58 protein-coding genes (2 of these 58 running past the window's edge) are annotated in these 55,532 nt (G+C 68.6%); 39 read left to right on the top strand and 19 right to left on the bottom strand.

Annotated features, from left to right (window positions below):
• Window positions 1-81, top strand: partial view of a hypothetical protein gene (locus QQX02_RS03680; RefSeq protein ID WP_301141290.1) — the 3' end only. The gene continues 360 nt to the left of window position 1, outside the view; only the last 81 of its 441 coding nucleotides appear in the window; the start codon falls outside the window, past its left edge; the stop codon is at window positions 79-81.
• A gap of 114 nt (window positions 82-195) precedes the next feature.
• On the opposite strand, the gene xseA is transcribed toward QQX02_RS03680, so the two are convergent.
• A complete protein-coding gene (gene xseA, locus QQX02_RS03675) occupies window positions 196-1,500 on the bottom strand; it encodes an exodeoxyribonuclease VII large subunit (protein ID WP_301141288.1) in 1,305 nt (434 codons plus the stop codon).
• Window positions 1,501-1,531: 31 nt separating this feature from the next.
• Between xseA and QQX02_RS03670 the strand changes: the two genes are divergently transcribed.
• Window positions 1,532-2,515, top strand: a complete 984-nt coding sequence (locus QQX02_RS03670; protein ID WP_301141287.1) for a 4-hydroxy-3-methylbut-2-enyl diphosphate reductase — start codon at window positions 1,532-1,534, stop codon at window positions 2,513-2,515.
• 88 nt (window positions 2,516-2,603) lie between these two features.
• On the opposite strand, the gene QQX02_RS03665 is transcribed toward QQX02_RS03670, so the two are convergent.
• Window positions 2,604-3,932: a DNA recombination protein RmuC gene (locus QQX02_RS03665; RefSeq protein ID WP_301141286.1), complete on the bottom strand. Its 1,329-nt coding sequence runs from the start codon at window positions 3,930-3,932 to the stop codon at window positions 2,604-2,606.
• A 299-nt stretch (window positions 3,933-4,231) separates the two neighbouring features.
• On the opposite strand from QQX02_RS03665, the gene QQX02_RS03660 reads away from it, so the two are divergent.
• The 4 genes from QQX02_RS03660 to QQX02_RS03645 all read left to right on the top strand — a co-directional run bounded on the left by QQX02_RS03660 (window position 4,232) and on the right by QQX02_RS03645 (window position 10,457).
• Window positions 4,232-6,010: an ABC transporter substrate-binding protein gene (locus QQX02_RS03660; protein ID WP_301141285.1), complete on the top strand. Its 1,779-nt coding sequence runs from the start codon at window positions 4,232-4,234 to the stop codon at window positions 6,008-6,010.
• Window positions 6,011-6,158: 148 nt separating this feature from the next.
• Entirely contained in the window at window positions 6,159-7,676 is a 1,518-nt protein-coding gene (locus QQX02_RS03655) for an ABC transporter permease (protein ID WP_301141284.1), read from the top strand.
• A 4-nt stretch (window positions 7,677-7,680) separates the two neighbouring features.
• A complete protein-coding gene (locus tag QQX02_RS03650; RefSeq protein ID WP_436968498.1) occupies window positions 7,681-8,661 on the top strand; it encodes an ABC transporter permease in 981 nt (326 codons plus the stop codon).
• A 2-nt stretch (window positions 8,662-8,663) separates the two neighbouring features.
• The gene (locus QQX02_RS03645; RefSeq protein WP_301141283.1) at window positions 8,664-10,457 is read left to right on the top strand and encodes an ABC transporter ATP-binding protein; all 1,794 of its coding nucleotides are present in this window, start codon (window positions 8,664-8,666) and stop codon (window positions 10,455-10,457) included.
• 69 nt (window positions 10,458-10,526) lie between these two features.
• Here the strand turns inward: QQX02_RS03645 and QQX02_RS03640 are convergent, their stop codons facing one another.
• The gene (locus QQX02_RS03640; protein ID WP_301141281.1) at window positions 10,527-10,769 is read right to left on the bottom strand and encodes a hypothetical protein; all 243 of its coding nucleotides are present in this window, start codon (window positions 10,767-10,769) and stop codon (window positions 10,527-10,529) included.
• Between the two features lie 199 nt (window positions 10,770-10,968).
• Between QQX02_RS03640 and ychF the strand changes: the two genes are divergently transcribed.
• Window positions 10,969-12,054 carry a redox-regulated ATPase YchF gene (gene ychF / locus QQX02_RS03635; RefSeq protein WP_301141280.1) on the top strand — a complete coding sequence of 362 codons (1,086 nt, stop codon included), beginning with the start codon at window positions 10,969-10,971 and terminating at the stop codon, window positions 12,052-12,054.
• A 109-nt stretch (window positions 12,055-12,163) separates the two neighbouring features.
• Here ychF and QQX02_RS03630 read toward each other — a convergent pair whose 3' ends face one another.
• Window positions 12,164-12,925 (bottom strand): alpha/beta hydrolase, encoded by a 762-nt coding sequence (locus tag QQX02_RS03630; RefSeq protein ID WP_301141279.1) that lies wholly within the window; start codon window positions 12,923-12,925, stop codon window positions 12,164-12,166.
• 106 nt (window positions 12,926-13,031) lie between these two features.
• Window positions 13,032-13,616 (bottom strand): dihydrofolate reductase family protein, encoded by a 585-nt coding sequence (locus tag QQX02_RS03625; RefSeq protein WP_301141277.1) that lies wholly within the window; start codon window positions 13,614-13,616, stop codon window positions 13,032-13,034.
• A 117-nt stretch (window positions 13,617-13,733) separates the two neighbouring features.
• Between QQX02_RS03625 and QQX02_RS03620 the strand changes: the two genes are divergently transcribed.
• Complete coding sequence (locus QQX02_RS03620; protein ID WP_301141276.1) at window positions 13,734-14,258, top strand: winged helix-turn-helix transcriptional regulator; 525 nt, start codon at window positions 13,734-13,736, stop codon at window positions 14,256-14,258.
• A gap of 145 nt (window positions 14,259-14,403) precedes the next feature.
• Entirely contained in the window at window positions 14,404-14,790 is a 387-nt protein-coding gene (locus QQX02_RS13405) for a pentapeptide repeat-containing protein (RefSeq protein WP_367304226.1), read from the top strand.
• A 77-nt stretch (window positions 14,791-14,867) separates the two neighbouring features.
• On the opposite strand, the gene QQX02_RS03615 is transcribed toward QQX02_RS13405, so the two are convergent.
• The 3 genes from QQX02_RS03615 to QQX02_RS03605 all read right to left on the bottom strand — a co-directional run bounded on the left by QQX02_RS03615 (window position 14,868) and on the right by QQX02_RS03605 (window position 17,534).
• The gene (locus QQX02_RS03615) at window positions 14,868-15,605 is read right to left on the bottom strand and encodes a class I SAM-dependent methyltransferase (RefSeq protein WP_301141275.1); all 738 of its coding nucleotides are present in this window, start codon (window positions 15,603-15,605) and stop codon (window positions 14,868-14,870) included.
• A gap of 35 nt (window positions 15,606-15,640) precedes the next feature.
• Complete coding sequence (locus QQX02_RS03610; RefSeq protein WP_301141274.1) at window positions 15,641-16,447, bottom strand: alpha/beta fold hydrolase; 807 nt, start codon at window positions 16,445-16,447, stop codon at window positions 15,641-15,643.
• Window positions 16,448-16,616: 169 nt separating this feature from the next.
• On the bottom strand, window positions 16,617-17,534 hold the full coding sequence (locus tag QQX02_RS03605; protein WP_301141273.1) for a pseudouridine synthase: 918 nt from the start codon (window positions 17,532-17,534) through the stop codon (window positions 16,617-16,619).
• Between the two features lie 136 nt (window positions 17,535-17,670).
• Here QQX02_RS03605 and QQX02_RS03600 point away from each other — a divergent pair, with 136 nt between their 5' ends.
• From QQX02_RS03600 to lepB, 7 genes are all read left to right on the top strand, one after another.
• The gene (locus tag QQX02_RS03600; RefSeq protein ID WP_301141272.1) at window positions 17,671-18,060 is read left to right on the top strand and encodes a DUF2510 domain-containing protein; all 390 of its coding nucleotides are present in this window, start codon (window positions 17,671-17,673) and stop codon (window positions 18,058-18,060) included.
• Window positions 18,061-18,179: 119 nt separating this feature from the next.
• Window positions 18,180-19,529 (top strand): alpha-amylase family glycosyl hydrolase, encoded by a 1,350-nt coding sequence (locus QQX02_RS03595; RefSeq protein ID WP_301141271.1) that lies wholly within the window; start codon window positions 18,180-18,182, stop codon window positions 19,527-19,529.
• 89 nt (window positions 19,530-19,618) lie between these two features.
• Window positions 19,619-20,482, top strand: a complete 864-nt coding sequence (locus tag QQX02_RS03590) for an AraC family transcriptional regulator (RefSeq protein WP_301141270.1) — start codon at window positions 19,619-19,621, stop codon at window positions 20,480-20,482.
• 36 nt (window positions 20,483-20,518) lie between these two features.
• Complete coding sequence (locus tag QQX02_RS03585) at window positions 20,519-21,067, top strand: DUF421 domain-containing protein (RefSeq protein WP_301141268.1); 549 nt, start codon at window positions 20,519-20,521, stop codon at window positions 21,065-21,067.
• Between the two features lie 70 nt (window positions 21,068-21,137).
• Window positions 21,138-22,238 (top strand): magnesium and cobalt transport protein CorA, encoded by a 1,101-nt coding sequence (locus QQX02_RS03580; protein WP_301141267.1) that lies wholly within the window; start codon window positions 21,138-21,140, stop codon window positions 22,236-22,238.
• 88 nt (window positions 22,239-22,326) lie between these two features.
• A complete protein-coding gene (locus QQX02_RS03575) occupies window positions 22,327-22,902 on the top strand; it encodes a DUF6448 family protein (protein WP_301141266.1) in 576 nt (191 codons plus the stop codon).
• A 9-nt stretch (window positions 22,903-22,911) separates the two neighbouring features.
• Window positions 22,912-23,370, top strand: a complete 459-nt coding sequence (lepB, locus tag QQX02_RS03570) for a signal peptidase I (RefSeq protein ID WP_301141265.1) — start codon at window positions 22,912-22,914, stop codon at window positions 23,368-23,370.
• Here the strand turns inward: lepB and QQX02_RS03565 are convergent.
• The gene (locus QQX02_RS03565) at window positions 23,327-24,004 is read right to left on the bottom strand and encodes a Crp/Fnr family transcriptional regulator (RefSeq protein ID WP_301141263.1); all 678 of its coding nucleotides are present in this window, start codon (window positions 24,002-24,004) and stop codon (window positions 23,327-23,329) included. The two genes, lepB and QQX02_RS03565, sit on opposite strands and share 44 nt — an antisense overlap.
• A gap of 82 nt (window positions 24,005-24,086) precedes the next feature.
• Here QQX02_RS03565 and QQX02_RS03560 point away from each other — a divergent pair, with 82 nt between their 5' ends.
• Window positions 24,087-24,590, top strand: coding sequence for a toxin-antitoxin system HicB family antitoxin (locus QQX02_RS03560; protein ID WP_301141262.1), 504 nt, complete (start codon window positions 24,087-24,089; stop codon window positions 24,588-24,590).
• Window positions 24,591-24,603: 13 nt separating this feature from the next.
• Here the strand turns inward: QQX02_RS03560 and QQX02_RS03555 are convergent, their stop codons facing one another.
• The gene (locus QQX02_RS03555; protein WP_301141261.1) at window positions 24,604-25,143 is read right to left on the bottom strand and encodes a CGNR zinc finger domain-containing protein; all 540 of its coding nucleotides are present in this window, start codon (window positions 25,141-25,143) and stop codon (window positions 24,604-24,606) included.
• Window positions 25,144-25,181: 38 nt separating this feature from the next.
• Between QQX02_RS03555 and QQX02_RS03550 the strand changes: the two genes are divergently transcribed.
• The gene (locus QQX02_RS03550) at window positions 25,182-26,180 is read left to right on the top strand and encodes an EamA family transporter (protein ID WP_301141259.1); all 999 of its coding nucleotides are present in this window, start codon (window positions 25,182-25,184) and stop codon (window positions 26,178-26,180) included.
• A 38-nt stretch (window positions 26,181-26,218) separates the two neighbouring features.
• Window positions 26,219-26,938: a class I SAM-dependent methyltransferase gene (locus QQX02_RS03545; protein WP_301141257.1), complete on the top strand. Its 720-nt coding sequence runs from the start codon at window positions 26,219-26,221 to the stop codon at window positions 26,936-26,938.
• A 9-nt stretch (window positions 26,939-26,947) separates the two neighbouring features.
• Here QQX02_RS03545 and QQX02_RS03540 read toward each other — a convergent pair whose 3' ends face one another.
• Both QQX02_RS03540 and QQX02_RS03535 read right to left on the bottom strand, forming a co-directional pair.
• Window positions 26,948-27,292 (bottom strand): DUF952 domain-containing protein, encoded by a 345-nt coding sequence (locus tag QQX02_RS03540; protein WP_301141256.1) that lies wholly within the window; start codon window positions 27,290-27,292, stop codon window positions 26,948-26,950.
• A gap of 93 nt (window positions 27,293-27,385) precedes the next feature.
• A complete protein-coding gene (locus tag QQX02_RS03535) occupies window positions 27,386-27,868 on the bottom strand; it encodes an SRPBCC family protein (protein ID WP_301141254.1) in 483 nt (160 codons plus the stop codon).
• A 180-nt stretch (window positions 27,869-28,048) separates the two neighbouring features.
• Between QQX02_RS03535 and typA the strand changes: the two genes are divergently transcribed.
• The 6 genes from typA (at window position 28,049) to QQX02_RS03505 (ending at window position 35,823) form a co-directional block, all read left to right on the top strand.
• A complete protein-coding gene (typA, locus tag QQX02_RS03530; RefSeq protein WP_301141253.1) occupies window positions 28,049-29,950 on the top strand; it encodes a translational GTPase TypA in 1,902 nt (633 codons plus the stop codon).
• 131 nt (window positions 29,951-30,081) lie between these two features.
• Window positions 30,082-30,432, top strand: a complete 351-nt coding sequence (locus tag QQX02_RS03525) for a hypothetical protein (protein WP_301141252.1) — start codon at window positions 30,082-30,084, stop codon at window positions 30,430-30,432.
• Window positions 30,419-32,926 carry a VanW family protein gene (locus QQX02_RS03520; RefSeq protein WP_301141251.1) on the top strand — a complete coding sequence of 836 codons (2,508 nt, stop codon included), beginning with the start codon at window positions 30,419-30,421 and terminating at the stop codon, window positions 32,924-32,926. Before QQX02_RS03525 ends, QQX02_RS03520 begins: the two co-directional genes overlap by 14 nt.
• A 96-nt stretch (window positions 32,927-33,022) precedes the next feature.
• On the top strand, window positions 33,023-33,340 hold the full coding sequence (gene fdxA, locus QQX02_RS03515) for a ferredoxin (RefSeq protein WP_062135924.1): 318 nt from the start codon (window positions 33,023-33,025) through the stop codon (window positions 33,338-33,340).
• Window positions 33,341-33,358: 18 nt separating this feature from the next.
• Window positions 33,359-34,468: a succinyldiaminopimelate transaminase gene (gene dapC, locus QQX02_RS03510; RefSeq protein WP_301141249.1), complete on the top strand. Its 1,110-nt coding sequence runs from the start codon at window positions 33,359-33,361 to the stop codon at window positions 34,466-34,468.
• Window positions 34,469-34,533: 65 nt separating this feature from the next.
• Window positions 34,534-35,823, top strand: a complete 1,290-nt coding sequence (locus tag QQX02_RS03505) for a citrate synthase (RefSeq protein ID WP_301141248.1) — start codon at window positions 34,534-34,536, stop codon at window positions 35,821-35,823.
• 79 nt (window positions 35,824-35,902) lie between these two features.
• Here the strand turns inward: QQX02_RS03505 and QQX02_RS03500 are convergent, their stop codons facing one another.
• Complete coding sequence (locus QQX02_RS03500) at window positions 35,903-36,748, bottom strand: hypothetical protein (protein WP_301141247.1); 846 nt, start codon at window positions 36,746-36,748, stop codon at window positions 35,903-35,905.
• Window position 36,749: 1 nt separating this feature from the next.
• Complete coding sequence (gene dapD / locus QQX02_RS03495; protein ID WP_301141244.1) at window positions 36,750-37,697, bottom strand: 2,3,4,5-tetrahydropyridine-2,6-dicarboxylate N-succinyltransferase; 948 nt, start codon at window positions 37,695-37,697, stop codon at window positions 36,750-36,752.
• Between the two features lie 164 nt (window positions 37,698-37,861).
• On the opposite strand from dapD, the gene dapE reads away from it, so the two are divergent.
• From dapE to QQX02_RS03480, 3 genes are all read left to right on the top strand, one after another.
• On the top strand, window positions 37,862-38,956 hold the full coding sequence (gene dapE, locus QQX02_RS03490; protein WP_301141243.1) for a succinyl-diaminopimelate desuccinylase: 1,095 nt from the start codon (window positions 37,862-37,864) through the stop codon (window positions 38,954-38,956).
• Window positions 38,957-39,002: 46 nt separating this feature from the next.
• Complete coding sequence (locus tag QQX02_RS03485; RefSeq protein WP_301141241.1) at window positions 39,003-39,779, top strand: LOG family protein; 777 nt, start codon at window positions 39,003-39,005, stop codon at window positions 39,777-39,779.
• 133 nt (window positions 39,780-39,912) lie between these two features.
• Window positions 39,913-40,092, top strand: coding sequence for a DUF3117 domain-containing protein (locus QQX02_RS03480; protein WP_062135903.1), 180 nt, complete (start codon window positions 39,913-39,915; stop codon window positions 40,090-40,092).
• 89 nt (window positions 40,093-40,181) lie between these two features.
• On the opposite strand, the gene QQX02_RS03475 is transcribed toward QQX02_RS03480, so the two are convergent.
• Window positions 40,182-40,817: an O-methyltransferase gene (locus QQX02_RS03475; RefSeq protein ID WP_301141240.1), complete on the bottom strand. Its 636-nt coding sequence runs from the start codon at window positions 40,815-40,817 to the stop codon at window positions 40,182-40,184.
• A gap of 123 nt (window positions 40,818-40,940) precedes the next feature.
• Here QQX02_RS03475 and sigE point away from each other — a divergent pair, with 123 nt between their 5' ends.
• From sigE to QQX02_RS03440, 7 genes are all read left to right on the top strand, one after another.
• Complete coding sequence (gene sigE, locus QQX02_RS03470) at window positions 40,941-41,549, top strand: RNA polymerase sigma factor SigE (RefSeq protein ID WP_301141239.1); 609 nt, start codon at window positions 40,941-40,943, stop codon at window positions 41,547-41,549.
• On the top strand, window positions 41,546-42,409 hold the full coding sequence (locus tag QQX02_RS03465; RefSeq protein ID WP_301141238.1) for an anti-sigma factor family protein: 864 nt from the start codon (window positions 41,546-41,548) through the stop codon (window positions 42,407-42,409). Before sigE ends, QQX02_RS03465 begins: the two co-directional genes overlap by 4 nt.
• Before the next feature lie 10 nt (window positions 42,410-42,419).
• Window positions 42,420-43,766, top strand: coding sequence for a S1C family serine protease (locus tag QQX02_RS03460; RefSeq protein WP_301141237.1), 1,347 nt, complete (start codon window positions 42,420-42,422; stop codon window positions 43,764-43,766).
• A 5-nt stretch (window positions 43,767-43,771) separates the two neighbouring features.
• Window positions 43,772-44,098: a twin-arginine translocase TatA/TatE family subunit gene (locus tag QQX02_RS03455; protein ID WP_301141235.1), complete on the top strand. Its 327-nt coding sequence runs from the start codon at window positions 43,772-43,774 to the stop codon at window positions 44,096-44,098.
• Window positions 44,099-44,169: 71 nt separating this feature from the next.
• Window positions 44,170-45,183: a tryptophan--tRNA ligase gene (gene trpS / locus QQX02_RS03450; RefSeq protein ID WP_301141234.1), complete on the top strand. Its 1,014-nt coding sequence runs from the start codon at window positions 44,170-44,172 to the stop codon at window positions 45,181-45,183.
• Between the two features lie 4 nt (window positions 45,184-45,187).
• Entirely contained in the window at window positions 45,188-46,342 is a 1,155-nt protein-coding gene (locus tag QQX02_RS03445) for a YihY/virulence factor BrkB family protein (protein WP_301141233.1), read from the top strand.
• Between the two features lie 68 nt (window positions 46,343-46,410).
• Complete coding sequence (locus QQX02_RS03440) at window positions 46,411-47,106, top strand: DUF4190 domain-containing protein (RefSeq protein ID WP_301141232.1); 696 nt, start codon at window positions 46,411-46,413, stop codon at window positions 47,104-47,106.
• Window positions 47,107-47,120: 14 nt separating this feature from the next.
• On the opposite strand, the gene QQX02_RS03435 is transcribed toward QQX02_RS03440, so the two are convergent.
• Genes QQX02_RS03435 through sdhC form a run of 4 tightly spaced genes read right to left on the bottom strand, consistent with a single transcriptional unit; the run spans window position 47,121 to window position 50,509 of the window.
• Window positions 47,121-47,897: a succinate dehydrogenase iron-sulfur subunit gene (locus QQX02_RS03435; protein WP_301141231.1), complete on the bottom strand. Its 777-nt coding sequence runs from the start codon at window positions 47,895-47,897 to the stop codon at window positions 47,121-47,123.
• Window positions 47,898-47,913: 16 nt separating this feature from the next.
• Window positions 47,914-49,680: a succinate dehydrogenase flavoprotein subunit gene (gene sdhA, locus QQX02_RS03430; protein WP_301141230.1), complete on the bottom strand. Its 1,767-nt coding sequence runs from the start codon at window positions 49,678-49,680 to the stop codon at window positions 47,914-47,916.
• A complete protein-coding gene (gene sdhD, locus QQX02_RS03425; RefSeq protein ID WP_436968497.1) occupies window positions 49,677-50,138 on the bottom strand; it encodes a succinate dehydrogenase, hydrophobic membrane anchor protein in 462 nt (153 codons plus the stop codon). Before sdhD ends, sdhA begins: the two co-directional genes overlap by 4 nt.
• On the bottom strand, window positions 50,135-50,509 hold the full coding sequence (sdhC, locus tag QQX02_RS03420) for a succinate dehydrogenase, cytochrome b556 subunit (RefSeq protein WP_436968496.1): 375 nt from the start codon (window positions 50,507-50,509) through the stop codon (window positions 50,135-50,137). Before sdhC ends, sdhD begins: the two co-directional genes overlap by 4 nt.
• Before the next feature lie 53 nt (window positions 50,510-50,562).
• Here sdhC and QQX02_RS03415 point away from each other — a divergent pair, with 53 nt between their 5' ends.
• The 4 genes from QQX02_RS03415 to QQX02_RS03400 all read left to right on the top strand — a co-directional run.
• Window positions 50,563-51,651 carry a mannose-1-phosphate guanylyltransferase gene (locus QQX02_RS03415; protein ID WP_301141228.1) on the top strand — a complete coding sequence of 363 codons (1,089 nt, stop codon included), beginning with the start codon at window positions 50,563-50,565 and terminating at the stop codon, window positions 51,649-51,651.
• A 162-nt stretch (window positions 51,652-51,813) separates the two neighbouring features.
• Entirely contained in the window at window positions 51,814-52,890 is a 1,077-nt protein-coding gene (locus QQX02_RS03410; RefSeq protein WP_301141227.1) for a BMP family lipoprotein, read from the top strand.
• A gap of 122 nt (window positions 52,891-53,012) precedes the next feature.
• Window positions 53,013-54,533 (top strand): ABC transporter ATP-binding protein, encoded by a 1,521-nt coding sequence (locus tag QQX02_RS03405; RefSeq protein WP_301141225.1) that lies wholly within the window; start codon window positions 53,013-53,015, stop codon window positions 54,531-54,533.
• Window positions 54,530-55,532, top strand: the 5' portion of a protein-coding gene (locus QQX02_RS03400; protein ID WP_301141224.1) for an ABC transporter permease. It continues 224 nt past the right edge of the window; the window shows 1,003 of its 1,227 coding nt (coding positions 1-1,003); its start codon is at window positions 54,530-54,532; the stop codon falls past the right edge of the window. The genes QQX02_RS03405 and QQX02_RS03400 overlap by 4 nt, the downstream gene beginning before the upstream one ends.

Below are 55,532 nucleotides of genomic sequence, written 5' to 3'. Positions count from 1 at the left end.
TCAGCTGCGCGGGCACGCCTCGCCTCGAAGGGCGGCGCCGCCAAGGTGCTGGGCCGACTGGGCATCGCGACCGCCAGCTGAGCTGACCGGCGGCCCCCGCGGAGCACTGAGGGGTGCCCTTCGCTCGAGCCCCGTGCTCGCGATGGCCACGCCGCGGGGGTCGTCTGCGGGCGGTGCGGTGGCGGAGCGTTGGCCTCAGGCGATGGTGCTGGGGGAGACGCTCGTCACCGACGCATCGGCCTCGCCTGCGGCGAACCGCAGGTGGACCGCGTCGCCACTCGTGAGGGTGGCGGCGTCCCGGATGACCGAGCCTGCCGCATCGCGGGCGATCGCGTAGCCGCGGTCGAGCGTGCCCTGAGGACTGAGCGCACGCAGGGCGGCGCCGAGCTCGCGGGTCGCGCTGTCCGCTCCGGCCAGGATCGCGACCAGCGCTCGACCGGCGGAGGTCCTGGCGCGCGCCACCGACTCCCGGTAGGGATCGAGCATGCGGTGCGGGTGCGCCAGGACGGGGCGCGACCGGAACTGGTCCAGGCCACGAGCCTCCCGTGCCACCAGCGATTCGAGGGCTGCCCGCATATCGCGGCGTGCCTGGTCGACGCCCGCGCGCTCCTGGACCGCATCGGGCACGATGCGCTTGCCGGCGTCAGTGGGCGTCGAGGCACGGTAGTCGGCGACGAGGTCGAGCACAGGGGAGTCCTTCTCGTGGCCGATCGCGCTCACCAGCGGGGTCTCGCACGCTGCCGCCGCGCGCACCACGCGCTCATCGGAGAAGGCGATCAGGTCCTCGAAGGAGCCGCCCCCACGTGCGACCACGATGACGTCGATGTCCGCGATCGCGTCGAGCTCCTCGATCGCCTGACTGACCTCGCGAACCGCGTGCTGGCCCTGGACCGAGACGCGGCGAATCTCGAAGGTCACCGACGGCCACCGCTTGGTCGCGTTCACCACGACATCGTGCTCGGCTTCGCCCTGGGTCGCGCACACGAGGCCCACCCGGCGCGGGACGAAGGGCAGGGGACGCTTGCGGTCGGCATCGAACAGCCCCTCGGCGGCGAGCGCCTCCTTGAGCGCCTCGATCTGCGCGAGGAGGTCGCCCACGCCCGCGTGGCGGATGTCCGCGGCGTCGAGCTTGAGGGCTCCCGAGCGTGCCCACCAGCGCGGCCTGGCCTGGAGCACCACGCGCGAGCCGTCGTCGAGCGGCGTGCCCATGCGGTCCACCACGGCGGCGAGGGCGGACACCCCGAGCGTGGCGTTCTCGCTCGGGTCGCGCAGGTCGAAGAAGACCAGGTTCTTCCATCGTGACGGCCGCAGCACCTGGCCCTCGACCCAGACCGGCCCCATGCGGTGCACGTACTGACCGATCTTGCCAGTGAGGTGGTGGACGGGCCACGGGCGCTCCGCGGTGGTGTCGGCGGCGGTGCCGGGCAGCCCCGCCGGACCACGTCCGGAAGCACTCGCCCCCTGCGGAGCGTTGTCGGGGGAGAGCGAACCGTCGGTCACGCCCCCTAGCGTGCCACGTAGGATGGAGAACATGCCTTCCCCCAATGACAAGCGCGTCCTTCTCGCGGCTCCGCGCGGCTATTGCGCAGGCGTGGATCGCGCCGTCATCGCCGTCGAGAAGGCCCTCGAGATGCACGGTGCCCCGATCTACGTCCGCAAGGAGATCGTCCACAACAAGTACGTGGTCGAGACGCTCTCGGATCGAGGCGCGATCTTCGTCGACGAGACGGACGAGGTCCCCGAGGGGGCCCGCGTGGTGTTCTCCGCCCACGGCGTCTCGCCCGCGGTCCGCAAGAGCGCCGATGTGCGCGGCCTGGTCTCCATCGACGCCACCTGCCCTCTGGTCACCAAGGTGCACAAGGAGGCCATCCGGTTCGCGCGCGAGAACCAGACCATCCTGCTGATCGGCCACGACGGACACGAAGAGGTCGAGGGCACCGCCGGCGAGGCCCCCGAGCACACCATCGTCGTGAACTCGCCCGAAGAGGCGGACCGCGTGGTGGTCCCTGACCCCGACAACGTGGTGTGGCTGTCGCAGACCACCCTCTCCGTCGACGAGACCATGGACACCGTGCACCGACTGCGCGCGCGCTTCCCGAACCTCCAGGACCCGCCCAGCGACGACATCTGCTATGCGACGCAGAACCGCCAGGTGGCGGTCAAGAAGCTGTCGCCCGAGTGCGATCTGGTCATCGTCGTGGGTTCCGCGAACTCCTCCAATTCTGTGCGCCTGGTCGAGGTGGCGCTGCAGGCAGGCGCCCGCTCGTCCTATCGCGTCGACACTTACAAGGAGATCGACGAGTCGTGGTTCGAGGGCGTCACCACCGTGGGGCTGACCTCCGGCGCCTCCGTGCCCGAGATCCTCGTCAAGGACGTGATCGGCTTCCTCGCCGAGCGCGGCTACGAGACCGTCGAAGAGGTGCGCACCGCGACCGAGGACCTGATGTTCTCGTTGCCCCGTGAGATCCGCGCCGACATGAAGGCCAAAGAGGCCGAGCGCGCCATGCAGGCCTAACCCCTGTCCGGCACTCAGTGTCAGGGCATGCCGGACAGAAGGTCAGAAGTCGCTAGAGGCGACCACCAGTGCCGGACAGGAGCGTGGGCTAGGCGCGGTCAGGGTTTTCCGATGTCCTGAGCTCCGGCGCCGTGAGCTCGCGCGGCTCCGTCGCCACCTGGTCGACGTCGGGCAGGGGAGCATCGATCTGCTGCATGTCGCGGAACTTGCGGGCGCTGACGAGCACGCGTGACTCGAGCGACGCGACCGTCTGGTTGTACGCCCGGCTCGCGCCCTCGATGGCGCGTCCCACCTTCGCGAGGTGCTCGCCCATGGTCGACAGCCGGTCGTAAAGTTCCTTGCCGGTGGACAGCACGTCCTGAGCGTTCTTCGCCAGCGCGTCCTCCTTCCACGCGTGCGCCACGGTGCGCAGCATCGCCACCAGCGTCGTCGGCGTCGCGATGAACACGCGCTTGCCGAACGCGTACTCCTGGAGGTCACCGTCCTGCTCGAGGGCGGACTGATAGAAGGCCTCTGACGGCACGAACATCACCACGAACTCGGGCGCCGACGGGAACTGCTCCCAGTACTTCTTGGCCGCGAGGTCGTCCACGTGCTTGCGGATGTGGCGAGCGTGCGCTCGCAGCCGGTCCGCACGCACATCCTCGTCGTCGGTCTCGAAGGCCTCGATGAGTGCCGACAGCGCGACCTTGGAGTCGACCACGATGGAGCGCCCGCCCGCGAGCTTCACGGTGAGGTCGGGCCGCTGCAGGCGGCCCTCGCCGTCGCGCACGGAGTCCTGCTCGGTGAAGTCCACGTGCTCGACCATCCCGGCCAGCTCGACCACCCGACGCAGCTGCACCTCGCCCCAGTTGCCGCGCACGTCCGAGCGACGCAGCGTGTTGATGAAGTCGGTGGTGCGCTTGTCGAGCTTGTCCGACGCCGCGAGCATCTGACGGACCTGCTCCGACAGTTGGGCATGGCCGCTCGCGCGCGCCTTGTCAGCCTCGGCCGTCTGCCGCTGCACCACGTCGAGGGCCTTGGCCATCGGCTCCACGAGCTGGCGCACGGCCTGCTCCCGCTTGGCCAGCTCCGCCTCGCCCGCCTGCCGCTCCCGTGCGAACCGTTCCCGGGCCACCTCGAGCAGCGACTCCTGACTCGCCTTCAGCGTCTGCTGAGACAGTGCCGCGAACTGCTGGCGCATCGTCTCCTGGTCGCCACGCACCTGTGCCACGTAGCGCTCGTGTGCGGCGGTGAGCTCCGCTTCGCGCTGGACCCACGCATCGGCCTGCCGCTGCGCCTGCTGCTCGAGCATGGCGACCCGTTCGTGCGCGATCGCTGCCCGCGTCTCGACCTTCGCCGAGCGCCGCGTCGCCAGGAGGTAGCCGGCAGCGAGTCCTGCGAGGAGAGCCGATGCGGCGATGAGGAGTTCGACCATGCCCTCACGCTCCCACGGGCCTGTGACGCTGCCCGCGCGACCCGCGCATCGGCCATGTGCAATCCGACGTCAACAGGCGACGTTGGTCCTAGATTCCACGGTCAGCGCACCGATACTGTGTGGCCTTAGTCACATTTTGGGCACGAAAGTCGGTACGGGCGGTACCCGAAACACGTTCGTTACCGAACTTTTCGTACTCTGGACGGCACCGCGGGGAAACTCCCCGTTGCCTTCACGCCCGCGTGCACGCTCGAACCCCGGGTCGACACACGCAGGCGTGTGAAGTGAGAGGACACAGTATGAAGCTCGGCAAGTTCGGGAAGGGTGCCGCCGTCGTAGCGATGGCGACCCTCGCCCTCGCCGCATGTACGTCCGAGGATCCTGAGGGCGACACGCCTGAGACCTCGGCGACCGAGTCGGCCGCCACCGGTGGTACCAACGACGACACCATCTACTTCTCGGCCGGCGAGGTCGAGTGGAACGGGTACAACGACCTCACGTCGGCGACCTACTCCACCTACAACTCGGTGGTCAACGAGCGCGTGCGCTCGGCCTTCACCTACTTCGGGCCCGACGCCTCGATCAACATCAACGAGGACATGGGCAACGTCGAGCTCATCTCCGAGGACCCGATGATCGTCGAGTACACGATCAACGAGGACGCTGTCTGGTCCGACGGTGAGCCCATCAAGTACGAGGACGTGCTGCTGACCTGGGCGGCGCAGTCGCTGTCCGACGGCGAGAACGAGGACGGCACCCCTGTCGCCCTGTTTGACCACGTGAGCGGCCTCGACTACGGCGACCGCGTGCCGGATGGCCCGCAGGGCGAGCCCGGCGGCAAGTCGTTCACCGTCGAGTACACCAACCCGTACCCGGACTACCTGCTGACCACCGTCATCGACTTCCCGGCCCACGTGGTCGCGGAGCAGTCCGGCATGACGCTCGAAGAGATGGTCACGGCGATCGAGGCCGGCGACGTGGAGGCCATGCGCCCCGCCGCCGAGTTCTGGAACACCGAGTGGATCTCGAACACCCCGGGCGAGCTGCCCGACCCGGCTATCGCGCTGTCCTCCGGCCCGTACACCTACGGTTCGTGGGAAGCCGGCCAGTCGATCACGCTGGTCCCGAACGAGATGTGGTGGGGCGACGCTCCCGCCACGCGCGAGCTCGTCTTCCGCTTCGCGTCTCCTGACTCGCACGTCCAGGCACTCGCCAATGGCGACCTGAACGTCGTGGAGCCTCAGGCGACCGTCGACACGATCGACCAGATCGAGGCACTCGGCGAGGCCGTCACGCTCGGCACGTACCAGACCCTCATCTGGGAGCACCTGGACATCAACCGCGGCGAGGGTGCATCCCTGGCCGAGAGCCCGGAGCTGCGCGAGGCATTCGCCATGTGCGTGCCCCGTCAGCTCATCGTGGACAACCTGATCAAGCCGATCAACCCCGACGCGACCGTGATGAACGCTCGCGAGGTGTTCCCGTTCCAGGACACCTACGAGGAGATCGTCTCGGAGTCCTACGACGGCCAGTACGACGAGGTCGACATCGAGGGCGCTGCGGCACTCCTCGAGGAGGCCGGCGTCGAGACGCCCGTCAACGTGCGCATCGGCTACTCGGGACCCAACCCCCGACGCACCGACCAGGTCGCGCTGATCAAGGACTCCTGTGACCAGGCTGGCTTCGAGATCGAGGACATCGGCAACCCCGACTTCTTCGCCGCTGGAGGCAACCTCGACACCGGTGACTTCGACGTCGCCCTGTTCGCATGGTCGGGCTCCGGCCAGATCACGTCCGGTCAGAACATCTACGCGACCGGCCGCCCGCAGAACTACATCAACTACTCCAACGAGACGGTCGACGAGGCCTGGGACGCCCTGACCTCGACGCTCGACACCGAGGAGCAGAAGGAGCAGACCAAGATCATCGAGCGTGCGCTCTGGGAGGACCTCTACAGCATCCCGATCTTCGCGCACCCCGGTGTCGCGGCGTGGGATTCCACCATCCAGAACGTCGAGCCCAGCTCGGCGCAGTCCGGTATCGTGTGGAACGCTGAAGAGTGGGTTCGTTCCGAATAAGAACGAGCTGACATCGCACTCGACCGGTGGGGTGGGGCACTCGCCCCGCCCCACCGGTCATGCATGAGTGGACAGGCGTGCCGTCGCTGATTGCGGCGCATCCAGTGTGGGGTCGCCCGACCACTCACCTCGAGAAAGTTCTGCATCTATGACCAGGTTTGTCCTCAGACGGCTGGCCGTATCGAGCGTGATCCTGCTCGTCGGTTCGCTGCTGATGTTCGTGCTCACGATCAACGCCGGCGATCCGCTGCAAGATCTGAGGGAGTCGACTGCGTCGAATCGCGACCAGTTGATCGAATCCCGTATCGACAACATGGGCCTCGACCTCCCGTGGTACCAGCGCTATGGCCAGTGGCTCTCCGGCGCCGCCGGCTGCATCATCGGCCAATGCGACCTCGGCACCGACCGTGCGGGCACAGACGTGATCGCCCTGCTGGAGCAGGCCGCCGGCGCGACGCTGCGCCTGGTGACCATCTCCACCTTCGCCGCCATCATCATCGGCGTGATCGTGGGTATCCTCACCGCCCTCCGTCAGTACTCAGGCTTCGACTACGCGGTGACGTTCCTCGCGTTCCTGTTCTTCTCCCTGCCCGTCTTCTGGGCGGCTGTGCTGCTCAAGGAGTACGGCGCGATCCGCTACAACGACTGGATAGCGGATCCACAGATATCCGTCATACAAGCGTTCGTCATCGGCGTCGTTCTCGCGTTCATCATGCAGGGAGTGCTGGGAGGCCGCGCGAAACGCCGGCTGCTCACCGCCGGCACGACGGGCGCCTTCGTCGTGATCGCCCTGCTGGCCTTCACGTACATCGGCTGGTGGCGCAACCCTGCGCTGGGCATCGGCCTGGTGCTCATCGTGTCCGTCGCGTTCGCGGTGGGCATCACGGCGCTGATCGCTGGCATCGGCAACCGACGAGTGCTCTACTCGACCCTCACCACCGTGGCGGTCGGCGCCGTCGTGTTCTTCGCAGTGGCTCCTCTGCTCGACGAGCCGAACTGGCTCATGCTGATCGGCCTGTTCATCTCCGCGATCGTCGTGGGACTCGTGATCGGGCGCCTGTGGGGCGGCTACTCCCGCGGAGTGTCCATGGCGCTGTCCGCCATCACGGCCGGGTTCATGGCCATCATGACTGCCGCTGACCGCTTCGTCTATGCCTGGGCCGGGTTCCTCGACCTCAAGCCGCGACCCATCTCCACGATCGGCTCGCAGACGCCCAACTTCGGCGGTGACTTCTGGGAGTCGGCTCTCGACCTCGGCACCCAGCTGCTGCTGCCCACGATGCTGCTGACGCTGATCTCGGTCGCCACGTACTCGCGGTACACCCGCAGCTCGATGCTCGAGACTCTCAACCAGGACTACGTTCGCACCGCCCGGTCCAAGGGCCTGTCCGAGCGCACCGTCATCGTCAAGCACGCCTTCCGCAACGCCCTCATCCCCATCACCACCATCGTCGCGTTCGACTTCGCGGCCCTGATCTCCGGCGCGGTCATCACCGAGGCCGTGTTCGGGTGGAAGGGCATGGGAGAGCTGTTCCGCAGCGGCCTCACGCACACCGACCCCGCTCCCGTCATGGCGTTCTTCCTCGTGACCGCGATCGCGGCCATCGTCATGAACCTGATCGCGGACATCAGCTACGCGTTCCTCGACCCCAGGATCAGGAGGTAGCGCCATGAGCGACGACCGCCGAGAGTTCTCGATGCCGCAAGCACCGGGACCGATGCCGGATGACACCGTCACCGTCGAAGCTGCCACCGAGCAGAAGTCCTACAGCCAGGGCCAGCTCGTGCGAAGGCGATTCTTCCGTCATAAGGGCGCCATGGTGGCGCTCGCCGTGCTGATCGCGATCACCCTGCTCGCGTTCACGTCCATCGGGATCGGACCGATCCCCGGCTGGTGGGGAAAGAACTTCACCGACACCGGCCCCATCCTGGACGGCGGCAGGCCCACCATCGGGTGGTTCACCCTCGGTGAGCACCCGTTCGGCCAGGACCAGACGGGACGCGACTTCTTCGCATTGACGATGCGCGGCACGCAGATCTCACTGACCATCGCGTTCACGGTGGGCTTCTTCTCGACGATCATCGGCACCATCATCGGTGCCATCGCCGGCTACTACCGCGGCTGGGCCGAGTCGCTGCTGATGCGTGCGACCGACCTGTTCATCATCATCCCGCTCCTCGTCCTCGCTGCGGTGCTCGGTCGCATCGCCGGTGACCAGGGCATCATCGTGCTGTCGCTCACGCTCGGGGCGGTGACGTGGACCTCTCTTGCCCGCCTGGTGCGAGGTGAGGTCCTGTCCCTGCGAGAACGCGAGTTCGTGACCGCGGCGCGCGCGATCGGGACCGGCTCCGCGCGCATCATCATGCGCCACATCCTCCCCAACACGGTCGGCGTGATCATCGTCGCCACCACGTTCGCCATCGCGGCGGCGATCCTTCTCGAGACGGCCCTCAGCTTCCTGGGCTTCGGAGTGCAGCCGCCGGACATCTCGCTCGGCTCGCTGATCGACCGCTACCAGACCGCGTTCACGTCGCGCCCGTGGCTGTTCTGGTTCCCCGGCATGTTCATCCTCGCGATCGCGCTCAGCGTGAACTTCATCGGTGATGGCCTGCGTGATGCGTTCGATCCGCGACAGAGCAAGGACGGTTGATGATGAGCACCACGGCAGACGTCAACACCTTCGAGAGCACGCCGGAACCGACCGGGCCCGTGCTGTCCTTCGACAACCTCGACGTGAGGTTCGGCACCGAGTTCGGCCATGTTCACGCCGTGAAGGGGATCTCGATCGAGGTGCACCCCGGCGAGGTGCTCGCCTTGGTCGGCGAGTCCGGATCCGGCAAGTCGGTGACCTCGATGTCGGCGCTCGGGCTGCTTCCCCGCAACGCACGCGTGGGCGGCGACATCTCCGTGGCCGGCAAGGTCATCGGGTCTCTCAGTGACAAGGGTCTGCGCCAGCTTCGCGGCAACAACGTGGCCATGGTCTTCCAGGAGCCCATGACCGCTCTCAACCCCGTGCTGACCGTCCGCACGCAGATGACCGAGGCGCTCGAGCTCCACGGTCTCGCGTTCGGCAAGGCGGCAGAGGCGCGTGCGATCGAACTGCTGCGCATGGTCGGGATCCCCGACGCCGAGAAGCGCATCCACCAGTACCCGCACGAGTTCTCGGGCGGTCAGCGCCAGCGCATCGTCATCGCGATGGCGATCTCGTGCGACCCGCAGGTGATCATCGCGGATGAGCCGACGACGGCGCTCGACGTGACGGTCCAGGCCGAGATCCTCGACCTGCTGCGCTCCCTCAAGGACGAGCTCAACACGGGCATCCTGCTCATCACCCACAACATGGGAGTGGTCGCCGACATGGCGGATCGCGTCGCGGTGATGTACCAGGGCGATGTCGTCGAGACCGGAACTGCGCACGATGTGCTCACGACGCCCAAGCACGAGTACACCAAGCGCCTGCTGGATGCGGTGCCCCACCTGGGGCGTCGTGGTGAGACCCCGCCAGTCGTGCAGGGGGACTCGCCTCGCTCGCTGGAGGTGCGTGACCTCGTCGTCGAGTACCACCGCACGGGCAAGGAGCCCTTCCGCGCCGTTGACGGCGTCTCGTTCGACGTCAACCAGGGTGAGATCGTCGGGCTCGTGGGCGAGTCCGGATCGGGCAAGTCGACGATCGCCCGATGCGTGCTCGGCCTGATCCCGGCCGCGTCCGGCACCGTGTCGATTCTGGGGCAGGACATCACCACGATGAAGCGCGCCGAGCTGAAGGCCCTGCGCCGACGCATCGGGGTCGTGTTCCAGGACCCGGCCAGCTCGCTCAACCCCCGCCTTCCCGTCGGCGACTGCATCGCGGAGCCCATGGAGGTGCACAAGATCGGGGACAAGGCCGCGCGCCGCGCCAAGGTGGCGGAGCTCCTCGAGGCCGTCGAATTGCCGCGCAGCGTCGCCAACCGCTACCCGCACGAGCTCTCGGGTGGGCAGCGTCAGCGTGTGTCGATCGCCCGCGCGCTGTCCCTCGACCCGGAGTTCCTCGTCGCGGACGAGCCCACTTCTGCTCTCGACGTGTCAGTGCAGGCCTCCGTGCTGAAGATGTTCACGGCGCTCCAGGAGCGGTACGACTTCGGATGCCTGTTCGTCAGCCACGACCTCGCGGTGGTGGACACGCTCGCTGACCGCGTGGTGGTGCTGAAGGACGGCGAAGTCGTGGAGCAGGGCGACCGGACACAGGTGTTGACCAACCCCACCGAGGAGTACACCAAGAGGCTGCTGATCGCGGCGCCGGTGCCGAACCCTGACGACCAACTGGCGCGCCGCAACGCCCGCTACGAGTTCATGAAGGAGGTCGGCGAGCAGGACCACGGCCTGCACATCGAAGAGGCACCCGAGCGCTCTGACCTCGTACCGCCGGCCGCTACCGCAGAGGCAAGACAGCGGCGGGGCCGCCGCTAGCCCTCCCACGGCTGGGGCCGCGCGACACGTGACCCGAGGCCGCCTTCGGCTCCGGCCGATGCGGGGACGTCAGTCCGTGTTCGGGCTTCCGTCCGGCCGATGCGCGGCGCGCACGGGCGGTGGCAGCAGTGCGGCATCGGGTGCGTCGGCACCGGGCAGGTCGTGCAGATCCGGGATGTGCACCTCGTCGCCGTTCGCGTCGGTGAGCGGCGGACCGGGCACGGGCGACGGAGCGGGCAGGATCTTCTCGGATGCCAAGTGACGGGCCATCTCGGCCTCGCCGGGGTTGAAGATCGATCCGAGTTCGGTCATGCCGTGAGCCTACGCCCGGCCTTTCTGGCGGGCGAGAGAGAACCCAGCCCCCGCATCGGCCGCCGTTCCCGCTTTCACTGCGAACCACTTCTGGACCGACACGCCGTCCGACGCCCGTCAGGAGCCCGAGCTCTCGGGGTGTCGGAGCGAAAAGTGGTTCGTAGTGCCGGGAGGGCGGTGGCAACTAGACTTGTCGACCGTGGCTCTCACTATCGGAATCGTCGGACTGCCCAACGTGGGCAAGTCCACCCTGTTCAATGCTCTGACGCGGGCGGAGGTGCTCGCCGCGAACTACCCGTTCGCGACCATCGAGCCCAACGTGGGCGTGGTGCCGCTGCCGGACGAGCGGCTGGGCCGCCTCGCCGAGGTGTTCAAGAGCGAGAAGGAGCTGCCGGCCACGGTGTCGTTCGTCGACATCGCCGGCATCGTGAAGGGCGCGTCCGAGGGCGAGGGCTTGGGCAACGCGTTCCTCGCCAACATTCGCGAGGCCGATGCAATCTGCCAGGTCACGCGGGCGTTCGACGACACCGACGTCACCCGCGTCGACGGCTCCACTGACGAGGCGGGCGACCTCGAGACCATTTCGACCGAGCTGATCCTCGCAGACCTCCAGACCCTCGAGAAGGTGATCCCGCGCCTCGAGAAGGAGGTGCGCACCAAGAAGGGCCCCGCCGAGCAACTCGCCGCCGCCAACCAGGCCAAGGAGGTGCTCGAGGCTGGCCAGACGCTGTTCGCCGGCGCCGCCGCGGCAGGCATCGACACCGCAGAGCTGCGCGAGTTCAACCTGCTCACCACCAAGCCGTTCATCTACGTGTTCAACACGGACGATGCGGGCCTGATGAACGAGGAGAAGAAGGCCCGGCTCGAGGCGCTCGTCGCGCCCGCCAAGGCGATCTTCCTCGACGCCAAGTTCGAGTCCGAGCTCATCGAGCTCGACGAGGCCGAGGCCCGCGAGATGCTCGAGTCCACCGGCCAGACTGAGTCCGGGCTGTCACAGCTCGCGCACATCGGCTTCGACACCCTCGGACTGCAGACCTACCTGACGGCCGGTCCCAAGGAGTCGCGCGCGTGGACCATCCGCAAGGGCTGGACTGCACCGCAGGCCGCCGGCGTGATCCACACCGACTTCGAGAAGGGCTTCATCAAGGCCGAGGTCGTGGGCTTCGACGACCTCATGCAGTACGGCTCGATGGCCGATGCGAAGGCCGCCGGCAAGGTGCGCATCGAGGGCAAGGACTACGTGATGCACGACGGCGACGTGGTGGAGTTCCGCTTCAACGTGTAGGTCCGTGGTGGTAGCCGCGGTCCTGACCGCCGAAACCCAGTGGCCATCCGGGCCCTAGCGATCGCCAGCCGGACTCACCGCGAACGCACTGGCGAGCACGATAGCCAGCTCAGCGCGATTCAGCGGAGTAATGGCGGATCTCCGACTCAAGCACATCGACGGTGGCATCGAGGGCCGAAACCATGGGCCAGTGGCCACTGAGGATGTGCTCGCGCCGCCAACCTGCGGCCGCCTTGGCTATCTTGGGAGCGCCCATCCATGCCTCGTCGAAACCACCATGGGGCGTGAGGGCGACGTAGGTCGAGGGCTGGCGTTCCGCTGGTTCGGACAACTGAGCGGGGTCAAGTACTGTGCGTCCGGGATGAGCCGTGAACTTGGACGCAAGGCGATCGCGGTCACGCGGAGAGAGATCAGTCTCGTAGTCGAGCATCTCCCGAGTCGGTGCATGCCAGAGGTTGCCCGCTGCCTCGATGTCGGCGCGCTCCTGCGCGCGCTCGTCGTCCGAACCGCCCCAATCGTCGAGCAGCGAACGCCCTGGCCTCGGCACGAATGCGCCCAGGTGGATCAGGCCGCTGACCTGCTCGCCAAGGCGGTCCGCGGCCGACGCCGTGACCATGCCGGAGTAGGAGTGCGAGACCAAGACCGCAGGGCGCGAGCTGCCTCGATGGACGTGATCGACGAGCTGCTGGACGTGATCGTCGAGTCGAACGGCAGCGATGTCCGCGTCGGACTCGCCTGGTCCGAGACCTTTGAGGGTGATCGTCTCGGCGTCGAGACCTCGGCTGCGCAGCGCCTCCGCCGCCGGCTCCCACACCCAGCCTCCCATCCATGCCCCGGGAACCAGGACGACCTTCGCGCGAGATGCGATCATGATCAACTCCAAACTGGGTGTCGTGAGGTGCTGGCCGAAAACCCCGAACTGCCTCCGAATGAGCGTGCGGGCCCGTGCCGTGCGCTCCGCCCCGGTGTCCCGCGCACTACGGCTGAACCTTTGCCGACGGGGCCGTCGTGACGTCGTACCGGAGCTGGATCATGCCGTTGTCGAACCGCTGCTCATGCCTCAGCGCCAGTTCGAGCCGGTGATCGGGCAGGAAGCGCAGTCCGCCGCCCACGACCACGGGGCACAGGAGGACGTCGATGCGGTCCACAAGTCCGTGCCGGATCGCCTCGGCAGCAAGAGTGGGGCCGTCAACGGTCACGTTGCCCGACACATCGGCCTTGATTTGCGCGACCTCCGCGGGGTTGAAGCGCGAGCGCAGTTGCGTGCGAGACGTGTGCACCGTCTCGAGAGTCCGGGAGTACACGACCTTGTTCGCGCTTTGCCAGATCTGGGCGAACTGCGTGGACTCGGGGGACTGTCCAATGATCGCGGGGTCGGTCTCCCACACCGCCATCATCTCGTACATTCGCCTCCCCAGCAGGTACGTGTCGACCGCCGAGGTCTCCTCGTTGATGGCGGCGAGGACCTGCTCATCGGGCCGCGCCCAGGAGGCGAACTCGCCCTGACTGTCTGCGACATAGCCGTCGAGAGACACGTTCATCGAGTACACCAGCGTGCCCATAGCTCTCCTTCGATCTCGGCCGGCATGAAACCCCTGCTCGGCGCAGCGATGCGATCCTCTTCGTTCCGGACCAGTTGCTTTTCAGGATCAGTATGCACGTTACCTTAGACTGCTTGCATGTCAAGATCAGACGGCGAGATCGCGCTGCAGGTGGACGAGGGTCGGTCGGGGTGCCCGATCAACATGGCGGTCGAGGTGCTCGGGGACCGCTGGACCCTCGTGGTGCTGCGCGACATCACCTTCGGTGGTCACCGGCGCTTCCGAGAGCTGATGCGTCATTCCGTGGAGGGGATCGCGTCCAACGTCCTGGCAGACAGGCTCAAGCGGTTGTCGGCGATCGGCCTGCTCAGTCGTCACGGAGACCCTCGCCATCGACAGATGGTCGACTATCGCCTGACCGAACCGGCGATCCAGCTGGTTCCGGTGATGGCCCAGCTTGGTGCCTGGGGATCGAGGTGGCTGCCTACCTCAGCTGAGCTCGCGATCCGTGCTGAGGTACTCGCTGAAGGCGGCCCCGAACTGTGGTCACGGTTCATGGATGAGCTGCGCGACGTGCACCTGGATGGACAAGCACCGCTGAACGACGGCGTGCTGGCAGACCTGACCGCTGCGTACGAACGCGTCGCATCCTCGCGAGGGTAGCGAGTTCGCCGCAATGGCGGAAGCCGAATCGCGGTCGTCGCCGGCGACAGCGGGGCGCGGGGACGGTCGGACCCCTCGCCATGTCCTCACGACGCGCAGACAGCACTCGTGAGTATGCTCCGCGCATGAGTCGAAACGGACTGACATGAGCGATGTCCGGCGTGCGCTGGCGAGTGCTGGCTACGGAGCCACCATCAGTGGTCTTGATGCGTCAAGCTCCGCGCTGGAGTCGTTGGCAGGGCCGGGACTGCTGTGGCTTGACCGCTCCCGTTTCGCGGGCGCGGATCTCCGTCAGGCCACCCTGGATGGCTGGCACTTCAAGCTGTGTGACCTGACGGGTGCGAACCTGCGAGGCGCCTCCCTCCGCGGTGCCTCGTTTGCGGGTTGTGATCTGACAGGGGCTGACCTGCGCGACACCGATCTGACGGACGCTCGATTCGAACCGGTGGGCGCAGGCCGTGGCGCTATCGCGACACGGCTCGACCGCGCGATGGTCGATCCCGGCGTGAAACTGTCTCCACCCGGGTCTTAGCCCGAGCGAGAGAGTTGATCGCCTGAGGCTGGCCGACTACGGAACGTGGTGGAGTTCCGCTTCAACGTGTAGCGGTGCTACGCCTCAAGAACGACGAACAGGAACGCCAAGAAGCGCGGGTCGTCACGGTCCTTGAAGAAGTCCGGGAACTCCTCGATGGCCTCCGGCGCGGGTCCGGGCTCTCCGACGTGCGTGATGCGGAATCCGGCGGCGAGGAATGACTGGAGCATCGTGGAGAGCGAGCGGTCCCAGAACGTCAGGTCGACGCTCTCCCCGGCGATGTCGCTCTCGTGCCGGCTGCGCGTGGCGAAGTAGTTGGTCTTCTCGCCCTCGTGCTGCGCGGAGAGCCACATGGCGAAGGGGTGCTCCACGGAGAGGATCACGCGTCCCCCTGGCTTCAGCACCCGTTTCATCTCCGCCAAGGGATACGTCCAGTCCTCGAGGTAGTGCAGCGCCAGCGAACTCACCACGTCGTCGAACACGCCGTCGTCAAAGGGGAGCGGATCCGCCAGATCGGCGACCCTCAGGTCCACGTCCGGCCCCAAGCGTTCACGGGCGATGTCGATCAGTGCCGGGCTGCCGTCGATGCCGACCGCCGTCGCGCCGCCGTCGATCAGGTCGACGAGGGTGGGACCGGAGCCGCACCCGAGGTCCAGGACATGCCTGCCGGCGACGTCCCCGAGCAGCTCTCGGATGGCGGGGCGGTTGTAGTACTCGTTGAGAAGGCTCGAGTCATTCTCGGCCGTGTAGGCCTCTGCGACGGCGTCATATGCGGCAGCGCCGCTGTGTCCTGGGCTAGGTGAGTGTGGGGACATCCGGCCACCGTAGCCTGGGGCAAGTCCAGGGTCAGTCACGCACCTCGAGCCGCCAGCAGAAACCCCAGCGCGAGGTGCGCAGTCGTTGACGACGTGCTCGTGCGCCCGTGACCCCAGCCCGGGTAGACGTGCGCACGGCCGTTCTGGACTCGTGCCGCGGTCTGCTCGAACAGTTCGCGACTATAGAACACGTCCTTGGCGCCGCCGATCACCAAGGTGGGCGCGCTGACCTCGGCCAGCTGCTCACCAGCGTCGAAGGCATCCTCTGCATCAAGGGTGACCAGCAAGTCGTTCGGATCCTCTGGCGCGCTCGACCTCATCAGTACGCGAGCAACGGGGAGCATGGGACTGCGCAGGGGAGCCGGCATCATCGCCGTCCACATCTGAGCCCAGCCTGCGGCTGCATCGCCGGCCCGCGTGAGGCGGGCCATCTCTTGCTGAATCTGCCGGCCCCTGGATCCGAGTCGGTAGGCAGAGGCGATCATGACCAGTGCGCTGACCAGGTCCGGCCGGTCCACGGCCAGCTGCAGCGCGACGGATCCGCCGGTACTCGTGCCCGTCAAGAACACGGGGCCACCGAACTCTTCCTCGATTCCCGTCGCCAAGTGTCCGGCAATGTCCGACATCGTCTCGCCCGGCTCAAGGCCCTGCTTGCGGTTCACCACGTACACGCGGAAGTCGCCACCCCACACCTTGGCGCTCGACATCGCCATCCGGCGCTCCATGCCGCTGGGTGCCTCGTGCGTGGGGGTCAGACCGAGGGCGGACACCAGGGGTGGACCGTGACCGGCCGCGAGGTACGGGCTGCCTCCACTCAGCACGCCCGTCGACACCTGAGCCATGGCACGCTCCCTTCGCCGGCACACGGTTCTCGCCATTCCGGTGCGCTTCCATCAAACGCCTGTCGCACCGCGGTGTCCATTGGGACGAGTTCCAGTCCGATGGCAACGCCGTCGCCGTCTGGCGTCGTGCCGCACCACGCGTGCCGAGTGCCTGGCGTGGAACGTGAGGCTAGGTCGAAGGCCACGCGAGCGGACGAGCGCTCGAGTAGTCTCGCTGGCTGCCATCGATGGGGTCTTCGAACCGCAGCCGCCGCGCGACGAGCTGCAAGGGGTCGGTGAAGTCGTCTGGCGCGACGTCCACGATGGATGGGTACAGGGAGTCACCCACGATCGGTAGCCCCAGAGCCGACATCTGCACGCGCAGTTGGTGGGTCTTGCCCGTCGTGGGAGTGAGCCGGTAGCGCGCGAAGCCGCCGCGGACCTCCACCACCTCGACGAGGGTCTCCGCGTTGGGCTCCCCCGGCACAATCTGGGCCTGAATCACCCCCCTGCGCTTCTCGATCCGACCTGTGAGCCGGCGCGGAAACTCGAGCGAGGGGTCGTAGCGCGCGATGGCCTCGTATGTCTTGTGCGCGCTGCCGGATTGGAACACCCCCTGATAGGCGCCGCGGTACTCGCGGCGAGCAGACAGCACCAGCACGCCGGCGGTCAGGCGATCCAGCCGATGCGCGGGGGCCAGCTCAGGAAGGTCCAGGGCCAGTCGTGCCTTCACCAGAGCGGTCTCGCTCACGTGCGCCCCGCGTGGCGTGGTGGCCATGAAGTGCGGCTTGTCCACGACGACGAAGCGCTCGTTCACGTCCAGGATGTCGAGAGGGAAGGGCGCCGGCGTCTCCGGTGCGAGCGGGCGATGGAACCACACGAAGGTGTGGGGCCGGTAGGCCTCGTCCCCGCCCCACGGGCGCCCGGCAGTGTCGACGAACTCGCCCGCCTCCAGCATCTGGTCGACCATGGCGCGCGCGGGCAGCCGAGCCGCGAGGAAGTCGCGCATCGTCGCCCACGGAGCTGGCGCATCGGCCGCGGTGCCCGGCGTGCGTATCCAGGCCGCGTCGAGCCCGTGGCGCTGTGGCAGGGGAGAGCGCGGGGGCATCAGCTACGGGTCTCGGAGGCGAGCAGGGTCACGACGAGCATCGTACGGACTGGGGTGCTCCTCGCTAGTCTCTCCTTGACTCGACAGTGGGCACTGCAACGCCAGGCCCGGAGTCTCGAGACGAGAAGAGGGCATCGTGGCGAACGCTCAAGCGGGCTGGTACGACGATGGTTCCGGACAGCAGCGGTGGTGGGACGGCCAGACGTGGACCGACGACTTCCGGCCTTCACCGACTCGCGCAGGCGGGCTGACGGGGGTGGTGAATCGCATCGAAGCGGACGCCGCCGCAGGGGCTCAGCCGCGTCCGGGGTCGCACGGGGCGAGCTACGTGGTGCTCCAGGTGGTTCTCAAGGAGAAGATGTGGAGCGCGGGATCGGGAAACCTCACCGAGCTCGAGAAGGCCATCAATGCCCAGGCCGCGCTCGGGTACCGACTGCACACGATCACGACGGCTGCGGCGGGGAGCTCCGGCTTCGGGGGAGGGGATCGGATTCAGGCGACGATGGTCTTCGAGAAGCTCTCGTAGGCGACTGACGCGGTCGCGGTGCTCGCGATCGTTCTGTGTCAGGCTGGCGTGGAGTCCCGCGTCAACGCGTGAGCCGGCCGAGGCGCGCCGTCGGGACCCGAGCGAAGGGCGTGAGCACTGTGAAGGAACCTGACTGGGTTGAGCACGCCATCTGGTGGCAGGTGTTCCCGCTGGGGTTCACCGGAGCGGAGAAGACCGCCACTGCGGAGCCCGCGGAACCCCACCGACTCCTGGACCTGGTGCCGTGGCTCGACTACGTCGTGGAGCTCGGTGCATCTGGCCTGGCGCTCGGCCCCATCTTCGCGTCGGAGACCCACGGCTACGACACCACCGACTACTTCCGGGTCGACCCCCGGCTCGGCACGGAAGAGGACGTCGACACCCTGATCGCGGAGGCCCACCGGCGCGGGCTCACCGTGCTCCTCGACGGCGTCTTCAACCACGTGGGCAGGTCCTTCGGCCCCTTCCAGGAGGTGCTCGCCCACGGCCCAGCGGCCGACGCGGGCGCGTGGTTCTCCTTGCAGTGGCCCGAGGGCGCGGGGCCGGGCGACGAGCCCGAGTACCGCGACTTCGAGGGGCACCATCACCTGGTGGCGCTCCGGCACGACGAGCCGGCCGTCGCCGACTTCGTCGTCGAGGTCATGGAGCACTGGCTGGCACGCGGCGCCGACGGCTGGCGGCTCGACGCGGCGTACGCCGTTCCGTCGTCGTTCTGGGGTGAGGTCACGGCGCGTGTGCGGCGGAGCCATCCCGACGCCTACTTCGTGGGCGAGTACATCCACGGTGACTACGCGGCGGAGGTCGAGGCGGGCGGCCTCGATTCCACGACCCAGTACGAGCTGTGGAAGGCCGTCTGGAGCTCGCTCAACGACGCGAACTTCTACGAGCTCGCCTCTGCCTTCGAGCGTCACAACGCTCTGCTCGCCGCCTACGCGCCGCTCACGTTCATCGGGAACCATGACGTCACCCGCATCGCGAGCAGGCTCACCCACGCCGCGCTCCTGCCTCACGCCGTCGTCGTCCTCTTGACGGTGGGCGGTACGCCGTCCATCTACTACGGCGACGAACAGGGCTACCGGGGCGTCAAGGAGGAGAGGGAAGGGGGCGACGACGAGATCCGGCCCGTCTTCCCGCCGTCCCCCGACGACCTCTCGCCGCTCGGCCGCCCGGTCTTCGCGCTGCATCGCGAGCTCATCGGGATCCGCCGACGGCACTCGTGGCTTCACCGCGCGACGACGGAGGTCCTGCAGCTCACGAACGAGGTGCTCGCGTACAGGGTCGCGTCCGGCGACGATGCCCTGGTGGTGGCGCTCAACCTGTCGCACGAGCCGCAGCAGGTGACGGCACCGGGTGCGCGCGAGGTCCTCGCCGGCGAGGCCACGATCGACTCCGACGCGGACTCGGCAGAGATTCCGGCACGAGAGTGGGCCGTGCTCGGCCCGCGCAGCGACGAGGACGCCTCCGCGTAGCCGGACGGGTCGCACCGATCCCATCGGGCCAGGACTATCGGGTCAGGGCCGCGCATCGCGGCGACGATGGAGCGTGAAAGGAGGACCCCATGATTCGCACTCTCAACGCCCTCGTCGACCTCGTCGAGCAGGACACCGGCGATGGTGTCGATGTCGCAGCATTCGCCCGAGAGCACGGCACGACGGAGTACCACCTGCGCCGGATGTTCTCGGCCCTGTCGCAGATGCCGCTGTCGGAGTATGTCCGTCGTCGGCGCATGACCCTCGCCGGCGCCGTCCTCGTGTCCAGCGACGTCAGCATCCTGGATGTCGCCGTTCGCTACGGCTATGGCTCGGTCGAGGCCTTCGGCCGGGCGTTCAGGTCGGTGCACGGCGCCGGTCCGGCCGACGTGCGCCGTCATGGTGGTCCGCTCACCACACAACCCATGCTCAGGTTTCGCCTGAGCGTCGAAGGGAGCACCCCGATGGACGTCACCATCGCCCACCGACCTGCATTCACGCTCGCGGGACACGCGGCCCAGGTTCCGCTCATTCACGTCGGCGTCAACCCGCACATTCAGCGCCACATCGCCTCGATCGCTCCAGAGGAGCACGCGCGACTGAAGGCGCTGGCGGACACGGACCCCGCGGGGATCCTGGCCATCACGAACGATGTGGAGCCAGATGCGCCAGAGGGGTCGCTTCTGACGTACCTCCATGGTGTCGCGGTGAGTGCCTCCACCGAGGCGCCCAGCGACCTCGACGCGATCGAGCTCGAGGCCGGGACGTGGGCGGTCTTCCGCGCCAGCGGCCCGTTCCCGGATGCCCTGCAGCAGCTGTGGGCGTCGACCGCCACGGACTGGTTCCCCTCGAACCCATGGAGGCAGCGGCCGGGCCCGTCGATCGTGCGCTACCTCGACCTCACTGAGACGCACGTGGACTGTGAGCTCTGGCTTCCCATCGAGAAGTCATGAGCGGTGGGTCCGCGCCGTCCGTGACAGGGTGATCGCATGGACATGAGCTACTTCTGGACCGGCTGGTCCCCCATCTGGCACACCCTGCTGGTCGGCACCGTCGGCTACCTCACGCTGGTCATCCTCCTGCGCGGGACCGGACCCCGCACCATGGCGAAGATGACCCCGTTGGACTTCATCATCGCGGTGACTCTCGGCTCAGCGTTCGGCCGCGTCGTCACGGCATCGGACGTGGGCCTCGCCCAGGCGGTCGTCGCGTTGGTGCTGTTGGTCGGGGTGCAGTGGGCCCTCGCGTCGATCCGCGCGAAGTGGCCTGCCATGCGGCGCGTGCTCGACACGCCCCCGGTGCTGCTCTACTACGACGGCGACTTCCAGTCGAAGGCCCTGCACAAGCATCGGCTCACCGAGGCAGACGTGCACTCCGCCGTCCGCCAGTCCGGCCACGGTTCGCTCGACAGCGTGCAGGTGGTGATCCTGCACCAGGACGGATCGCTGGGGGTGATCGCCGAGGGATCGATGGGTGACGGCTCAAGCCTGCTGCCTTACGTCGAGCGCCACCAGGGCGATTCCGGCAACGCCGCTTAGCCGGGGACTATCGCGCACGCGGCTACCGTTGTCGCATCGTCTGATGCACGCCGATGCCGAGGAGACACGCATGAGCAGAGTTCGCGACAGGGCCAGCCGCCTGGCAGGCAGGCGGCGCTCCGCGGTGCCCACCACGGCCGATGCGGCCCACGGCTCGGACGTCGGCCTCACCCGATTCGTCAAGGAGGGTCGCTCGACGCCCGCGCCCCGAGGGACCTCGCCTGCGGACGCACGAGAGTACGGAGCGGCAGCGCCCGAGCAGATGGCACTCCTCCTCTATCCGGACCCGAGCGCGGCGGCAATCCGCGACCTGGCCGAGGCCTGGGATCTCCACCCGATTCTGGTCGAGGACCTTCTCCACGCCGGTCAGCGGCCCAAGCTCGAGCGCTACGGCGACGTCCTGTTCCTGGTGGTGCGCTCAGCGCATTACGACGACGAGCGCGAGGAGGTCGATCTCGCCGAGTTCCACGTGCTGGTCCGTCCGGGGGCGGCGGCCGTGCTGTGTCAGGACGGCGTGTGGATCGACGGCACGACGGCCGATGCAGTGGCGGGGTCCGATGCCGGCCGCATCCTGGACTCGCTGCTCGACGGCGATCTCCTGCACCTGGGACCGGAGGCGATCGCCTATCGACTGCTCGATGCCATCGTCGACGGCTATGCGCCCGTGCTGCACGAGGTCGGGATCGACAAGGAGCAGATCGAGCGGCAGGTGTTCAGCGGCGACGCGGCCGTGGCCGAACGGATCTATCGCCTCACCCAGGAGGTCATCGACGTCCAGCACGCGACCTCGTGGCTCGTCGAGGTGCTGGATGGACTGCGCGGCGGATTCCGCAAGCACGACGTCGCCGAGGAGCTCCAGACCTATCTGCAGGACGTCGAGGACCATCTCGACCGCATCGGCGCTCAGACCGCGGAGTACCGCGAGGCACTGACGCAGATCCTCAGCGTGAACTCCACCCTGGTGGCGGAGCGTCAGAACGAGGACATGAAGAAGATCTCGGGATGGGCGGCCATTCTGTTCGCCCCCACGCTCGTCGCCGCGATCTATGGCATGAACTTCCAGCACATGCCGGAACTGCACTGGTCCTTCGGGTACCCCCTCGCGCTGGGTGTCATGGTCGGGTTCTCGGTCGTGCTGTATCGGGTCTTCAAGGCCAAGCGCTGGATGTGAGGCCGGTACCTGCGCGCTTGACGTGCGTCAAGGCGCTGGCGCGCCGCTCTCCGTAGCGTCAGGGGTATCACCTACGAAGGAGAACCCCATGATCACCATGCGCATCACCGACCTGCTCGCCTCGCTGCGCCCCGTCACCGTCGAGGCCCACTGCGACACCGCCGACGGCCCCGCGGCGAAGGCTGGCCGCACTGCGTTGGAGACCGGCAACATCAACCATGCGCTCGCGTGGATCCCCGCCGACGGCGAGGCCGAGCTCCGCGACGTGTTCGCCAAGGCCCTGCAGGTCCGTGCGCTCGGCACTGGCGCGGCCGAGGTCGCAGACCGGCTCTTCCTCGAGACCCTGGTAAGGATTCACCGCATGGGCGAGGGCGTGGCCTTCACCGGACTTCAGGCGCCCGGTACCGCGATCGACCCGGTGGTCGCCGCGGCCGACGAGGCCATCGCGGTGAATTCGGACGCTGAGCTGCTGACGATGGTGCCCGACGAGCGCCGAGCGGAGCTCCACGACCGCTTCCACGCCGCGATGGCGGCCAAGGACTTCGACGTGGACGACGTCGTGGCAGGACGGCGGTACCTCGCCGCCTACGTCCACTTCTTCAAGTACGCCGAGGGCGAGGACCACGATCACCACGCCCACGCCGAGGACGCCCACCAGCACTGAGGTGTTGTCGTGACGCGTCTTGCCAGGGTCGTGGGGGAGTCCATGGCCCCCACGTACCGCCCGTCCGACCTGCTGCTCACGCGGCCGGCCGGACGCGTCGGCGCCCCCGCAGCGCGCGGAGACGTGGTGGTGTTCCGTCATGGCGGGCACCGGATGATCAAGCGCGTGGTCGGTCTTCCCGGCGATCTCGTCGCTCTCGAGGCCGGACGCCTGAGCATCAACGGCGTTGCGCTCGCGGGGGGACGTGCAGTGCGGGGAGCCTTCACGCAGTCGTGGTCGGTGCCGGCCTTCAGCTACTTCATGGCGGGCGACGACCCGGAGACGTCGGACGACTCCCGGGTGTGGGAGAACCCCTTCGTCGCTTTCGGGAGTGTCGACGCCGTGGTCGTTCGGCGGCTGCCGTGGAACCGTCGTGCACGCACCCTCAGGCTCCGTCGGACAGGCGCTGCAGCGGCGCAGGCTGCGTGATCGATATCGACCGCCCCGCGCCCACGGAGATCAGACCCTGGGCCGCCAGGCTCGTGAGTGCACGGCTGAGGCTCTCTGGCGTCGTGTCGATGAGAGACGCGACGTCCTTCTTGGCCATGGGCAGGTCTACTGTCGCCACCCCATCGCGCCGGGTGGCGGGCAGGCTCAGCAGGTAGTCGGCGACGCGGCTCTCGACCCCGTGCGATGTCAGCGAGGTGAGTCGTCTCTCAGTGACCGCGAGCCGCTCGCTGACCGTGGCGAGCATCCGCATGCCGATGCCTGGATGCTGCCGGATCAGCGCCTCCAGATCCTCGTGGCGGAACACGCACACCTGGCAGTCATCCATCGCCGCTGCGTAGTCGGCTGGGCTGCGTCCGGTGAGGATCGACGTCTCGCCGGTGAATTCGCCAGGACCCAGCACGCGCACGATCTGCTCTGCGCCGTCGGCGGACAGCCGAAAGATCTTGAGGTGGCCCGTGTGCAGCACGATCAGGCGCGACCGTTCGTCGGCCGCGGAGTAGGCGAGCTCCCCTGCGGTGAGGCGCGTGGATCGCGCCAGCCCGGCCACCGTCCGCTGATCGTCCTCCGACAGTCCGGCGAAGACGGGGACGCGGGAGACGCAGGTGTCGGCCATCTTCGAAGAGTAGCCGCGACGGCCCCACCGGCCAGGGCCGCCCCCACTAGCGCTGGCGTCACAGCGGTGTCATGATGACACCATGAACATCGAGCGCTATTCAGACCAGTTGACCCAGCAGTTGGACAAGGCTGCCGCCACGGGCACGCCGAAGGTTCGCGAGGCGGCGGCGATGCTGGCGTCCTCCCTGGAACCCGCGACGCGTCTGGTCCTCGTGGAGGCGCTTGCCGACGCCGCGGGGGAGATCTCGAGAGAGCTCGCGCCTGGGAGCGTCGAGCTGCGCGTGCGGGGCAAGGGCGTCGACTTCGTCGTCGTGGCGCCGCCGTCCGCACTCGAGCACGACGCGACCGCGGTGGCGGAGGCTCAGGCGGAGGTCGCGAGCCTTGCGGGGGAGCCCGCGTCACGCACGACGCTGCGCATCCCCGATGAGCTCAAGCAGCGAGCCGAGACGGCGGCGGCGGCCGAAGGCCTGTCGCTGAACACGTGGCTCGCACGTGCCGCCGCGCTGCACCTCGAGCAGGGAGTGAGATCGCGTCGCGGCCGGGCTGCCGCGCGCATGACGGGGTGGGCCAAGGAGGCCGACTAGCGAGCCAGGTGGGTCACGACTCGTCGTCGGCCTGTCGCGCACGGTAGGCGGCCTGGGCGGCACGGTTGGTGCACGTCACCGAGCAGTACTTGCGCGATCGGTTGCGCGACAGATCGAGGACGATGCCGTCGCAGTCCTCCATCTCGCAGCGCCCGAAGCGGCTCATCTCGTCGGCACGGATCACGTCGATCATCGCCATCGCGGTCTCCACGAGGATGCGCTCGTGCAGGGGGCGGTCGTCCGAGGTCGCGTGGATGTGCCAGTCGACGTCGCCGTGCCGGACCAGTTGGGGGAGTGCGGACTGCTCCGCGAGGATCGCGTTCACCAGCGGGACCGCCTCGTCCCTGCTCGCGGTGAACAGTGCGCGCAGTCGAGTCCGGATGCCGCGCACCAGCTCGAGGTCGCCTGGCCGCGCCGGCGGGCCCGTGTATCCGAAGTCCACGAGGAAGGCGTCGAGCGCTTCCGCCGCCACCAGGGTGTCGGGTTCCAGCTCCGAGTTCGCGAGGAACGCCGCGGACTCCAGGGCCTCGATCGTGTCATGTGCGAACGGCATGTTGACACATTATCAAACCGCCGCTAGCGTCATGAGTCATGACCGCTATGACTCATGACCTGACGCGCGAGCGCCTCACTGCGGGGCTGGGGTTCGCCATGGTCTCCGCGGCGTCGTTCGGCTTGTCCGGCTCACTCGCCCGTGGCCTTCTCGACGTGGGATGGTCCGCTGGCGCAGCGACGCTCGTCCGCGTCGCGATCGCGGCCGCAGTGCTGCTGGTTCCCGCGATCATCGCCGTGCGCGGTCGGGGCCACCTGGTGCGCCGCGGGTGGAAGGTCATCGTGGCGTACGGGCTCTTCGCCGTAGCCGGCGCTCAACTGTGCTACTTCCTCGCGGTCGGCTACCTGGACGTCAGCGTCGCCCTGCTCATCGAGTACACCGCACCGGTCGCGGTGGTGCTGTGGATGTGGCTGCGTCATGGCCACCGGCCGACACCGCTGACGGTAGGCGGCGCGGCGATCGCGGCCTTCGGGCTCGCGCTGCTGCTCAACGTGTTCGGCGGCGGCCAGATCTCCATCGTCGGCGTGCTGTGGGCGCTCGCGGCCATGGTCGGCGCCTCCGTGTACTTCATCATCGGCGGGGACGAGAGCAATGGGCTGCCGCCCATCACCCTCGCGGCCGGCGGGCTGCTCGTCGCCCTGGTCGCCTTGGGCGCCGCCGGCGTCACCGGCGTGCTGCCGATGCGCTTCTCGACCGGCACCGTCAGCTTCGTGCAGTTCGACGCCCCCTGGTGGAGCATCGCGATCGCCCTGGGCGTCATCACGGCCGCGGTCGCGTATGTCACCGGCATCGCGGCCACCCGTCGGCTGGGCGCGCGGTTGGGGTCGTTCGTGGCCCTCACCGAGGTGATGGCCGCCACGGCCTTCGCGTGGCTGCTGCTCGGCCAGGCCCCCGCTCCCATCCAGGCAGGCGGAGCGCTGCTGATCCTCGCCGGCGTCATCGTCGTCAAGCTCGGTGAGCGCCCGGCGGCGACGGTGGCCGAGTCCATCGTGGAGGAGCCCGCACTCACTGATCCGCCCGCGCCCGTCCCGGTCTGATCCCTCGTTAGGCGAGGGGTGGCGCCTAGGGTGGCCGCATGACTCATGCGACCTCGTTCGGCGCCGCAGCGGGGGACTACCAGCGCGGCCGGCCCGGCTACAGCGCCGATGCGGTGGCGTGGCTGCTGCCGTCGTCGCCCCGGCGCGTGCTCGACCTGGGCGCCGGCACCGGGAAGCTCACGGCGCTGGTGGTGGAGGCTGCGCCCGACGTCGTCGCGATCGACCCCGACCCGGCGATGCTCGAGACGCTCGCAGCTGCGCTGCCTCAGGTGGCTACCGCGGTAGGGACTGCGGAGTCGATTCCTCTCCCTGACGCCTCGGTCGACGCGGTCGCGGTGGGACAGGCGTGGCATTGGTTCGACGTCGACGCCGCGTCGACGGAGGTCGCGCGAGTCCTGCGACCTGGGGGCACCCTCGGGCTGGTGTGGAACATCCGCGACAGCCGCGAGCCATGGGTCGCGAGGCTGGGAGAGGCGATGCGCGGCTCCGCAGCGGAGCAGCTCATCGAGGGAGCGGGGCCGCGCGTCGGCGCGGCGCTGACCGGCCTCGAGCACGCGACGTGGGAGTGGGCGCGCGGCATGAGCGCCGATGACGTGCGCGCGATGGCGCGCTCGCGAAGCCACTACATCGTGGGCGACGACGCGTACCGGGCCCAGGTCGACCGTGACGTCGAGGCCGTGCTGGCGGGGCTCCCGGACCGTGCCGGTGTCGTATCCCTGCCGTATGTCACGCACGCCTTTCGCGCGCATCGGCCGTAGTGCCCCGCGCTACCAGGCGAACGACTCGTCCTCGAACCGCGCCGGCCGCGCCTCGACCACCCATGCGGGTCTGATGGCGCCGTAGATGTGAGGAAAGAGCTCGCCGGCGCCGCCGTCCTCCTCGCGGATCTCGACTCCGTCGGCGCGCACCGCCGAGGGGTCGATCACCAGCACCACGAGGTCCTCGGGGTCGTCTCCGTGGACGTGCGCGGCCACACGTGAGACCTGGTGAGGGTGCGAGGCGTGGATGAACCCCACGTCCGAGAGCACGTGGCCGCGTGTGGAGATCTCGTAGGAGCCGCTGCGCTCGGCGGCCTCCCAGTCGGAGCGGTGGGCGATGTGGAGCAGTGGCATGCCTCCAGTGAAGCACGAGCGTGCGGCAGCGCCCGGGGAACGCGAACGGCGGGCCCCGATGCGGGACCCGCCGTCAGTGCTGTGCGGTGAGGACTAGATCTGCGGATCGGCGGTGGCGCCGGAGCCACCGCGGATGTCGCCGCGGAAGCCGCCTTCTTCGACGCCGCGCTCCTCGATGAACGTCTTGAAGTTCTTGAGGTCGCCCTTCACCATGGCGTCGTCGACCTGCAGCGCCGCGCCGGCGGACTCCACGAAGCCCTCGGGGTCCCAGTCCAGCGTGAGAGTGATGGTCGTGACCTCGGGGCCCGCGGACCTGAACTCGACCCGACCGCCCTGCTTGAGCTCGCCGATGCTGTGCCACGCGATGTGGTCGTCGGCCACCTGGTCGGTGATCTCGGCGTCGTACTCACGCTCCACGCCGGCGATCTTCGTCACCCAGTGAGTGCGCGAGTCGTCGATCTGCGTGACGGACTCGACCCCCGACATGAAGTGCGGGAAGGACTCGAACTGGGTCCACTGGTTGTACGCGGTGCTGAGGGGAACGTTGACGTCGATCGTGCTCTGTGCGGTGGTCATGGTGTACCTCCTGGACGTGTCCTTCGGCGAAGGCGGGCGCCCTCGCCCTTTCGACAACGTGAGGGGTGCCCCGATTTATTCGCCCAAATCGCCCAAACGGCCCTTCCTCCCGGCTGCCGCTAGACTGGACCGGCGGCGCGCCTGAGCGCCGCCACCCCTTCCTACGAAAAGAGTCCCCGTATGCCCGTGCGCTCCGACCTGCGCAATGTCGCGATCGTCGCCCACGTCGACCACGGCAAGACCACCCTTGTTGACGGCATGCTCGTCCAGGGTGGCGCCTATGGCGACCACGCTCACGTCGAAGACCGCGCGATGGACTCCGGTGATCTCGAACGCGAAAAGGGCATCACGATCCTCGCGAAGAACACGGCGATCCGCTACCTCGGCGAGGCCTCCGAGCCGGGCGGCGTCACCATCAACGTGATCGACACTCCTGGCCACGCTGACTTCGGCGGCGAGGTCGAGCGGGGACTGTCCATGGTCGACGGCGTCGTCCTGCTCGTGGATGCGTCCGAGGGCCCGCTGCCCCAGACGCGCTTCGTACTGCGCAAGGCGCTCGCGGCCCACCTGCCCGTCATCATCGTCGTCAACAAGGTCGACCGTCCCGACGCGCGCATCAGCGCCGTCGTCGAGGAGACCCACGACCTGCTGCTGGGTCTGGCCTCCGACCTGCACGACGACGTCCCCGACCTGGACATCGACGCGCTCCTCTCGGTCCCGGTGGTCTACGCCTCCGCCAAGGCCGGGCGTGCCTCACTGAACCAGCCCGAGGACGGCGGAATGCCGGACTCCGACAACCTCGAGCCGCTGTTCCACACGATCATGGATCGCATCCCGGGGCCGAGCTACGAGGACGACGCGCCGCTCCAGGCGCACGTCACGAACCTCGACGCCTCGCCCTTCCTGGGCCGACTCGCGCTGCTGCGCATCTTCAATGGCACGCTGCGCAAGGGCCAGACAGTGGCGTGGGCGCGTGCCGACGGCTCGCTCACGAGCGTGAAGATCACCGAGCTGCTCGAGACCAAGGGCCTCGACCGCGTCCCCGCCGAGTCAGCCAAGCAGGGCGACATCGTCGCCGTCGCAGGCATCGCTGACATCACCATCGGCGAGACTCTGACCGACCTCGACGACCCGCGTCCGCTGCCGCGGATCACCGTGGACGACCCCGCGATCTCGATGACCATCGGCATCAACACGTCGCCGCTGTCCGGCCGCGTCAAGGGTGCCAAGGTGACCGCCCGTCAGGTCAAGGACCGCCTCGACAAAGAACTCGTCGGCAACGTGTCGCTGCGCGTTCTCCCCACCGAGCGTCCGGATGCCTGGGAGGTCCAGGGCCGTGGCGAGCTCGCTCTCGCGATCCTCGTCGAGCAGATGCGACGGGAGGGCTTCGAGCTCACCGTGGGCAAGCCGCAGGTCGTCACCAAGAAGGTCGATGGCAAGGTCCACGAGCCGATGGAGCACATGACCATCGACGTGCCCGAGGAGCACCTGGGCGCCGTCACGCAGTTCCTCGCCGCGCGCAAGGGCCGCATGGAGTCGATGTCGAACCACGGCACCGGCTGGGTGCGCATGGAGTTCATCGTTCCCGCCCGTGGCCTGATCGGATTCCGCTCGACGTTCCTCACGGAGACGCGCGGCACCGGAATCGCCTCGTCGATCGCTCACGGCTACGCACCGTGGAACGGCGCGATCGACTTCCGCACCAACGGCTCGCTCGTCGCGGACCGCACCGGCGTGGTCACCTCGAACGCGCTGATGCTGCTGCAGAACCGTGGCACGTTCTTCGTCAAGCCCACCGAAGAGGTCTACGAAGGCATGGTCGTCGGCGAGAACTCCCGTGGTGAGGACATGGACGTGAACATCACCAAGGAGAAGAAGCTCAACAACATCCGGTCCGCGACCGGTGATGAGCTCGAGCGCCTGTCGCCTCCGCGCGTCCTGACGCTCGAGGAGTCGCTCGAGTTCGCAGGCGAGGACGAGTGCGTCGAGGTCACTCCCGACAACGTCCGCATCCGCAAGGTGATTCTGGACCAGACGGAGCGCGCTCGCGCGACGTCGCGCGCCAAGCGGCTCGACGGGTAGGTCGGACCGGGCGCCACGGCGCCCTGGCCCGGCGTGACATGCGGCCGATGCGCGGGAGACTGGGTATCGGATTCGTCACGTCTGTCCCAGGTGCCCTGGTCATGTCATGGCGACCACCTATCCTGGGACGCATGAAGGATGTCCTGGGGTTCGTGGTGCTGCTCGTCGGCGGCATCATCACCGCGAGCGTGGGCGCGGTGGCCCACCGTGGCTTCCCGCCGTTCGGCGTGGTGCTGTGCGTGCTGATGGTGGCGCTGGGGGCAGTCTTCGCACGCACGTGGCTGGGATGGGCTGGACTCGGCCTGTACGCGGGCGCGTGGATGACCATGACGTTCGTGTGGGCGCTGGAAGGACCGGGGGGTTCCGTGTTGATCGTTCAGGATGCACTCGGTGTCGGATGGCTTGCGGGGGGCGCGATCGCGATCGTGGCCGCCTCGGTGATGCCGTCGAGACTGCTGGTGGGTGCGCATGGCCCGCGGTAAGGACCACGCACGCAAGTTGGCAGAGGAGCAGGCGCGCAGGCGGCGCAACTCCGCCGCGCACCGCTCGCTGAGGCGACGCGCGGAGAAGGGCGCCGGTGCTCGGTCGGCGTCGGCGACGCCACCGGCCGACGCCACGCTCGCGGACGACTCCGACGCCACCGAACGGACGACGACCGGCGACATGCCCGCGTCTGCGGCCGCCTCACCGGACCGCGACGACGCTGCCACTCCTGACGACGGCGACCCCACCGCGTCTGACGACGCCCCCGCGTCTGACGACGCCACCGCCTCCGATGACGCCACCGCCTCCGACGACGCCCCCGTGGTCGAGCGAGTGCCCACCAGCGAGCTGAAGGCCCCGGTGTGGCTGGCGGCAGGAGAGGCGGCGACCGCAGACGCCGGCGACGACGCCTACGCGCCGCGCTTCGAGCCGGGCGAGGAACCCGGAGGGGAACCCGCCGAAGGCGACGAGGCTCGTGGGGGAACCGACGAGACGCTGGGCGAGGAGGAGGACTCGGAGCCCGAGCCCGCATCGGCCGGTGACCCTGCTGGCGAGGAGACCGACCGAGACGGCGACGAGCGTGCCCCTGCGCCCGAGCGCGCATCAGTGTTCGCGCCTGCGCACGGGCCGTCGGACACCGTGGCGGAAGACGACCAGACGGCCGTGCACGCGCCGGTGGATGACACCGCCGTGATGGGACCTGTGGACGACGACGCCCCGACGACGGCCCACGAGTCCCGGGCAGCGTCCACGCCGCCATGGGAGGACGAGCCCATCCCTGACACCACGGACGGCGGCGGACACGTGACGCGCAACAAGAAACGGCGGACGGCGTGGATCCTGCCGCTCACGCTGGTCGCCATCGCCGTGCTTTACGTGGGCGCGCAGGCGCTGATGTCGACCACGGTGCCGCGGGGCACCGAGGTGCTCGGCATCCAGATCGGCGGCATGTCCGACACCGAGGCGATCGGAGCAGTCGGCGATGCCGCCGTCGCGCTCGAGGGCGAGGACCTGGAACTGCGCGCAGTCGAGGAGTCCTTCGCGCTGCCCGCCTCGGACGCAGGACTGTCGATCGACGTCGACAGCACCATCGCGCAGGTCACGGGCTTCACGGTGATGCCCGATCGACTGTGGGCGCATATCGCTGGAGGCGGTCCGCTGACGCCGGTGACCGATGTCGACGAGGAGGCTCTCGCCGAGGCCCTGGAGAGCGCGGCCGTGCAGCTCGACGGGCCCGCGCAGGACGCCGGCGTGACGGTCGCCGAGGGGTCGGTCGAGGTCGTTCCCGGCCGGCCATCCGTCACGATCGATCAGGAGGAGTCGGCGACGCGGCTGGCGCAGGCATGGCCGTCGACGCAGGCGATCGATCTGATCGCTCAGACCGAGCCGCCCACGATCACCGACGAGGATGCTGCGGCCTTCGCCGCCGAGCTCGAGACCGAGACGTTCGCGGCACCCATCACGCTGGTGGGCGAGGACGCCGAGGCGACGATCGAGCCCGCCACCATCGCCGCCACGTCGACCGTCGAAGCAGGCCCGGGCGGCCTCGAGCTGGTGGTGGACGGCACCGCGCTCGCGGCACAGATCATCGAGGCCAACCCCGACCTCACGACGGAGGGCGAGAACGCGTCCGTCTCGTTCGACGACAGCCACGACATCGTCATCGACGAAGGCTCGCCCGGCATCACGATCGATGGAGAGGCGTTGGGTGACGCGGTCGTCGCGGCCGCGAGCAGCATGGGCCGGATCGCCGACCTGCCGTACACGGCTGCGGACCCGGAGGTGAGTGCCGAGGACCTGGGCCTGGCTGACTTCACCGAGATCGTCAGCTCCTTCGACACGCCTCTCACGGCCGAGCCCGTCCGCACGCAGAACCTGCGTGTCGCGGCCGCGGACGTCGAAGGTGTGGTCGTCCAGCCAGGTGACACCTTCGACCTCACCGAGGTGCTGTCGCCGATCAACGAGGAGGAGGGCTACCAGCCCGCCCACGTGATCGTGAATGGCATCCTGACGAACGGCATGGGAGGCGGGCTCTCGCAGATGGCGACCACGGCGTACAACGCCGGGTACTTCGCCGGATTCGAGATTCTCGATCACCGTCCGCACTCCGTGTGGTTCACGCGCTACCCGGCAGGGCGCGAGTCGACCATCTACACCGGTTCGATCAACGTGGAGTTCCGCAACAACACTCCTTACGCCGCAGTCTTCAACAGCTACATCGACGGCGGCCGGCTGCACGTCGACGTGTGGTCGACCGAGCACTTCGAGGTCACCACGTCGGCGAGCCCCAAGTCCAACGTGAAGGAGCCGGGCGTCAAGGAGGTCACCAGCGCCAACTGCGAGGCCAAGGGTCCTGGTCAGCCGGGCTTCACGATCACGAACACGCGCACCGTCAAACTCGACGGCGACGTGGTGGAGGAGACCTCCGACACGTGGACGTACAAGCCGGACGACGCGATCGAGTGCGTGAGTGACGACGATGAGGATGACTGACCGCACGCGTTCCCGTCGCACCACGCGGGTGCGTGGACTCCGCGCGCACGCCGCTATGATGAAAAGCCCGGATCACCCTCGAATGGAGGAGACGAAGTGACATACGTCATCGCACTGCCTTGTGTCGACGTCAAGGACAAGGCCTGCATCGATGAGTGTCCCGTCGACTGTATCTACGAGGGCGAACGGATGCTCTACATCCACCCCGACGAGTGCGTGGACTGCGGTGCATGCGAGCCGGTGTGCCCCGTCGAGGCGATCTACTACGAGGACGACACTCCCGACAAGTGGGCGGACTACTACAACGCCAACGTCGAGTTCTTCTCGGAGATCGGCTCGCCCGGCGGCGCGGCCAAGATGGGTCTGATCGAGCACGACCACGACCTCATCAAGTCGCTTCCCCCGCAGGCCTAGCGGGCGCGCAGGCGATCCGTGGGTCTGTACCCGGGCTCCCTGCCCGACTTCCCATGGGACTCGCTTGCGAGGTTCCGGGAGCGTGCGGGTGAGCACCCTGATGGAGTCGTCGACCTGTCGGTGGGCACGCCCGTCGACCCCACGCCCGAACTGATCCAGCGCGCGCTCTCCGACGCCGCGAACGCTCCGGGGTACCCGACCACGCACGGCACCGCCGATCTGCGTCGCGCGGTGGTCGAGTGGTTCGCCCGCACGCGAGGCGTGAGCGGGCTCGACCCCGACGCAGTGCTGCCGACGGTGGGCTCCAAGGAGCTCGTCGCCTGGCTCCCGAGCCTGCTCGGCCTGTCGACGGGCGACGTCGTGGTGCACCCGGCCGCCGCGTACCCCACCTATGCCGTGGGTGCGGTCCTCGCTGGCGCATCGGCCGTCGCGACGGACGTGGTGAGCGACTGGGCGAACCGTGACGACGTACGGCTCGTATGGATCAACTCTCCGTCGAATCCCACCGGTTCCGTGCTGTCGCGCGACGAGCTCCGCGCGATCGTGGACGCCGCCCGGAGCATCGGCGCGGTGGTCGCTTCGGACGAGTGCTACGCGGCCCTGCCGTGGGAGGAGCCGTGGGTGAGCGACGGCGTGCCGTCGGTGCTCGACCCCGAGGTGTGCGGCGGGGACCACACCGGACTGCTGGCGGTGTACTCGCTGTCCAAGCAGAGCTCCCTCGCGGGCTATCGTGCCGCTTTCGTGGCCGGCGACGCCGCGATCATCTCCGGACTGCTGGAGACCCGCAAGCACGCCGGCATGATCGTGCCGGGTCCGGTGCAGGCCGCGATGGCGACGGCGCTGCGCGACGATCAGCACGTGACCGTCCAGCGTGAGGTCTACCGCGCGCGCCGGGCGGTGCTGAGGCCTGCCGTCGAGGCGGCAGGATTCACCGTGACGGGCTCCGACGCGGGCCTGTATCTGTGGGCCTCGCGCGACGAGGACTGCTGGAAGACCATAGAGTGGCTCGCGGAACGCGGCATCGTCGCCGCGCCGGGCTCCTTCTACGGCACCGCGGGAGAGCGTCATGTGCGCATGGCGCTCACCGCGACGGATGAACGTGTGCAAGCAGGGGCCCGGCGGCTATAAAAGACAGGTAAACTCGCTGCAAAGCGAACGCACAATGGCGCTGCGGCGCACGGGAGGTCCCTGGAATGACACGAGTGGTTGACGCCCGACTCACGGTCGATGGCACCACGCGCGAGCTTCCGCTCGAGCGCTCCACGGTCGGCAATGATGGAGTGTCCGTCGCGACGCTGCTCAGCGAGACAGGGCTGGTGACCGTCGACCCGGGATTCATGAACACGGCCTCGTGCGAGAGTGCGATCACCTACATCGACGGTGACGCTGGAATCCTGCGCTACCGGGGCTACCCCATCGAGCAGCTCGCGGAGAAGTCCACGTTCCTCGAGGTGTCCCACCTCCTGATCCACGGCGAGCTTCCCACGTCAGACCAGCTCACTGCCCTGAACAATCGGGTGGCACGGCACATGCACGTGCACGAGGGCATCAAGGCGTTCCTCGAGGCCTTCCCGCGTAACGCGCACCCGATGGCGGTGCTGTCGGGCGCCACGAGCGCACTGTCGACGTTCTACCCGGAGTCGGTGGGGCGCGGCGAGTACGAGATCGAACTCGCGACCGTCCAGCTGCTCGCCAAGACCGCCACGGTCATCGCGTACCTGCAGCGCCGCTTCACGGGCGGCGACCTGATCGAGCCCAGCCGCGAGGGCACCTACGTCGACGAATTCATGCGCATCGCCTTCTCCGGCTCCGACGGCGCGCTCGACATCGACCCCACGATCCGTCGGGCCCTCGACCTGCTGCTGATCCTGCACGCGGACCACGAGCAGAACTGCTCGACGTCCACGGTCCGCATCGTCGGATCGTCGCAGGCGAACATCTACGCATCCATCTCCGCCGGCATCGGCGCGCTGTCCGGACCGCTGCACGGCGGTGCCAACGAGGCGGCGCTCGAGATGTTCGACGGCATCAAGGAGTCGGGTGACACCGTCGAGCAGTTCGTGGCGAAGGTCAAGGACAAGGCCGAGGGCGCCAGGCTCATGGGCTTCGGTCACCGTGTGTACAAGTCGTATGACCCGCGCGGCGCGGTCGTCAAGGACGTCGCCAACACCGTGCTCGCCGAACTGGGCGGCAACGACGAGACCTTCCAGATGGCGCAGCGCCTCGAAGAGATCGCGCTGTCCGACGAGTACTTCATCGAGCGCAAGCTGTACCCGAACGTGGACTTCTACACCGGCCTGCTCTACTCGGCGATGGGCTTCCCTCGCCAGATGTTCACGCCGTTGTTCGCGCTGGGCCGCATGCCGGGCTGGATCGCTCACTACCGCGAGATGATGACGGACCCGCGCACCAAGATCGGCCGCCCGCGTCAGATCTACACCGGCCAGGTGGAGCGCGACTACGTCGCAATGGACCACCGCTGACCTACCACCCGCTGCTGCCTCGGGAGGGCGGTCCTGTCCACGGTGCGCCGTGGGCAGCCGCCCTGGCCGAGGGCGCTTCTCAGTCGGTGCGGATGGCGATGAGGGTGCCGTCGCCCTCTGGTGAGACGGCATCGGCGTCCCGAAGCCACGCCTGGTCGTCGCGGACGGCCCCGGTGACGCCCTCGACGGCGGCCACCGCGACCGCCCACTGCTGAACGGCCTGCGCGAGGGTCGCGTCGGCGCCGGCCGGCGTGAGCACCGTGGCGTCGGCGTTGATGTCCGCCACCTGCAATGACACGGCGTCGCCGAAGTCGGCCGCCACGCGGTCGGTGAACGCCCGCGCGGTGGTCGTGGAGGCGTCCCCGAGGTCGCACGTCACCTCGCCGCCGTGCCCCGTGAGGGCGGATGCCCACAGGCGGCCCTCCTCTTCGTGGTCCGCGTAGGCATCCGGAAACGCTGATCGCTGCACCGCCTGTGCGGCCACCGTGATGTCCAGCTCGGGCCAGTTCGAGATGTCCCGCAGCGCCTCGTAGAACTGGTCCGTGGAGTAGTACGGATCCAGAATCTCCTCGACCGATCCCCAGCCCTGCGATGGGCGCTGCTGGAAGAGGCCGACGGAGTCCCGATCGCCGTAGTCGATGTTGCGCAGCGTGGACTCCTGGATCGCGGTGGCGACCGCGATGCTGGCGGCCCGCGCAGGCATCCCGTGACGGAGTGATCCGGTCACGATGATCGCGATGTTGTTCGCCTGCTCGGCGGTCTTGGTGTCGGTGCGATCGCCGAGCGTCACCGTGCACTGACCGGACGGCAGCACCCGGTCGCCGTAGCGCTCCCACAGTCCGGGGCCCCACACGATCGCGGCGCCGCCGGCCACGACGAGCACCGCGAGCGCGGCGACCCCACCGCCGCGCCTGCGCTTCGCCACGTCAGTTCGCGTGCAGCGCGGCGTTGAGCGCGATGCCGTCGCCCTGGCGAGCCACGACCTCGATCGCGCCCGTGACGGAGTTGCGGCGGAAGAGCAGGCCGTTCATGCCGGCGAGCTCGCGGGCCTTCGCGACGCGGGGCTCGCCCTCGTCCGTGGTCTGGCCCACGAGCAGCACCTTGGAGCCGGCGGTCACGTACAGGCCGGCCTCGACGATGCAGTCGTCGCCGAGAGGGATCCCGAGGCCCGAGTTCGCGCCCAGGAGGGAGCGCTCTCCGATCGAGATGACCTCCTTGCCGCCACCGGACAGGGTGCCCATGATCGAGGCGCCGCCGCCCACGTCGGACCCGTCGCCGACGGTGACGCCCGCAGAGATGCGGCCCTCGACCATCGAGTGGCCCAGCGTGCCTGCGTTGAAGTTCACGAATCCCTCGTGCATCACGGTGGTGCCCTCGGCGAGATGCGCGCCCAGGCGCACGCGGTCGGCATCGGCGATGCGCACGCCACTCGGGACGACGTAGTCGACCATGCGCGGGAACTTGTCCACGCCGTAGACGGTGAGTGCCTGACCCGCCGCGCGGAACCGCAGTCGGACGTCCTCGAAGCCGTCGATGGCGCACGGTCCCGCCGAGGTCCACGCCACGTTGGTCAGCACGCCGAACAGGCCGTCGAGATTGATGCTGTGAGGCCGTACCAGGCAGTGCGACAGCAGGTGGAGCCGCAGGTAGGCGTCGGGGACGTCGACGGGCGGGGCATCCAGGTCGATCTCGGTGGCGACGGTGCGCAGGGACACCCCGCGCAGCGCATCCTCGCGCTCCGCGTCCGCGAGTGCTTGAGGGGCCGATGCGCCAGCGGGGGCCTCTCCAAGTGCGGGCGCGGGGAACCAGGTGTCGAGCACCGTCCCGCTCGCGTCGATGGTGGACAGGCCGAATCCGTGTGCTGCTCGAGTCATGGGTCCAGGGTAGTTGAGGGCGATCGCCCATCCGCCCCCGCGCCCCAGCAGTGCACCGCGGCACGTGTGGGCTCGAGACGTGCGCTGGTGCACTGCTGGGGCGCAGAGGGCCAGCGCATCGGCGCGTCGGAAGGCGCCGGGAGCGCGCCGGATAGGCTGGCAGCATGCCCGATCTCGACCTGCACGCCCCTGTCGAGGAGCTCGCACGCCTGCTCATCGACATCCCCTCCGTCAGCGGGGGAGAGCACGCCATCGCCGATGCGGTGGAGCGCGCTCTGACCGCCTTGCCGCACCTCACGGTGACCCGCGACGGCGACGCGATCATCGCGCGCACCGAGACGGGGGCCCCGGAGCGGGTGATCATCGCGGGCCACCTCGACACGGTCCCGATCAAGGGCAACGTGCCCGCTCAGTGGCGGGATGACGGGGCGACGCTGTGGGGCCGGGGCTCCGTCGACATGAAGGGGGGCCTCGCCGTCATGCTGTCGCTCGCCGCCTCGCTCGAGCGGCCGATGCGCGACGTCACCTGGGTGCTCTACGACCACGAGGAGGTCGAGGAGTCGAAGAATGGGCTCGGCCGGCTGTCGCGCCGGCATGCGGAGCTGCTGACGGCGGACTTCGCCGTGCTGTGCGAGCCCACCTCCGCCGCGATCGAGGGCGGCTGCAACGGCACCCTGCGCGCGGACGTGACGCTCCCAGGGATCGCGGCCCACAGCGCCAGGGCGTGGAAAGGGGCCAACGCGATCCACCGTGCGGCGCCGCTGCTCACGGCCCTCGCGGCCTACGAGCCGGCCTCGGTGGATGTGGACGGCCTGACGTATCGCGAGGGGCTCAACGCCGTCGGCATCCGGGGCGGCATCGCCGGCAACGTGATTCCCGATGCCTGCACGGTCACCGTCAACTACCGTTTCGCCCCCGACAAGACCCTCGCCCAGGCGCAGGCGCACGTGGAAGCCGTGATCGCATCGGCCGGACTGGGTGAGTGGGACCTCGAGTGGACGGACCTCGCCGCCGCGTGCAGGCCCGGCCTGGACGCGCCGCTCGCGATGTCCTTCGCCGATGCCGTCGCGGCCGCAGGTGGGGGAGCCCCGCGCGCCAAGGAGGGGTGGACGGACGTCGCCCGGTTCGGCGACCTGGGCATCCCGGCAGTCAACTACGGTCCGGGCGACCCCGAGCTCGCACACGCCGACGAGGAATGGTGCCCGGTGACCGATATCCAGGCATGCCGCGCGGGCTTGAAGGCGTGGCTGTCCCCCTGATCTGCGCGACCATCGCGTCCCATCACCCGATCTGAGGAGAGGCTCCATGAAGGCCGAATACCGCAAAGGCCCCGTGCTGCTGCGCGGGCGCAACGTGCCGAAGTCGTCGACGTCGGGTCGACTTCTCAGTGACCAGGACCCGCCGAACTGGCTCCACGAGGACCCGTGGCGGGTGATGCGCATCCAGTCCGAGTTCGTCGAGGGCTTCGGGGCGCTCGCGGAGCTGGGCCCCGCGATCTCCGTGTTCGGCTCGGCGCGGTCCAAGGTGGGCACCGACGACTACGCCATGGGCGAGGTCGCCGGAAGACGCCTCGTCGAAGAGGGGTTCGTGGTCATCACGGGCGGCGGCCCCGGGGTCATGGAGGCCGCGAACAAGGGCGCGAGCGAGGCCGGGGGAGTCTCGGTGGGGCTCGGCATCGAGCTGCCCTTCGAGCAGGGCGTCAACGAGTACGTCAACCTCGGCATCAACTTCCGGTACTTCTTCGTGCGCAAGACCATGTTCGTCAAGTACGCGCAGGGCTTCATCGTGCTTCCGGGCGGGTTCGGCACCTTCGACGAGCTCTTCGAGTCGCTCACGCTGGTCCAGACTCGCACCATCACGCGATTCCCGATCGTCCTCGTGGGCCATGCCTACTGGGATGGCCTCGTGTCCTGGCTGCGGGACACGGTGGCCGCCGACGGCAAGATCGCGGCGACCGACTTGGATCTCATCCACGTGACGGACGACATCGAAGAGGCGGTCCAGATCGTGGCCGATCACGCTCGCGGCGAGGGCACCGGACCGGAGGAGCCCGAGGAGGGCCCGGTCCGCGAGGGCATGTGACCGGTCACGCGGCGCACCGGCGGTCACACGCCGCGGACGGGGAGGGTTTGGGAGCCACCCCTCCCACGGCGTAGAATGGTCGTTGGTGCCGCGGAGTCCGCGGCTAGAGCGAAATCCCCGAGGAGAATCACATATGGCTGCGATGAAGCCCCGTACCGGAGACGGCCCCATGGAGGTCGTGAAGGAAGGTCGCGGGTATGTGATGCGCGTGCCACTGGAAGGTGGCGGCCGCCTCGTCGTCGAGATCAACGCGGACGAGGTCGCGCAGCTGCGCGACGCCCTGGCCGGCGCGTTGCCGGTCCCGCAGGACTAGCGGTCCCGCAGGACTAGCGGTCCCGCAGGTCAGGCGACAGCACCGGCGGCCGAGGCGAGCGCCGCCCGGCGCCAGTCGCTCGGCGGTGGCTACACCGCGTGCTTGACCGCCACCAGCATTCCATCGCCGCTGGGCAGCAGCATGGGCTCGAGAGACTCGTCCTGTCGCACTGACTTGAGGGTCTGGCGCACCGCGGTGGTCTCCTCGTCCCGCTGTGCGGGGTCCGGCACACGTCCGTGCCACAGCGAGTTGTCGATCGCGAGGATGCCGCCCACGCGCAGCAGCCTCAGCGACTGCTCGAGGTACTGGGGGTACTCCACCTTGCGCGCGTCGATGAGCACCATGTCGTAGCCCCCATCGGTGAGCCGCGGCAGCACGTCGAGGGCGCGGCCGGTGATGAGCCGCGCGCGCTCCGGAGCGAATCCGCCTGCCGCGAGGGTGCGGCGAGCGGCCTTGTGGTGCTCGGGCTCGACATCGATGGTGGTGACGACGCCCGCGTCACCCATCCCGCGGAGAATGTACGTGGTGGAGACACCGGCCCCGGTGCCGATCTCGACTGCCGAGCGTGCTCCCGAGATGCGCGCCAGCAACTGCAGCACGCGACCGGCACCAGGGTGCACAGGCACGCAGCCCAACTGATCCGCGGTGTCGCGGGCCTCGAGCAGAACGGCGTCCTCGGGGACGAAGTCCTCGCAGTACGCCCAGTTCGCGGCATCCGTCGTCATGTATTGCCTCCTCAGCGCATGGTATCCGTCACATCGGCCATCCGGCCGATGCCCCGCTGCAGGATCCGTGGGAACATAGAACTTCCGGTATCCGTTGCCAGTTACGTGAAAGAAGGTGAGCAGATGACGCACGATGCGCGCACAACGCACGTCGCGCCGGACGCGACCCCTTTCGCGCCCGAGACGGCGAACCCAGAACTGACGTGGGAACGCATCGTCGAGGAGCACTCTGGCCGGGTCTACCGGCTCGCCTATCACCTCACCGGCAACCAGCACGACGCCGAGGACCTCACGCAGGATGTGTTCATCCGCGTGTTCAACTCGCTGTCGCAGTACAAGCCGGGCACGTTCGAGGGCTGGCTGCACCGCATCACGACCAACCTGTTCTTGGACCGCGTGCGACGCAAGAAGCGCATCCGGTTCGACTTCATGGCTGATGACGATGCCGCCGTCCCCACCTCGGCCAGCTTCGATCGCCACGAGCGCTCGGGCCAGCCGGAGGACGAGTTCGACATGTCCCACCTCGGCGATGACATCATCGCCGCGCTCTCCGACCTGCAGCCCGAGTACCGGGCCGCCGTCGTGCTGAGCGATATCGAGGGACTGTCGTACGAGGAGATTGCCGCCACCCTCGGCATCAAGATGGGCACTGTCCGCTCCCGACTGTCTCGCGCCCGTGCGAAGCTCCGTGAGTCTTTGGCTCACCGCGCGCCGGTGCGAGGTGGCGTGTGAGTGACCAGCACCTCGGCGACGACGTACACGACCTTCTCGACAACCGGCTGAGCGCTGCGCGCGCGGCCCAGGCGATGAGTCACCTCGAGTCGTGCCCTGACTGCCGCATGCGCTGGGATGACCTCCGCCGTGCCCGCGAGGCGCTCCAGACGTCCTCAGCGGGCATCGACATGACCTTCGCCCAGCAGCTGCTGGATCGTGACCGGATGGCCGAGATCGCCAAGGGCGAGTCGCGCCATCAGGCGCGCGCGGCGCGCCCCCGCGACCGCCGGCCGATGCTTGCTGCAGTGATCATGGTGGTCGCGATGACCGCGGGCGTGGGCGCGGCGTACCTCGCCGGCGCCCCCGACGAGGTGTCGCTGGAGTTCGCCGAGCCCGCCGGAACAGCCACCGGCACCCTCGCCGCAGGGGGCGACGTCACCTATGTGGAGGCGCGAAGCATGCGGGGCGGCGACGCCCTTCGCTCCTGGGTGCACCCGGACTGGGAGGCCACGGGTCTCACACCGGTCGAAGGGGCCGTGCTGCGCTCCGCGACGGGAGAGAACGTCTTCGTCGCGACGATCCTCGCCAACCTCGAGCCCATCGTCATCACCGAGCAGCACGGGCGGCTGTCCTCGGCCTTCGCCGAGCACTTCCCGTCGGTCGACCTCGGCCACACCTCCGCGTACCTCGTGAGCGACGACCCCCGACAGCTGGTGTGGCAGACGGGCGACGTCGTGATCTCCGCGACCTGTTCATGCGCGCTGTCGACTCTCGAGTCCGTCGCCGCCTGCTTCCCTGCCCAGTCCGACCCAGGCTTCGTCGATCGTGTGGCCGCTGGCCTGCGAGAGTTCACCGCCTTCGCGTCCCCGGATAGATGAGAGAGCTTCCATGACTGACCACCGCTTCGCCCCTCCTGGCGCCCCGACCGAGCAGGATTCCGACGTCGCGGCCGAGTCGACCACGGCCACACCGCCGGCAGCATCGCAGACGAGCGACAGCACCGCGCCCGCCGCAGCCGAGCGATCGCCGTACGCCCCTGGCGCCGACGACGTCATGTACACCTCGGAGCCGGTGCACGACGACCGTGGCTACGCGCCGCCGCCCGCGGCCCCCATGCCCAAGCCGCCCGTGGGTCGTCTGCGCAAGCGCACCGTCACCGGTGTCGTGATCGGAGCGCTCGTGATCGGCGCCGGCGCGGGATTCGGTGGCGCGTGGGCCTATGACGAGTGGGGCTCGTCCACGCCGACCATGCAGCTCGCCTCCGGCGAGGCGGTCGAGCGCGCTGCGGACTCCGTCGCTTCCGTCGCCGCCTCGGTGATGCCGTCCGTGGTGTCGATCGAGGCGAGCGTGGGCGGCGCCGGCGAGTCGACCGGTTCCGGATTCGTGATCCGCGAGGACGGCTACGTTCTCACCAACAACCACGTGGTGGACGGCGCGGAGTCCGTGACCGTCATCCTGTCCGACGGCTCGGAGCTCGACGCCGAGGTCGTGGGCGCGACCGCCGACTACGACCTCGCGGTGCTGCAGGTCGACGCCGATGGGCTCACGCCCATGGTCTTCGCGGACTCCTCCGACGTCGTGGTGGGCGACGCCACGATCGCCGTCGGCTCGCCGCTGGGCCTCGAGGGCACCGTGACCACGGGCATCGTGTCCGCCCTGCACCGCCCGGTGACGGCCGGCGACGCCAACGGCACCGCCTTCATCGACGCCATTCAGACCGACGCGGCCATCAACCCCGGCAACTCCGGCGGACCGCTGCTCAACTCGAAGGGCGAGGTCATCGGCATCAACTCCGCGATCGCCGCCCTGCCCAACTCCGGCGGGACCGCAGGTTCCGTGGGCCTGGGCTTCGCCATCCCGTCCAACCAGGCACAGCGCACCGCTGAGCAGCTCATCGAGACCGGCGTGGCGACCTACCCGGTGATCGGCGTTCAGCTCGACCAGCGCTACACCGGCGAGGGCGTCAAGGTCGTGGACGACGAGTTCGGCGTGGTCGAGGGTGGTCCCGCCGAGGCCGCAGGCATCGAGGCAGGCGACATCATCACCGCGATCGACGGGCGTCCCATCACGCAGGTCGACGAGCTCGTGGTCCAGATCCGTGCCAAGGCCGTGGGCGACGACGTGACGCTGACCGTGCAGCGCGGCGGTTCCGCCGAGGACATCGTCGTGACGCTCGACTCGAGCTCCGCCGTGGAGTACGAGACTGGCGAGCAGGAGCCAGAGCCGGAAGACTAGGCCGCATGTTCGGGATCAACGGCGGCGAGCTCCTCGTCCTCATTCTGATCGCCATCGTGGTGGTCGGCCCCGAACGCATGCCCGAGTACGCGCGCCAACTGCGCGAGTGGGTCGTGGGAGTGCGGAACGTGGTCGACAAGGGTCGCGCTCAGCTCAAGGCCGAGGTCGGCGACGACGTGGACTGGGAGAAGCTCGACCCGCGTCAGTACGACCCGCGCCGGATCGTGCGCGAGGCGCTGTACGAGCCTGCTCCCGCGCCGGTGCGCTCGCCCTCGCCGACCGCGCCGTTGGTCGCGGGCCAGCCCGCCCCCTTCGACGCCGACGCCACCTGAGCCCCTGGGTTCGCGCGGCCGATGCGCGGACGGGGTTGGGAGCGGGCGCCCGGGTACGGAACAATGGGCCTATGAAGCCCCGCGTGTTCTCGGCGATGCAGCCCACCTCAGACTCCCTCCAGCTCGGCAACTACCTCGGTGCCCTCGTCCACTGGGTGAAGCTGCAGGACACTCACGACGCGATCTACGGCGTGGTCGACCTGCATGCCCTCACGGTGGCCCCGGATCCTGCGGTGCTGCGTGCCCGGACGCGGCGCACGGCCGCGCAGTTCCTCGCGGGCGGCGTCGACCCGACCCGGTCCATCGTGTTCTGTCAGTCCCACGTGCCCGAGCACGCCGAGCTCGCGTGGCTGCTGAGCACCTTCACCGGGTTCGGGGAAGCGGGCCGCATGACGCAGTTCAAGGACAAGTCGGCGAAGGTGGGCGAGTCGGGGACCAATGTGGGCCTCTTCACGTACCCCGTGCTGATGGCCGCAGACATCCTGCTGTATGACACGAACGTGGTGCCGGTGGGCGAGGATCAGCGCCAGCACCTCGAGCTGTCGCGCGACCTCGCTCAGCGGCTGAACGCGAGGTTCGGCGAGGGCACCGTGGTGGTGCCGGAGCCGCACATCGTCAAGGAGACGGCGAAGATCTACGACCTGCAGGAGCCCACCAAGAAGATGTCGAAGTCCGCGGTGAGCCCCAAGGGCACCATCGAGGTCCTCGACGACCCCAAGAAGGTCGCCAAGAACATCAGGTCCGCGGTGACCGACACGGGCGACGTGATCGCGTTCGACCGCGAGGCCAAGCCCGGCGTGTCGAACCTCCTGACCATCTACTCCGCGATCGACGGTCGCAGCGTCGACCAGCTCGTCGCGGAGTACGAGGGCAAGATGTACGGCCACCTCAAGTCCGACCTCGCGGACGTGGTCGTGGAGTTCCTCACGCCCTTCCACGACGCCGCCATGGAATGGATCGAGTCCCCCGACAGGTTGGACTCAGTGCTGGAGGACGGCGCCGCGCGGGCGACAGCCATCGCGCGCCCCACCCTCGAGCGGCTGTACGACAAGGTGGGCCTGCTGGCCCCGATGCACGGGAGGTAGGGCGATGGCCGAACGCGAGGACCACGGGGCGACTCAGGACGACCCAGCCCGCGCATCGGCCGCATCGCCCGAATCCGCCGCGCAGGCCGCCGCCCACGGGCCGCACCAGCACGCCGCAGACTCCGCGTTCCAGCACACCTCCGCGTACCGGCGCGAGCAGGACCGCCGCGAGGCGGAGGACGCGAGCATGGTCGACAAGGGCAAGGCCGGGGTCAAGCGCGCGAAGTCGCTCAAGGAGCGGTTCGAGCGCACCCATGCAGGCCGCATGCTCGAGCGCGTGAACGACGGCAACGGCATGATCCTCGCGGGCGGCATCGCGTACTTCTCGCTCACATCGATTGCCGCCGCCCTCGTGATCGCGGTGACGCTGCTGAGCTACTTCGTGAGCCGCAACTCCGAGTGGAACGAGAGGTTCTACTCCTTCCTTGACGAGTCGATCCCCGGCATCGTCGGCGATGGGGACGGCGGACTCGTCAACCCCGCCGAACTCGAGCCGCAGCCCATGACCGGCGTGGTCGGCGTGGTGAGCTTTCTCATCCTGTTCAACACCGCCACCCGGTACCTGCGCGGGATGCGCGTGGGGGTCAGGACCATGCTCGGCAAGGAGGCGGCGCCGCCGGCGCAGGGCAAGCTCCGTGACTTCATCGCGCTGTTCTCGCTGATCATCGTGGTGGTGCTCGGACTCGTGCTCCAGGTGGTGGCCTCGCAGTTCGCAGAGGTCATGGCGGGCTGGTTCTCGGTGGAGTGGATCTCGGAGGGGATCATTCGCGGCCCCGCCATCGCGATCGGCGTCCTCCTCGACATGGCGTTCGCTGCGCTCGCGATCGTGGTGCTCGGACGATACAAGGGCCCGCGCACGCCGCTGCTGTGGGCGCTCTTCGCGGCCGCGGTCGCCATCGGCATCCTGCGTCAGGCGTTCTCGCTCGTGGTGGGCTCGCTGAGCGAGAACGCGGTGCTCGGCTCGGCCATCGCGATCGTGTCCCTGCTGATCTTCGTCGACTTCATCGCCCGGATCCTGCTGCTCACGTCCGCATGGCTGGGCACCAATCGCGACGTCCAGCGCGTGGATCCTGAGATCGAGTCCGACATGGCCGAGTCTCAGCCGCGCCAGTCTCACGGCGGCGTCACGACGCGCAAGTCCACGGTGCGCACGTCCTAGGCCCGATGCGCTAACGTCCCTCGTAGCATCCGGCGCAGCCGTCGCCGGCATCCACGAGAGGACCTGCCGTGAGCACCGACGACCCTTTCGCCTCGCCCCCGCCACAGCGAGGCCAGTGGCAGCCGGATGCGGCACCCGCCGCCCCGGACGGCGGGTACGCGGCTCCGGGCTACGCGCCCGCGCCGCAGGTCGCTCCTGGGTTCTCCGCGGCGGCCCCGTCCACTCCGCAGTACTCGCCGGCGCCGCAGTACGCGACCACTCCGCAGTACGCGGCGGCGCCGCAGGGCGGCCCAGGGTATGGCTCGGCTCCCGCGACGGCCCCGGGCACGGATGGCCCCTCGATCGCGGCGCTCGTCACGGGCGTCCTCGGTCTGGGAGTCGTCGCGACCGTGCTGGGCGCCATCGGGCTGCGCCGCACAGCGGGCGGGCAGCGCCGGGGCACCGGCATGGCGTGGGCCGGCGTGATCCTGGGCCTCATCGGGACCATCATCTGGTCCGGCGCGATCACCTGGGGCATCGCGGGCGCAAGCACCTTCTGGGACGAGGTCGGCACCGAGGTCGGAGACGAGTTCAGCTCCGAAGCCACCTACGGAGATGACCCGTTCCTCGACGGTCTCTGGGATCAGTGCGAGGCCGGGGACATGGCGGCGTGTGACGACCTCTACTACGAGTCGCCGTTCGGGTCCGAGTACGAGGACTTCGGCTGGGAGTGCGGCGGCCAGGGCCGCGGCGTCCTCGACTTCGACTGCGCGAGCAAGGACTAGCCCGGAGCTGGCGGCTACACCTCGCCGGAGGTCAGCGCCTTCTTCACCTCGGAGATGGCCTTGGTGACCTCGATGCCGCGAGGGCATGCCTCGGTGCAGTTGAACGCGGTGCGGCACTTCCACACGCCAGCCTTGTCGTTCAGCACCTCGAGCCGGTCCCACTCGCCCTCGTCGCGCGAGTCGAAGATGAACCGGTGGGCGCCCACGATGGCCTGCGGGCCGAAGTACTGGCCGTCGGTCCAGAACACCGGGCACGCGGTGGTGCACGCGGCGCACATGATGCACTTGGTGGTGTCGTCGAACCGCGCGCGCTCCTCGGGGGACTGCAGGCGCTCGCGTTCGGGCGTGGGGCCCGTGGTCATGAGGAACGGCATGATCTCGCGGTAGGAAGCGAAGAACGGCTCCATGTCCACGATGAGGTCCTTCTCCACCGGCAGGCCCTTGATGGGCTCGACCGTGATCGGGCGCGAGGGATTGAGGTCCTTCAGCAGGGTCTTGCATGCGAGCCGGTTCTTGGCGTTGATGCGCATCGCGTCGGAGCCGCACACGCCATGCGCGCACGAGCGGCGGAACGCGAGCGAGCCGTCCTGCTCCCACTTGATGGTGTGGAGCGCGTCGAGCACACGGTCGGTCGCGAACGACTCGACGGTGAACTCCTCCCAGTACTCGCTGCCGGCCTCGCGGCCGTCGAGCCCCTCGGGGTCGTGGCGCAGGATCTTCAGCGTCACGGTGAACGTCGGGATCGCGCCGACCTCGCTGGTGGAGTCGGTCTTCTCGGCAGTGGCAGTCATCGTCGCGCCTCCCGGCTCAGTACTTACGTTCCATGGGCTGGTACTTGGTGATCACGACGGGCTTCCATTGCAGATCGATGCCCTCGGGACGCGCGTACGCCATGGTGTGGTGGAGGTAGTTCTCGTCGTCTCTGGTGGGGAAGTCCTCGCGGTAGTGCCCGCCGCGGCTCTCCTTGCGGCCATTGGCGCCCGCGATCACGACCTCGGCCAACTCGAGCAGGAAGCCCAGTTCGACCGCCTCGAGGAGGTCGGTGTTGAAGCGCTGGCCGCGGTCGTGGATCGCGATCGACTCGTAACGCTTCTTGAGGTCTTGGACCACCTCGGCGGCCTCGGCCAGCGACTCCTCCGTGCGGAACACCTGGACGTTCATGTCCATCGTCTCCTGCAGTTCCTTGCGGATCTGGGCGACGCGTTCCGTGCCTTCGCCCCCCACGGTCTCCCGCAGCCGGGCGACGAGCGCGGTGACGAACGCGGGCGCATCGGCCGGCAGCTCGGGCGCCGTGGCCGTGAGCGCGTACTCCGCGGCGGCGATGCCGGCCCGCTTGCCGAAGACGTTGATGTCCAGCAGCGAGTTGGTGCCCAGACGGTTGGCGCCGTGAACGGACACGCAGGCGCACTCGCCCGCGGCGTACAGGCCCTTGACGACGTCGGTGTTGTTGCGCAGCACCTCGGCGTTCACGTTCGTGGGGATGCCGCCCATCGCGTAGTGAGCCGTGGGGAAGACCGGCACGGGCTCCGTGTACGGCTCGACGCCCAGGTAGGTGCGCGCGAACTCGGTGATGTCGGGCAGCTTCTCGTCGATGTGCTTGGGCTCGAGATGGGTCAGGTCCAGCAGCACGTAGTCCTTGTTGGGGCCCGCGCCGCGCCCCTCGCGCACCTCGTTGGCCATCGCCCGCGCCACCATGTCGCGCGGGGCGAGATCCTTGATGGTGGGGGCGTAGCGCTCCATGAAGCGCTCGCCCTCCGAGTTGCGGAGGATGCCGCCCTCGCCGCGTGCGGCCTCGGACAGCAGGATGCCCAGGCCGGCCAGGCCCGTCGGGTGGAACTGGAAGAACTCCATGTCCTCGAGCGGGAGCCCCGCGCGCAGGGCGATGCCCATGCCGTCGCCGGTGAGCGTGTGGGCGTTCGAGGTGGTCTTGAAGACCTTGCCGGCGCCGCCGGTGGCGAACACCACGGACTTGGCGCGGAACGTGTGGATCTGACCGGTCGACAGCTCGTAGGCCACGACGCCTGCGACGGAGACCTCCTCGCCGTCGGCCGCGGTCTGCGGGTCGCCGTCGAGGATCATGTCCAGGACGTAGAACTCGTTGTAGAACTCCACGTTCTGCTTGATGCACTGCTGGTAGAGCGTCTGCAGGATCATGTGGCCGGTGCGGTCAGCGGCGTAGCATGCGCGGCGGACGGCGGCTTCGCCGTGGTTGCGGGTGTGGCCGCCGAAGCGGCGCTGGTCCACCTTGCCCGCAGTGGTGCGGTTGAAGGGCAGGCCCATCTTCTCGAGGTCAAGGACCGCGTCGATCGCCTCGTTGCAGAGGATCTCGGCGGCGTCCTGGTCGACCAGGTAGTCGCCGCCCTTGATGGTGTCGAACGTGTGCCACTCGGCGTTGTCGTCCTCGACGTTCGCGAGCGCCGCCGCCATGCCCCCCTGTGCGGCGCCCGTGTGGGAGCGCGTCGGGTACAGCTTGGTCAGCACCGCCGTGCGGGCGCGCTGAGAGCTCTCCAGCGCGGCGCGCATGCCAGCGCCCCCGGCGCCGACGATCACGACGTCGTATTCGTGCTCGGTCATAGTCTTCCCAGCTCCCTGCACAGCTCGACGTTCAGAAGTTCAGTGTCCGTGCCCGTGGGGCACGGGTCGAAGGTGAAGATCACGAGCGTGCCGAGCACGATGATCACCACCATCGAGATGTTCAGCGCCCACTGCAGCGTCTGCCGCACGAACGGGCGGCGGGCGTAGTCGTTGACGATCATCCGCATGCCGTTGGTGCCGTGCACCATCGCGAGCACCAGCATGGTGAAGTCCCACCACTGCCACAGCGGCGAGGCCCACTTGCCGGCCACGAAAGCGAAGTCGATCTGGTTCACGCCGTCGCCGGTCATGAGATTGATGAACAGGTGGGTGAAGATCAGCACGATCAGGATCACGCCGGACGCGCGCTGGAAGATCCAGCCCCACTTCTCGGCATTGCCGACGGTGCGGCGGTTCATGGGCTTCTTGGGTGCGGTGAGCTCGGGTGCAGTCATCATGCGCCCCCGAACACGTGGCCGAGGTGGCGCGGCAGGAACGCCGCCATCATCACGACGAAGATGCCCCACACCACCCACACGAGCATGCGCTGATGGCGCAGCGCCCAGGTCCACCGGTCGACGGCGATGATCCGCAGGCCGTTGAAGGCGTGCAGCACGATCGCGGCGACCAGGCCGGCCTCGATCAGGCCGTAGATGGGCGTCTTGTACGCGCCGATGACCTCGTTGTAGGCCTCGGGCGAGACGCGCACCAGAGACGTGTCCAGCACGTGGATGAGCAGGAAGAAGAAGATCGCGACACCGGTTGTTCGGTGCACGAGCCACATCCACATGCCTTCTCGGCCGCGATAAAGGGTGGGCGCGGGGGACACGGAATCTCCTTTGAGTGGCGGTTCTCCGGTGCTCACATTCTAAGGTGGTCACCATGATGCTCGGTGCCAGCCACGACAGCTCCGTCCGCGACCTCGTCTCGGTGGTGCCTGCAGGAGGCGTGGGCTCTCGGCTGTGGCCGCTGTCCCGTCCCGACCGGCCCAAGTTCCTCATCGACCTGCTGGGCACGGGCACCACGCTGATCCAGGACACCATCGCGCGGCTGACGCCGCTCAGCGAGGCCGTCTATGTGGTGACGGGCGAGCGTCATGCCGATGCGGTCGCCGCCCAGCTGCCGGACCTTCCGGCCGAGCGCATCGTCGCCGAGCCCAGTCCTCGGGACTCGATGGCTGCGATCGCGCTCGCGGCCGCGCTCATCGAGGAGCGCATGGGCGAGCGGATCATGGGGTCGTTCGCCGCTGACCACGTGATCCCCGAGCCGCAGGCGTTCCGGGACACGGTGCGCACGGCCGTCGAGGCGGCGCGCACCGGTCGGGTGGTGACCATCGGGATCGAGCCCACGGCTCCGTCCACGGCATTCGGCTACATCCGTGCCGGCGCCCCGTTGGCCGATGCGCCAGGATCCTTCGCAGTCGAGGCCTTCACCGAGAAGCCCGACGCGGAGACGGCGGAACGGTTCATCGCCGAGGGTGGCTCGTCCTGGAACGCGGGCATGTTCGTGGTGTCGACGTCCGTGCTGCTGGGCCACCTCGCACGACTGCAGCCCACGCTCGAGGCGGGCGTGCGCGAGATCGCGGCGGCTTGGGACGGTCCGTCGCGGGCAGAGGTGCTCGCTCGCGTATGGCCCACCCTCACCCGCATCGCCATCGACCACGCGATCGCAGAGCCCGTCGCCGCCGAGGGCGGCGTCGCCATGGTGCCAGGTCCCTTCGCCTGGCACGACGTCGGCGATTTCGCCTCGCTCGCCGAGCTGCTGACGCCTGGCGAGGACGGCGCAATCCGCATCGGCCGCGATGCCGCGGTGTCGTTGGTGGACTCCGCGGGCGCCCTCATCGTCGGCGGCTCGAAGCGGGTCGCAGTGGTCGGCATCCCCGACGCGGTCGTGGTCGAGACGGACGAGGCGATCCTGGTGACCCGGCGCGAGGTCGCTCAGCGGGTCAAGGACGTGTCCTTCCAGGTGTAAGCGCTGGCGCTCGATCCGGGCGTCCGTTCGGGTCATCGATACCGATTCGTTGTCGTGTCGCAACACTGCGCACCGGTTTACGAAACATTTCCTGCGTAGCATGGTCATCAACGCACCAGCCTGGCGTACCCAACAGGCACGAACAATGTGAGGGATTCACTCATGAAGAACACGATTCGCTTCGGCGCCATCGCGGCAGCCTCGGCACTCGTCCTGGCCGCGTGCGCATCCGCGCCGGAGGACGAGCCCACCTCGTCCGAGACCGCGGGCGGCACGGCCACCGAGGCCCCCGTCGAGACCGTCGACTACAAGGCCTGCATGGTCTCCGACCAGGGCGGCTTCGATGACGCCTCGTTCAACGAGTCCGCGTATGACGGTCTGGTGCGCGCGAGCGAGGAGCTCGGCATCGAGACCGCTGAGGCCGAGTCGACCGCCGAGAGCGACTATGGGCCCAACCTTCAGGCCCAGGTCGACGAGGGCTGCGACCTGATCATCACCGTCGGCTTCCTGCTGGGTGACGCGACCTCCGAGGCCGCGGCCGCCAACCCCGACGTCAACTTCGCGATCGTGGACTTCGGCTACGAAGAGCCCATCGAGAACGTCAAGCCGCTGTTCTTCGAGACCGACGAGGCGGCGTTCCTCGCCGGCTACGCGGCCGCATCGGCCAGCGGTACCGGCACCCTCGGCACCTTCGGTGGCGTGAACATCCCCACCGTGTCGATCTTCATGGACGGCTTCCTCGCGGGCGCCAACCACTTCAACGAGGAGACCGGCGGCGACGTCTCGGTGCTCGGCTGGGACGGCGCGGAGGGCTCCTTCGTGGGCAACTTCGAGGACGCTCCTGCCGGTCAGAACATCACCCAGGGCTTCCTGGACCAGGGCGCGGACATCGTGATGCCCGTCGCAGGTCCCGTGGGCCTGGGTGCGGCATCCGCCATTCAGTCCGCCGGTGACGCGTGGATGATCGGCGTGGACTCCGACTGGACCGAGTCTGCTCCTGAGTACGCGGACATCATGTTCACGTCGGTGCTCAAGCAGATCTCCAACGCGGTCTACGACACCATCGAGGCGTCGATCGACGGCTTCACCAACGAGCCGTACGTGGGCACGCTGGAGAACGAGGGCGTCGGCATCGCCGACTTCGCCGAGGGCACCGTCGACGACGAGACCCTGGCAGCCATCGAGGAGATCCGCGCGGGCATCATCGCCGGCGAGATCGAGCCTTCGACGGCCGGCTAGCAGCAGTTCTGGGGGTAGGATTCCCCCACCTAGGGCGAGGGGCGTGCCGCGTGGACGCGGCACGCCCCTCGTGCTTGACTTGAACGGCCGCGTCAGCGGCGAGGGCTGAGGAGGACAACGGCGTGAAACTTGAGCTCCGCGGGATCACCAAGAAGTTCGGTGACTTCACCGCGAACGATGCGATCGACCTCGTGGTCGAGCCCGGCACCATTCACGCGCTCCTCGGCGAGAACGGTGCAGGCAAATCCACGCTGATGAATGTGCTGTTCGGCCTCTACGACGCCGATGCCGGCGAGATCCTCATGGACGACAAGGCCGTCACGTTCGTGGGCCCCGGCGACGCCATGGCGGCCGGAATCGGCATGGTGCATCAGCACTTCATGCTCGTGCCGGTGTTCTCCGTGGCCGAGAACGTCATGCTCGGACACGAGCAGGTCAAGGGGCCCGTGAAGCTGCTCGACGTCGACGCCGCACGCACGAAGGTGCGCGAGCTGTCCGACCGGTTCGGCTTCGACATCGACCCCGATGCGCTGGTCGAGGACCTCTCCGTCGGCGCGCAGCAGCGCGTCGAGATCATCAAGGCGCTGTCGCGCGATGCCGAGGTGCTCATCCTTGATGAGCCGACCGCCGTGCTGACGCCCCAGGAGACGGACGAGCTCCTCGAGATCGTGCGCCAGCTGCGCAACTCCGGCACCGCCGTCGTGCTCATCACCCACAAGCTCCGCGAGGTGAAGGCCGTCGCCGACACCATCACCGTGATCCGGCGCGGCAAGGTCGTCGGCACCGCCGAGCCAAGCGCCTCCCAGGAGGAGCTGGCGTCGCTCATGGTGGGACGCGACGTGTCGATGACGGTCGACAAGGGCTCCGCCGATCCCGGTGAGCCCGTGCTGCGCATCGAGAACGTCACGGTGGTCAACGAGGCCAGCGGCGTCACGCACGTCGACGATGTGTCGCTCGAGGTCCGCGCAGGGGAGATCCTCGCCATCGCGGGCGTCCAGGGCAATGGCCAGACGGAGCTCGCCGAAGCGGTCCTCGGACTGCTCCCCACCGCCGACGGCCAGATCATCCTCGACGGAAACGTCCTGTCCGGCAGGTCGATCCGCCAGAACCTCGATGCAGGCATCGGCTTCGTTCCCGAGGATCGCACCGAGGACGGCGTGGTCGCAGCCTTCACCGTCGAGAACAACCTGATCCTCGACCTGTACGACCGTGAGCCCTACTCGCGCCGCGGTGCCATCGACCCCAGGTTCGTGCGCACGCACGCCGAGGAGCAGGTCGAGAAGTTCGATGTGCGCACCACCTCGACGCAGGCGCTCACCGGGTCGCTCTCGGGCGGCAACCAGCAGAAGGTGGTGCTGGCGCGTGAACTCGCGCGCGACCTGAAGGTGCTGATCGCGTCCCAGCCCACGCGAGGCCTCGACGTCGGATCGATCGAGTTCGTGCACAAGCGCATCATTGAGGAGCGCGACAAGGGCGTCGCCGTCATCATCGTCAGCTCCGAGCTCGACGAGGTGTACGCGCTCGCAGACCGCATCGCGGTGATGTACCACGGCAAGGTCGTCGACATCGTGGCTCCGGACACGGACCGCGACACGCTCGGCCTCATGATGGCCGGAGCCCATGGCAAGGAGGAGGCCGCGTGAGCGACACGAGTGTGACCGAGAAGCCGGCCGACCCCAAGGACGGGTCCGGCAACGATCGCGCCAGGGGGGTGCTGCGCGAGATTCTCGAGAGCTCGACCCTCGTGGTCGTGATGGCCGTCGTGGCGTCTCTCGCGATCGGCGGACTCCTGGTGGTGTTCGCCGACGAGGACGTTCGCGAGGCTGCGGTGTACTTCTTCTCCCGGCCAGGAGACACGTTCTCCGCCATGGGCGCAGCACTCGTGGCGGCGTATGCGGCGATGTTCGAAGGTGCCGTGGTGAACCCCTCGTCTGAGACCTTCGTGGGCTTCATCCGCCCGTTCACGCAGACGCTCACCATGGCGACTCCGCTGATCTTCGCGGGCCTCGGGCTCGGCATCGGCTTCCGCGCCGGACTGTTCAACATCGGCGCCCAGGGACAGCTCCTGATCGGCGCCGCCGTCGGCGCGTTCGTCGGCTTCGCCTGGGACCTGCCGTGGGGACTGCACCTGCTGGTCGCCGTCATCGGCTGCGTCATCGGCGGCGCGATCTGGGGCTTCATCCCCGGCTTCCTCAAGGCCCGCACCGGCGCGCACGAGGTGATCGTCACGATCATGCTCAACTACATCGGCCTCAACCTGGTCGCCTGGCTGCTGACGCTGGAGTCCTTCCAGCGACCCGACAGCAACAACCCCATCTCGCCGGTGGTCAGCGAGACCGCGCAGTACCCCCTGATCCTGGGGAGCCAGTTCAACCTTCACCTCGGGTTCCTGCTGGCGATCGCCTGCGCATTCGGCGTGTGGTGGCTGATGGAGCGCTCGACGCTCGGCTTCGAGTTCCGTGCCGCGGGCTCGAACCCCCGTGCGGCCCGGACCGCTGGCATGAGCGTGTCGAAGAGCTACATCTTCGTCATGGTGATCGCGGGCGCGCTCGCCGGGCTCGCGGGGTCGGCGCAGGTGCTCGGCACTCAGCACGTGCTGACGACCGCGACGGCTGGCTCGCTCGGCTTCGATGCGATCACGG

This window comes from Demequina muriae (assembly GCF_030418295.1).
GTDB lineage: Bacteria > Actinomycetota > Actinomycetes > Actinomycetales > Demequinaceae > Demequina > Demequina muriae.
The sequence above is the reverse complement of the archived record's forward strand: the minus strand, read 5'-3'. Positions and strand labels throughout refer to the sequence as shown.

Excerpts from the sequence above, each read along its gene's own strand:
- QQX02_RS03670 (WP_301141287.1), top strand. The coding sequence starts at position 1,532 with ATGCCTTCCCCCAATGACAAGCGCGTCCTTCTCGCGGCTCCGCGCGGC.
- QQX02_RS03655 (WP_301141284.1), top strand. The coding sequence starts at position 6,159 with ATGACCAGGTTTGTCCTCAGACGGCTGGCCGTATCGAGCGTGATCCTG.
- QQX02_RS03540 (WP_301141256.1), bottom strand. The coding sequence starts at position 27,292 with ATGCCACTGCTCCACATCGCCCACCGCTCCGACTGGGAGGCCGCCGAG.
- sdhA (WP_301141230.1), bottom strand. The coding sequence starts at position 49,680 with ATGACCGAGCACGAATACGACGTCGTGATCGTCGGCGCCGGGGGCGCT.
- QQX02_RS03620 (WP_301141276.1), top strand. The coding sequence starts at position 13,734 with ATGTCAAGATCAGACGGCGAGATCGCGCTGCAGGTGGACGAGGGTCGG.
- QQX02_RS03580 (WP_301141267.1), top strand. The coding sequence starts at position 21,138 with ATGAGCAGAGTTCGCGACAGGGCCAGCCGCCTGGCAGGCAGGCGGCGC.
- trpS (WP_301141234.1), top strand. The coding sequence starts at position 44,170 with ATGAAGCCCCGCGTGTTCTCGGCGATGCAGCCCACCTCAGACTCCCTC.
- QQX02_RS03615 (WP_301141275.1), bottom strand. The coding sequence starts at position 15,605 with ATGTCCCCACACTCACCTAGCCCAGGACACAGCGGCGCTGCCGCATAT.
- QQX02_RS03630 (WP_301141279.1), bottom strand. The coding sequence starts at position 12,925 with ATGATCGCATCTCGCGCGAAGGTCGTCCTGGTTCCCGGGGCATGGATG.
- QQX02_RS03625 (WP_301141277.1), bottom strand. The coding sequence starts at position 13,616 with ATGGGCACGCTGGTGTACTCGATGAACGTGTCTCTCGACGGCTATGTC.
- QQX02_RS03455 (WP_301141235.1), top strand. The coding sequence starts at position 43,772 with ATGTTCGGGATCAACGGCGGCGAGCTCCTCGTCCTCATTCTGATCGCC.
- QQX02_RS03480 (WP_062135903.1), top strand. The coding sequence starts at position 39,913 with ATGGCTGCGATGAAGCCCCGTACCGGAGACGGCCCCATGGAGGTCGTG.
- QQX02_RS03435 (WP_301141231.1), bottom strand. The coding sequence starts at position 47,897 with ATGACTGCCACTGCCGAGAAGACCGACTCCACCAGCGAGGTCGGCGCG.
- QQX02_RS03650 (WP_436968498.1), top strand. The coding sequence starts at position 7,681 with ATGAGCGACGACCGCCGAGAGTTCTCGATGCCGCAAGCACCGGGACCG.
- QQX02_RS03610 (WP_301141274.1), bottom strand. The coding sequence starts at position 16,447 with ATGGCTCAGGTGTCGACGGGCGTGCTGAGTGGAGGCAGCCCGTACCTC.
- dapE (WP_301141243.1), top strand. The coding sequence starts at position 37,862 with ATGCCCGATCTCGACCTGCACGCCCCTGTCGAGGAGCTCGCACGCCTG.
- QQX02_RS03590 (WP_301141270.1), top strand. The coding sequence starts at position 19,619 with ATGATTCGCACTCTCAACGCCCTCGTCGACCTCGTCGAGCAGGACACC.
- QQX02_RS03565 (WP_301141263.1), bottom strand. The coding sequence starts at position 24,004 with ATGGCCGACACCTGCGTCTCCCGCGTCCCCGTCTTCGCCGGACTGTCG.
- sigE (WP_301141239.1), top strand. The coding sequence starts at position 40,941 with ATGACGCACGATGCGCGCACAACGCACGTCGCGCCGGACGCGACCCCT.
- QQX02_RS03605 (WP_301141273.1), bottom strand. The coding sequence starts at position 17,534 with ATGCCCCCGCGCTCTCCCCTGCCACAGCGCCACGGGCTCGACGCGGCC.
- QQX02_RS03645 (WP_301141283.1), top strand. The coding sequence starts at position 8,664 with ATGAGCACCACGGCAGACGTCAACACCTTCGAGAGCACGCCGGAACCG.
- QQX02_RS03575 (WP_301141266.1), top strand. The coding sequence starts at position 22,327 with ATGATCACCATGCGCATCACCGACCTGCTCGCCTCGCTGCGCCCCGTC.
- dapD (WP_301141244.1), bottom strand. The coding sequence starts at position 37,697 with ATGACTCGAGCAGCACACGGATTCGGCCTGTCCACCATCGACGCGAGC.
- QQX02_RS03415 (WP_301141228.1), top strand. The coding sequence starts at position 50,563 with ATGATGCTCGGTGCCAGCCACGACAGCTCCGTCCGCGACCTCGTCTCG.
- QQX02_RS03560 (WP_301141262.1), top strand. The coding sequence starts at position 24,087 with ATGAACATCGAGCGCTATTCAGACCAGTTGACCCAGCAGTTGGACAAG.
- QQX02_RS03640 (WP_301141281.1), bottom strand. The coding sequence starts at position 10,769 with ATGACCGAACTCGGATCGATCTTCAACCCCGGCGAGGCCGAGATGGCC.
- QQX02_RS03525 (WP_301141252.1), top strand. The coding sequence starts at position 30,082 with ATGAAGGATGTCCTGGGGTTCGTGGTGCTGCTCGTCGGCGGCATCATC.
- QQX02_RS03520 (WP_301141251.1), top strand. The coding sequence starts at position 30,419 with ATGGCCCGCGGTAAGGACCACGCACGCAAGTTGGCAGAGGAGCAGGCG.
- QQX02_RS03555 (WP_301141261.1), bottom strand. The coding sequence starts at position 25,143 with ATGCCGTTCGCACATGACACGATCGAGGCCCTGGAGTCCGCGGCGTTC.
- QQX02_RS03585 (WP_301141268.1), top strand. The coding sequence starts at position 20,519 with ATGGACATGAGCTACTTCTGGACCGGCTGGTCCCCCATCTGGCACACC.
- QQX02_RS03410 (WP_301141227.1), top strand. The coding sequence starts at position 51,814 with ATGAAGAACACGATTCGCTTCGGCGCCATCGCGGCAGCCTCGGCACTC.
- sdhD (WP_436968497.1), bottom strand. The coding sequence starts at position 50,138 with ATGATGACTGCACCCGAGCTCACCGCACCCAAGAAGCCCATGAACCGC.
- QQX02_RS03535 (WP_301141254.1), bottom strand. The coding sequence starts at position 27,868 with ATGACCACCGCACAGAGCACGATCGACGTCAACGTTCCCCTCAGCACC.
- QQX02_RS03665 (WP_301141286.1), bottom strand. The coding sequence starts at position 3,932 with ATGGTCGAACTCCTCATCGCCGCATCGGCTCTCCTCGCAGGACTCGCT.
- QQX02_RS03550 (WP_301141259.1), top strand. The coding sequence starts at position 25,182 with ATGACCGCTATGACTCATGACCTGACGCGCGAGCGCCTCACTGCGGGG.
- QQX02_RS03545 (WP_301141257.1), top strand. The coding sequence starts at position 26,219 with ATGACTCATGCGACCTCGTTCGGCGCCGCAGCGGGGGACTACCAGCGC.
- QQX02_RS03485 (WP_301141241.1), top strand. The coding sequence starts at position 39,003 with ATGAAGGCCGAATACCGCAAAGGCCCCGTGCTGCTGCGCGGGCGCAAC.
- QQX02_RS13405 (WP_367304226.1), top strand. The coding sequence starts at position 14,404 with ATGAGCGATGTCCGGCGTGCGCTGGCGAGTGCTGGCTACGGAGCCACC.
- QQX02_RS03660 (WP_301141285.1), top strand. The coding sequence starts at position 4,232 with ATGAAGCTCGGCAAGTTCGGGAAGGGTGCCGCCGTCGTAGCGATGGCG.
- typA (WP_301141253.1), top strand. The coding sequence starts at position 28,049 with ATGCCCGTGCGCTCCGACCTGCGCAATGTCGCGATCGTCGCCCACGTC.
- QQX02_RS03475 (WP_301141240.1), bottom strand. The coding sequence starts at position 40,817 with ATGACGACGGATGCCGCGAACTGGGCGTACTGCGAGGACTTCGTCCCC.
- QQX02_RS03445 (WP_301141233.1), top strand. The coding sequence starts at position 45,188 with ATGGCCGAACGCGAGGACCACGGGGCGACTCAGGACGACCCAGCCCGC.
- QQX02_RS03505 (WP_301141248.1), top strand. The coding sequence starts at position 34,534 with ATGACACGAGTGGTTGACGCCCGACTCACGGTCGATGGCACCACGCGC.
- QQX02_RS03460 (WP_301141237.1), top strand. The coding sequence starts at position 42,420 with ATGACTGACCACCGCTTCGCCCCTCCTGGCGCCCCGACCGAGCAGGAT.